This window comes from Exiguobacterium sp. UBA3491 (assembly GCF_002377745.1).
GTDB lineage: Bacteria > Bacillota > Bacilli > Exiguobacteriales > Exiguobacteriaceae > Exiguobacterium_A.
In genome coordinates this window covers 90,257-142,546 of sequence record NZ_DFQK01000009.1, presented here as the reverse complement: position 1 = coordinate 142,546, position 52,290 = coordinate 90,257, and the positions used below count along the sequence as shown (strand labels likewise).

The window sequence follows — 52,290 nt, the reverse complement described above, 5'->3', positions numbered from 1 at the left end:
TTAAGTTAACTAGTTAACTTAAAGGAGTATAGCGGATTCTTTACTTCTTTGGCAAGTAGAAATCAAGAAGTAGTTTCAAAAAACGTCGTGAATCGTACCTGATCAGGTGTTCCAGTCAAAGTAGTCTTTAAATCTAATCGATCCATGATTTGGTGTACCAAATATAGTCCGAGACCACTACCGCCATGAATTCGATTTCGCGATTGTTCGGCGCGTGTAAGGGGGTGGAACCAAGCGGCAGTATCACTTGAATCTTGAATAGTCGGTGAGTTCGTAATCGTTAGCACCACACCATTTTGTTTTCCGGTCGTCTCGATTAGAATCGTTCCACCCGGAGCCGTATACGATATGGCATTCATTAATACGTTATGAAAAGCGCGCTCCAACAAGTGACGATCCGTGTTAACGTTCCAGTCTCCTTTAGGTGAGATCACACGTAATTGCTGATCATGAATAAGTTGTCCGAATTGATCGAGTTGTTGTTCGAGTAACAGACGAAGATTCGTTTCCTCGAAATGAAGTGCCATTTGTTCGACACGGGCGACTTCGAGCAACGATGCAATTAGACGTTCCATATTTTCAATCACCTGACTAGCACGCTCCAAATAGTAATCACGGTCTCGGTAGACTCCGAGATTCAAGAGCATCCCTTCGACTTGACCCTTGATGATCGTAACAGGTGTTTTTAACTCATGTGAGATAGCGAGGAATAGCTGTCTTCGTTCTGCATCACGTATTCGATCTTTTTCCGCTTCAAGACGAAGGCGTTCATTGGAGGCTTGTAAAGAATCCATCGTCGCCTCGAGTGTGGTGGCGAGTTGATTGATATTTCTTGATAGATCACCCAGTTCATCCGTTGAGTGATGATGGGTTCGGACAGCAAAGTTTAAATTCGCTAACTCCTTCGTCGCTTGATTGATGGAGATCAGCGGTCGAGAAATGGTACGTGAATAAAGATAGGCAGCAAGACCGGCTAATAATAGAAGCGGAAAAACGATATAAGGAGCTAGTTTCAACAAGACGGCTTTCACTTCATCAATCGGTTGAATCATTTGATCCGCATCGAGAGTAACCGTTTGACTGTTCAGTTGAAGTGGAAGGGAGGCTTGGATCGTTCCGGTAGGAGAGTTATCGGTAGTGCGACGAATCGGTCCGCGACCAAAATCGGGTGCATATAAGAGTTGATCGTCCTCCGTCCACAGTGAAAAACGAATCCCTTTGTCTGTCAGTTGATCAAGCAATGGGATGAGTTCTTCGATTGAACGATCTTTACTTTTTAGTTTAATAGATGCCATCGTCGAGTGAAATTGTTCTTCTCGATAGGACTGATAGTACGAAGGCAACGAGGCATATAGAAAACCAACCGTCGAGAGGACAGCTACGATGAGTAAGCTCATCGTTAAAAAAAATAGTTTAGCAGTGATTCCTTGACGTTTAGCTAGGTGCTTCAAGCTTATAGCCAACTCCTTTTACTGTTTGAATATAAGGTACGTTTATTTTTTTTCGTAGGTTTTTAATATGTGTATCCAAGAATCGTGTATCGCCAAGGGCATCAAACCCCCAAAGTTGCTGAATCAGCTGTTCTCGTTCGAGTACACGGCCGGGATGTTCGAGTAATAAATGAAGAATTTGAAATTCCTTAAGTGTTAATGTCGTCGGATTTCCAGAAACGTATACGTTATAGCTTGATGGAAAAAGGGTAATCTCTCGAAATGAGAGTGATTCTGCTTCATTCGATTGAATGCGCCTGATAACGGCTTCGATCCGTCTAAGTAAGATGCGAAGGGAAAATGGTTTTGCGATGTAATCATCGATTCCGAGATCAAATCCTTTCACCTGGTTTTCCTCATCTTGCAAAGCGGTTAAAAAAATAATCGGCGTTTGTGATTCTTTACGAATGTCGCGTGCAACCTCAAAACCATCGAAGAAAGGCATCATGATATCTAAGATGATTAAATCGAAAGAGCCCGATCGGTAAAGTTGTAAGGCTTCCATGCCGTTTGCCGCGCTAGATACAATGTATCCATTGGAGTTCAATAATTCTGTTAGTAGTTCCCTGATATCGTATTCATCTTCTGCGATCAAAATATGTGTCATATCATTCACCTCATTGTTAGTTGTAACATATTCATCTGAAGTTTAGCTGAAGATAAACAATTGATACATCGAGTCATTTATATTAGACCAAATAAAGCAAATCTTGAGACAAGGAAGGGAAGCAAACATCATGAAGCCCTGTTCGAAATCCTTAGCATCATTAGTATCACTTTTTAACTTACGAACAGATTCAAATCCGATAGTTACGAGTATTGAGACAGACTCACGAAACGTAATACCAGGAAGTCTGTTTATTTGTGTTCGCGGCTACACGGTAGATGGTCATCGATATGCTAGAGAAGCGGAACGTAATGGAGCAGTTGCGATTTTAGCGGAAGAAGCATTAAGTGATGTAACGATTCCTGTTATTCTCATCGAAAATACAAAGGCAGCTGCCGGGAAGGTAGCAGACTTTTTTTATGATCATCCGAGTCAAAAAATGCGTGTCTATGGTGTAACGGGAACGAACGGAAAAACGACGACGACAAAATTGGCGTATGATCTCTTTCGTGCAACAGGCATAAAAGCCGGCATGATTAGCACGGTCGGTGCACGAATTGATGAGGAACTCATTGAGACACCGAATACGACGCCTGAAGCGATCATCTTACATCGACTGTTGTATGAAATGGTTGAAAAAGGCGTGACGGATTGCATCATTGAAGTGTCTTCTCATGCATTAGCTGAAGGTCGAGTCGAAGGAGTGTCTTTCCACTCGGCAGCATTTACGAACCTGACGCATGATCATCTGGATTATCACCATTCAATGGAGGATTACGCCAAGACGAAAGCGTTGTTATTTCAACAAGTCGCTGCGTCAAATGGTCGGACCATCGTCTTGAATCGAGAAGATGGTTGGAGCCGCGTCATGCGAGAAGCTGCGCCTTTACAACCCGTCATCTGGTATACGACACAACCACACCGGACGTCACAAATCGCGGTCGAATGGTTGACGGACACCGTCAATGTGCGGATCGACGAGACGACGACGCGTGTGCCGACAGCTTTACTAGGTGAATTCAATGCAGCGAATTTAGCAGCGGCGATGGGATTATTGCGGGCAGGTGATGCCAATCTCTATGCTTTGATTCGTCACATTCCAGAACTGGAATTGCCGAAAGGACGACTTGAACGACTGGACTGGGCACCTTGTGAGATTTATATCGATTATGCCCATACACCGGATGGTCTAGAAAAATGTTTACAGGCACTCACTTTTTCCGGAGAATCGCTATCGGTCGTTTTAAGTGCAGCTGGAGAGCGTGATCGAACGAAACGAGCGGAAATGGGGCGGATTGCAAGTAAATATTGTGAACACATCATCGCAACGGTCCATGATGCGAGGACAGAGGATCCGGATCGAATCATCGAAGAGCTAATCGTTGATATTCCACGTGAACATTTAGTAGGTTGTCATACATCCCGTCACGAAGCGCTCGTACAAGCAGCGCATCTGGCGCACGAAGGAAAACGCATCGTCATCGTCGGGAAAGGTCATGATGAGGTAGAACGAATCGGTACAAAAACGATTCCTTTTAATGAAAAACACATACTTCTTGCGGAATTAGAACGACTGTCTGAAGGGGAGTCCGTCATTTAAAAAAACCGACCATTCCGTTAAGGTCATGGTCGGTTTCGTTTCGCAGCTAGTTGTTGTGCCTTTTTCGTATTCGCAAAATGGGCTTTCGTCCAGTCACGCAGTTTGTCAGCTCCATAACGTAAAATCAGTGAGGCGGCGACTTGATCGACCTTGGCACCAGCACCTTTCGGAATGACGACACCTGTTGTTTCACTCAACTTGTCCATCTCCTTCAAAAAGATGGCGCGAGCAATGATCGAGGAGGCAGCGACAGCGACATGGAGTTGTTCCGCCTTGGTCGAGAAGTAGACATTTTCTCGAACGGGATTGACGACACCAGCTAGGTGTTTATAATAGACACTTTTTTCGGCGAACTGATCAATCAAGATCGCTTCTGGTTTCGTCTCCAGTTGGTCAAGAAGCCGCTCGATTACATCATTATGCATCAGGGCAGTCATCTTTCCTTGAGTCATCGACCGTTGCATCTGATTGTATTCTGGATTGTGTAGGATACGATATGTGTACGGAATGACAGCATGGAGATCGCGAGCAATTCGACGAATCTCGATATCGTTCAAATGTTTGGAGTCTCGGACACCGAGTTCGTGAAGAAGTGCGATCTGCTTTCGATCAACAAAGGAAGCGGCGACGACGAGTGGACCGAAGAAATCGCCTTTCCCGACTTCGTCACTACCAACGACGGACCATTCCGAAAAACCATTCGGTAACGTTGAAACAAGTGGTTCTTTCGACTTAGTCGGCGAAGCCGTACCGAAACGTGTAGCGATAGCTTCGGCTTGCGGTCCTTGAAACATCACTTTTCCAGAATTATAAATCGTGATGACACAACCAGGAATCTTGGCAGCAAAACGGGCATACGGAGGAGACTTCGTCTCGTTCTTTTTGAAGTTCTGTATGACTAAGTCCTGTTTTTCTTTAGATAAGCGTAAAACGGTCGTTCCCATAGGATAACCTCCCTTTCCGGGATTAAGCATACCATCCTTAAGACCGATGGGGGACTTCTTTTCCTAAAACGAAAATGATGGTACTATATGAAAGAAGCAAAGTATGAGGAGGACAGAAAAATGGCTGATTCAGAAGGGTTGAACCGGACGACGATTCATATCGCAGGCAATGATTATACGATTGTCGGAACGGAGTCGCCAGAACACGTACGCGAAGTGGGTCTCCTCGTAGATACGAAGATTCGAGAAATCCGAGAACAAGCACCACAACTCGACGTTCGTCAAATCGCCGTCCTAGCGGCGCTTAATATTGGTAGTGATTATGTAAAAATTAAAAAGAATTTGGGTGAACTATAAACTATGATTTCTCTCGTTATCTTATTACTTCTCGCCGTAGGTGTCATGACAGGGGTCCGAAGGGGAGTTGTGTTGCAGGCCGGTCATTTGCTCAGTCTGATCATTTCCTTCATCGTTGCACTGTCGTTCTATGAGGAACTGGCTACGAAATTCCGATTGTGGGTACCATATCCGTCTACACTGGATGATGCGGGAATCGATTTGACGATGTTCGCGATTCCAAGTTCAGCACGACTCGATGAGGTGTTCTACAAAGCCTTTTGGTTCGTCGTCCTGTTCTTCGGTACAAAAATCATCTTATCGATCTTATTGTCGATGTTTGATTCGGTGACGAATGTCCCGATTCTAAAACAAGTCAAAGGGTTGTTAGGTGGCGTCTTTGGTTTCATCGAGATGTACATCTTCATCTTCCTGCTCTTGTTCTTAGCGGCATTCGTTCCAATCCAATCGATACAGGATGCGATCGCGGATTCGAGTTTAGCAAGCTTCATTATCCAGCATACCCCGCTTCTTGCGAACTGGCTGATGGATCAAGTTGGATTGATAAAATAAACAGGCTCCCACGATTGGGAGCTTTTTTTGAGGGGAGAACTGCACATGCGTACGATTCAAGATGCGATGCGTCATTTGGAACGGATATCGGTCTACCTAGAGGTCAAAGGGGAAAATCCATTTAAGATTAATGCTTTTCGGAAAGCAGCAAGTATTCTCGAAGCATCCGATGCTGACTTCATGGCGATTGAGGATTTCACGGCGATGAAGGGGATCGGGAAAGGAACGGCTGCTGTTCTAGAGGAATATCGTGAAACGGGAACGAGCACGGCACTGACAGAACTCGAACAAGAAGTGCCAGAAGGATTGATCGCCTTATTGAAGATTCCGGGTCTTGGTGGGAAAAAGCTCGCTAAACTGCATGAAGTTGGCGTCATTGATGCAGATTCCTTTGCAGAGAAATTAGCAGATGGTACAGTCGAAGCGATGCCTGGATTCGGCAAGAAGACGGTCGAGAAGTACGTTAAAGCACTTGAAACGTTTGAAACACGACCGGAGCGATTACCATACGGTGTCATGCGAAAGATCGTCGCTGAATTGAATCAGACACTTGCATCGTTTGATGCAATCATTCGTTTTGAAGTTGGAGGAAGTTTCCGTCGAGCAGAAGAGACGTGTAAGGATCTTGATTTCATTCTATCAACGAATGAACCGGAACGAATCAAGGAGCAGCTTCTAGAACTGTCGCTCATCGATGAAGTCATCGCAGCTGGCAGCACGAAAGTATCGCTCATCTTAAAACGAGACGTTCATTATATCGCGGTTGATTTCCGAATCGTGGATGATGCGGCGTATGCATCCACATTACATCACTTTACGGGTTCGAAGGATCACAACGTCCGGATGCGCCAACTCGCAAAAGAGCGAGGAGAGAGTATTTCTGAATATGGTGTCGAGACCGAGCAAGGATTAGTGCAACCGAACACAGAAGAAGAATTGTTTGCGCGATATGATTTACCGTTCATCGCGCCTGAATTACGAGCGGGACGTCATGAATTCGAGCAAGATTTATCACGTCTCTTGACGGAACAAGATATTCAAGCCGATGTGCATATGCATACGACATGGTCAGATGGTACGTTGTCTGTTGAAGAACTAGTCGATGCCTGTGCTGCACGCGGATATACATGGATGGCGATCACGGATCATAGTAAATATATGAAATTCGTCAATGGATTAACGGAAGAACGTCTGCGTGCACAACGTATTGAAATCGAAGCGGCACGCGAGAAACATCCCGATATGACAATTTTATGCGGTGTCGAGATGGATATCTTGCCCGATGGATCACTTGATTATGAAGATGAGTTCTTAAAAGAAATGGACTATGTCATCGCCTCGATCCACTCGAAGTTCGATCAGACGGAAGAAGAGATCATGCAGCGGCTCGAGAATGCTTGTCGTAATCCTTATGTTTCCTTGATTGCTCATCCGACGGGACGAATCATTGGAAGACGAGAAGGATACGCCGTCAATGTCGATCGATTGATCGAACTAGCAGCGGAGACAGGAACAGCGCTTGAGATGAACGCGAATCCAGCACGTTTTGATTTAACAGCAAGTTCGCTTGCGAAAGCGAAGGCTGCCGGCGTAAAGATTTTAATTAATACGGATACACACCGACCAGAAATGTTAGAAGATATGAAACTTGGAGTCCTCCATGCTCGTAAAGCTTATTTGGAGGCGTCTGATGTCATCAATACGTGGTCTGCTGAAGAAGCACTCGAATTCTTCGGTCGAAAACGTTTAGGAGTGGATTAAATGAATGCCAACGCATTACGCGTTTTAGAATATGAGAAGTTAAAAGAAAACATGCTCGCCTTCACGGCTAGTTCACTCGGAGCACAGTTCGTCCGGGCAATGCGTCCGGCGGAAGACTTCGAGCAGGTCAAGGAACTGTTAGCTGTCACGACGGAAGCAACGACGGTCTACCGGTTGCGTGACCGTTATCCGTTCGGTGGATTGACGGACGTCCGAAGTGAAGTGAAACGAGCAGAAATTGGTTCGGTCCTCTCGACGAGTGAACTTCTAGCCGTCGCAGACGTCGTCTACTCGGGACGTCAAGTGAAGGCATTCCAAGAACGGCTACACGAAGACCATGCGGATCTACGATTACCGCGCCTTGATAGTCGAATCGAGCAAATCACGAAGCTCGTCGAGATCGAACAGGGGATTCGCCATGCCATCGACGATCAAGGGACTGTCCAAGACTCAGCGAGTGATAAATTACGAGCGTTACGCAGTCAGTTACGCTCGCTCGAAGGACAAGTTCGTTCGAAAATCGATAACGTCTTACGTAGTAAAGCGAAGATGCTGTCTGACGCCATCGTGACGATGCGAAACGATCGTTATTGTGTACCGGTCAAACAAGAATATCGTCAAGCGTTCGGCGGAATCGTCCATGATCAGTCCGCTTCTGGAGCAACGTTGTTCATCGAACCGCAAGCTGTCGTCTCTGCGAACAACGAAATTCAAGAAGCGCGTTTGAAAGAACGGGCGGAAATCGAACGAATTCTTGCACAACTATCGGCACTTGTCGGTAGCGTTGGTGATTCGCTACGCATCAATCTGGATGTATTAGCAGAACTTGATTTCATCATGGCAAAAGCATTATACGGTCATCAAATTGGAGCGGTCGAGCCACGCTTGAACGAAAACCGCCATATCATTCTGAAGGAAGCACGGCATCCGTTCATCCCGAAAGAGGAAGTCGTACCAATTACCGTATCACTGGGTGGGGATTTTACGTCACTCGTCATCACCGGTCCGAACACCGGCGGTAAGACAGTTACCTTAAAGACGATCGGTCTTTTGCAATTGATGGTGCAATCAGGACTATACGTGCCAGCTGCAGATGAGACGGAACTCAGTGTCTTCGATGCGATTTATGCCGATATCGGGGATGAACAGTCGATCGAACAAAACTTATCGACGTTTAGTTCGCACATGACGAACATCGTCTCGATGATGGAAAAAATCGATTTTATGAGTCTAGTGCTGTTCGATGAGTTAGGTGCGGGAACGGATCCGACAGAAGGGGCTGCCCTTGCAATCGCAATTCTTGATGAAGTGAAGCGACGCGGCGCACGTGTGGCAGCGACGACACACTATTCAGAATTAAAGGCTTACGGCTATAACCGAGAAGGGGTCGTCAATGCGTCGATGGAATTCGATGTCGAATCACTCAGTCCGACCTATCGCTTACTCATCGGTGTACCTGGACGCTCGAATGCGTTCGAGATTTCAAAACGTCTTGGACTCGAAGACCGGATCATCGACGCGGCACGTGGTCAGATCGGTAGCGACGCACAGTCTGTCGAGACGATGATCGAACGATTAGAAGAAGCGAAACAGCGGGCTGAAACGTTAGAGGCACAGTTGTTAGAAGAGAAAAAACGACTTGTCGAAGAGAGAGAGCAGTTCGAGCAAGAACAAGCTGAGATCCAGGAAGAGAAAAACGAAATTCTGGCAAAAGCGGAAGAAAAAGCAGCACGTGCGGTCGAACGCGCTCAAAAAGAAGCAGAAGGCGTCATCAAACGTCTGAAGGAATTACGAGACGCTGGTGCCGTCAAAGAGCATGAACTGATCGAGGCGCGGAAGCGACTCGAAGACGCGAAGCCGAGTCTGCAAGAGAAGCGGATCGCTAAAGTAAAAGCAAAATACGACCAAACGCCGCGATTTGATAAAGGCGAAGAAGTTAAAGTCACGACTTTCAATCAAAAAGGCTACATTATCAACCAACAGGCGAACGGCGAGTATACCGTCCAAGTGGGCATCATGAAGGTGAACGTCAAACCGGAAGATCTCGCGAAGATTGGCAGTACACCAAAACGTCCACAAACGAAAGGGCGCTCTGGTGGAACGAGTGTGACGAAACAATCGGCGCCTTCGGCTGAACTGGATTTACGTGGCGTGCGTGTCGAAGAAGGGTTGTCGAAGCTCGAACGCTTCATGGACCAAGCCTTGTTATCGAATTACGACCACATCCGTGTCATTCATGGCTTGGGTACGGGAGCGATGCGACAAGGTGTTCAAGAATTCTTGAAAGGTCATCGTCACGTCAAAGGTCACCGGTTAGGTGGTCAAGGTGAAGGCGGACACGGTGTGACGATCATCGAACTGAAATGAGGAAAGCAAGATGAACATTTTTGAGAACGTCTATGTCTATACGACAGCGCTCTATTCGGTCGCGGGATTACTGATCATTTTGGGGCTTGCACTTTTTGAGTTGACAACCCGGTATAAAAACTGGGAACATATCAAGAGTGGCAACATCGCCGTTGCGTTAGCAACAGGTGGAAAAATCATCGGACTCGCCAATATCGTTCATTTCGCTGTCCAAGGGGAAGAACGAGTCGGGTCGATATTTCTTGAAAGTGCCTTTGGCTTCTTATTGTTGATATCGACATATTGGATCTTTGAATTCCTGACACCGAATTTGCCGGTAGACCGTGAAATCGAGAATGGCAACATTGCTGTCGGTATCATTTCATGCGCTTTATCGATCGGCATGTCCTACGTCATCGGATCAGCGTTAGTGGGGTGAATCCGTGTTAGAACGTTTAGCGAAAATCATGTTCGGGGTTTCGATCGCCTTTTTGGTTGTCGGTATCCTTTGGATTGTATTTAATTAAAAGAACCGGTCTTACCGTGTGATCATTCCGTACTGACATCGTTTCAGTACGGAATTTTTATTGAGCCACGCCTAATCAAAAAAGGAGGAACGCATATGAACGTACGAAAAACATCAACAACGACAGAAACGAGACGCCGTGCTTTTGAGGCGATGCAATTGATTTCTTGGAAGGACATCTTCTGGGTTATCATCGGGTCGTCGATTCTCGCCTTTGGAATCAACTACTTTACGATTCCAAATGATCTCTCAGAAGGTGGATTGATTGGGATCACGGTCATTTTCTATTATCTTTACGGTTGGGATACGGGACTTGTCTCCTTGCTTGCGAACGCTTTGCTGTTCGTTGTCGGTTATCGATTCCTTAGCCGGAAGACGATGCTTTACTCAGTCATCTCAGTCGCCGTCACATCGTTTGTCCTCTCTTCGACAGCAAACCTTGCGACATCATCGGATAGCCGTTTGATTGGAACGGTCTATGCGGGTATTTTGATTGGTGTCGGAATCGGACTCGTCATTCGTGCGGGAGGAACGACGGGCGGTGGTGTCATCATCGCTCGACTGATGAATAAATACTTGAATCTCAGTATCGCAGTCTCGATGTTCATCATCGATGTCGCCGTTGTCGGTGCGTCAGGTTTTCTATTTGGAGAAGAGACGATGCTGTACACGTTAATTGCGATCATCATCGGTTCGTATTTGATTGATCTCGTCAGCGAAGGATTGAACGTCCGCGAAGCGGTCACGATCATTAGCCATCGCCAAGAAGAAATCGCGACGATCCTGACGGAGACGCTCGGACGTAGCGCGACTGTCATCCACAGTCATGGTCATTTCACGAAACAAAAGAATGACATGTTGTATATGATCGTCGATAAACGACAACTGGCACCGTTGAAACAAATCGTCGAAGCAGCGGATCCCCGCGCCTTCGTCGTCATTCATAAAGTGCGAGAAGTCATCGGGGAAGGATTCACATATCCCTCCCGGTAATATGGATTCAAAAGTAGCACCGCTCTTTTTCGGAAATCGAGAAAGGGAGGTGCTGCTTTTTTAGTATTAAAATTTTGATTGAAAAAACCAAAAAACAAGCAGATTCAATTTCTTTTTTGGGATTTTACTGGCATGTCGAATTCAAATCAACGTATAATGAAAATGAATAGTAATTCATTATCAGGGAGGGAAACGTATGGAATCCGTTTGGTTATCTGATTATCCAAAGCAAGTACCCGTATCGATTGATTATCGAGAAATACCTCTTTATCAGGCACTTGATGAGGCAGCGACTGATTTTCCAGAACAACGTGCCTTAAGTTTCTTAGGGAAACGTATGACGTTTCGTGAAGTGTGCGACGAAGCACATGCACTCGGAAGTTTACTTCAAGAGCATGGCCTCAAAAAAGGAGATCGTGTCGGACTGATGTTACCGAACTGTCCCCAGTATATGATCAGTTATTATGCTGTCCTCTATGCTGGTGGAATCGTCGTGCAGGTGAATCCGCTCTATACGGACCGTGAACTCGAACAGATCCTCATCGATTCAGGTGCACATCTGCTCGTAACCCTCGACCTACTTTATCCGAAAGCATCTCGCGTCAAAGCGGCGACGGAACTCAAAACGGTCGTGACAACAAGCATCGCGGATTACCTTCCCTTCCCTAAAAATAAACTGTATCCCATTAAAGCACGGAAAGATAACAACATCATCATCGATACGACGGGTTCGATTCCATTTTTATCGCTACGTGGTTATGAACCGATTACACCGATTGCGATTCAACCGAAAGAAGATGTCGCGGTTCTTCAGTATACGGGTGGAACGACAGGTGCTCCAAAAGGTGTCATGCTGACGCACTATAACCTGAGTGCGAATGTCGAGCAAATCGACAAATGGTTTTATAAATATGAGCGGGGAGATGGACGAAAACTGTTAGCTGTCGTTCCGTATTTCCATGTCTATGGCATGACATGTAACCTCAATTTCGGTATTTTTAATGCCTATGAGCAAATCATCGTTCCGAAATTCGACATCGAACAAGTATTGAAAACGATTCATAAGGAAAAACCCAATCTGTTCCCTGGTGCACCGACGATGTATGTCGGTCTGTTGAACCATCCGAAGCTAAAGAAATATGATCTGTCTTCAATCGAAGCTTGTATTTCAGGTTCAGCTCCACTGCCGGTCGAAGTCCAGGAAAAATTCGAAGCATTAACGGGCGGACGAATCGTTGAAGGATATGGTTTGTCTGAGACGAGTCCAGTGACGCATACGAACTGTATCTGGGATCGCCGGATTCCTGGAACGGTTGGTATTCCGGTACCCGATACGCAAGCGAAAATCGTCCAAGCGGATGGAGAGACACCCGCAACTCCTGGTGAGATCGGTGAGATCATCGTCACAGGTCCGCAAGTCATGAAAGGATACTGGAAACGACCAGAAGAGACGCAAGCTGTTCTTCGAAACGGTTGGTTGCACACGGGAGACCTTGGTTATATCGGCCAAGATCATTACTTCCGGATCGTCGATCGGAAAAAGGATTTAATCATTGCTTCCGGATTTAATATTTATCCACGTGAAGTCGAAGAAATCTTGTACGAGCATCCGGCCGTCAAGGAAGCCGTCGTCATCGGTGTTCCGGATGCCTATCGTGGAGAGACCGTCAAGGCGTTCATCGTCGTCAAGGATGAGATGACGGTCACAGAAGAAGAGCTTGATCAATTCTGTCGTAAACAGTTAGCGTCATTTAAAGTGCCAAAGCAGTACGAATTCCGACAAGAGTTACCGAAGACGTTCGTCGGGAAGATTCTCCGCCGTGTTCTTGTTGAAGAAGAACGTGCCAAACAACTCGAAGAAAGCAGTTGACAGGACGAAATGACATGATAGAATAAATATGAATGAACCATCATTCATTTTATGCGTTAGGAGATAGTGGAATGAAACGAACAATGTCAAAGAGTGACCGCATCATTGATGCCGCCGTAAAAGTCATCGCTAAAAACGGCTACCATGGAGCGAAGGTGACCGCCATCGCAAAGGAAGCCGGTGTTGCGGATGGAACGATCTATCTGTACTTCAAGAATAAAGAACACCTACTGATTTCGCTATTCCAAGCGAAAATGGGAAGCTTCATCGAATATTCCGAAGGACAAATCGCGAATCACACGTCAGCGACGGAACAATTGGCCGCATTGATCGAGGCACACCTTGAGCAATTATCCGTCGATTATGATTTGGCTGTCGTCACGCAAATCGAGCTACGTCAATCCAACCAAGACATGCGCCAAAACATTGCCGCCGTCTTGAAACCGTATCTGCATCTGATTGACCGTGTCATCAAGCACGGGATGACGACAGGCGAGTTTTCAAACGAACTCGATTATCGATTAGCGCGTCAGATGATCTTCGGAACAATCGATGAGGTCGTGACGAGCTGGATGGCAAGTGGATTCAAATATGAGTTGCTTGAGACACGCGACGGGATCCATCGGATGTTGATCAAAGGGCTGAGTTAAGCCCTTTTCATGACAACAATCATGTAAGCGGATACAAAGAATGATGGTGAATAGACGACAAGGGGGAGCATGAGATGGAAATCTATGTACTGTTGAAACGCACATTCGATACGGAAGAAGCAATCCAACTCGAGAATGGTCAAATCGATGAGGATGGCGCTGAGTTCATCATTAACCCGTACGATGAATATGCGGTAGAAGAAGCGATTCGTGTCCGTGATGCACAAGGGGGAACGGTGACGGTCGTGACGGTCGGACCGGAAGATGCGGACAAAGAATTACGAACAGCACTCGCAATGGGAGCGGACCAAGCAGTTCGCATCTCGATTGAAGATGATATCGAAGAGGCAGATCATTTCACGATTTCTGAAGTGCTCGCTGGTTATTTAAAGGAACAGACAGTTGATCTCGTCATCGCTGGAAACGTCGCAGTTGATGGCGGAAGTGGTCAAGTGGCACCACGCGTCGCAGAATTGCTCGATATTCCTTACGTGACGACGATCACGAAACTAGAGCTCGACGGTACGAAAGCTGTCGTCACACGCGACGCTGAAGGGGATACAGAAACGATTGAAACAACACTTCCGTTACTCGTCACTGCGCAGCAAGGGTTGAACGAACCACGTTACCCAAGTCTTCCGGGGATCATGAAAGCGAAGAAGAAGCCGCTTGAAGAACTCGAACTCGATGATCTCGAACTCGATGAAGATGAACTCGCACCACGTCTAGAGACGATCGAACGTTTCTTACCACCGAACAAAGCAGCCGGTAAGGTCCTTGAAGGTGAACTGAACGAGCAAGTCGCACAGCTCGCATCATTATTACGCAACGAAGCAAAAGTGGTCTAAGGGGGAGAAACGAATGACAAAAGCATTAGTACTCGCAGAATCACGGGATGGCAGTTTACGGAATGTGTCGTTTGAGGCTATCGCAGCAGCGCGACGTGTCGCAGACGAAGTCATCGCAGTCCTGATTGGACACGATGTCGCTAAGGATGCCGACGTACTAGCGTCACGCGGAGCGGATCAAGTCCTCGTCGTCGAGGATGAGCGTCTTCTACACTACACGCCAGACGGTTATGGACAAGTCTTCCTTGAGTTGATGAATCGGACGTCACCTGACGTGCTCGTCTTCGGTCATACGTCGCTCGGCAAGGATCTATCACCGAAGATCGCGGCAAAACTGCAAGCTGGTCTAATCAGTGATGTGACGGCGATTGAAGGGGAAGGTGCGGAAGCAACGTTCATCCGACCGATCTATTCAGGGAAAGCATTCGAGAAAGTCAAAGTCGCAGAAGGCAAGACACTCTTTACGGTCCGTCCGAATAACATCGATCCGCTCGAAACGGGGAGTTCACAAGGCACGGTCGAGTCGGTCACAGTCGAGCTGAAGGATTTACGGACGATCGTCGCAGACATCGTACGTAAAGCAACAGGTGGTGTTGATTTATCAGAGGCAAAAGTCATCGTTGCGGGTGGACGCGGTGTCAAGAGCTCAGACGGCTTCGCACCGTTACAAGAACTAGCGGATGTTCTCGGAGGAGCAGTTGGTGCTTCGCGTGGTGCTTGTGATGCGGATTACTGCGATTATGCACTTCAAATCGGTCAGACGGGGAAAGTCGTTACACCAGACTTGTATATCGCGTGCGGGATCTCGGGTGCGATTCAACACTTAGCGGGGATGTCGAATGCAAAAGTGATCGTTGCGATCAATAAGGATCCAGAAGCGAATATCTTCTCTGTCGCGGACTACGGGATCGTCGGAGATTTGTTTGACGTCGTGCCGTTATTGACAGCTGAATTCAAAAAAATGCTTGTTCACGGATGAGTGAATGTACCGGTGCCATGCAGATGGTACCGGTATTTTTTTTACGAATTCTTCACGTGAGCAGTTTCGTTTGTTGGAAGAGACTGCTATGATATACTCGAATCAATAAAGAGATCACCCATTTTTTTACCGGGTTGATCTACTCATTAGGAGGTTATGATCAATGGCAATCGTACACGCAACTAGCCAATCATTTAAAGAAGAAACACAAGAAGGACTCGTTCTTGTTGATTTTTGGGCAACATGGTGTGGACCATGTCGTATGCTCGCACCAGTTCTTGAAGAACTCGATGCTGACATGCAAGATGTAAAAATCGTTAAAGTTGACGTGGATGCAAACCCAGAAGTAGCTGGAGCATTCCAAGTTCAAAGTATCCCGACACTCGTTCTCTTCAAAGATGGACAACCTGTCAACAAAACGATGGGCTTCATGCCAAAAGACGCACTTAAAGAATTCGTTGAAACATCTAACTAATTCTTTCCTGCATATTAAAACAGACCGTTCTGCACAGGCAGAACGGTCTGTTTTTTAGATTACATTGGCGTACAAAGTTCGATGAGGTGACCATCGGGGTCGAGGACATAGGCGACGACTTGCCCCCATGGTTTTTTAACAGGAGCAAGGACGGTCTCATATCCTGCCTCCACCACCTTCTGAAAAAGAGTCGGGACGTCATCCGTGACGAAACCAATCTCTAACGTCTGATGCGCTTTTCCGCTTGGGATCGTGTAATCCGGAATCAACTGTTGCACGTCTTCACGCGTATTGAAGGCGAGTGTCGTCTGACCGGTCTCGAACTCGATGTAGCTCCCGTGCTCCGCCTTGACGGATAGTCCAAGGACGTCTCGATAGAATGTCAGCGTCTGTGCAGTATCTTCAACGTATAAAATCGTATAGCCGTATTGAATCATCAAAAAGCCTCCTATCAATCCTCGAATAACGAAGCGATATCTGAAGCCGGTGTCGGGTAAGCGAATCCAGTCTGTTGCATCGAAGTACTTGGAATCCGGTGTTGCATCGCAAACGAGAAATAGTTTGCTAGTTCCGCTGCATTGACACCGATGAAGTGTGCGCCGAGTACTTGATCATCTTCCCCGACGAGCACTTTCGCCCGAGCGAAACTGTCTTTGATCCGTGCGTTCGTTTGCCAGGAGGACGTATCAATCAAGCGACCACGGTAAGGAATACCTGCTTTTTTCAAAGCAGCTTCCGTCTCACCGACAAGGGCGAGGTTCGGAGCAGTGAATACGACGCTAGGTACAGGGAGCAGCTCCAGTTTCCGGTTGTTCCCTTCGAGCATGTTGTCGGCAGCGAGTCGTCCTTCTGTTCCGGCAAACGGTGTCAACGCCGGATTCCCGCTGACAGCAACATCTCCTGCGGCATAGATATGTTCGACGGAAGACTGGAGATACGCATTGACATGAATTCCTTTTTCGTTATGCGAAACGCCGATGGCTTCGAGACCAAGTTGATCAATACTTGCGACACGTCCAGTCGCATTCAAGACGACATCCGTCTTCAACACATCACCGTTCGATAAACGAAGGGAATCCTCTTCGTAAGCGACGACTTCTGCCTCTTTGATGATCGAGATGCCAAGTGCTCGTGTGGCGTCGAGTAAGACATCGACGAGTTCACTTTCGAATTGTTTTAAAGGATCAGATCGTAAGACGATCGTCACGTCTGCACCAGCAATCCGAGCAAGATGCGCGAACTCGAACGAGATGTACCCGCCACCAATACAGACGAGTCGACGTGGTAGATCCTTTAGTTCTAAAAATTCATTACTCGTTATAAAACGTTCACTACCGGGTACAGTTAATTCGCGAGGTCGTAGACCGGTTGCGATTAAAAACTGTTTCCCTTCGATTTCTTCTTCACCAATTCGAAGACGATGTGAAGAGACGAAGCGGGGTTCGCCGTGGAAATAGTCGATGTCCGCTTCCGCGTACCGCTTTCGTGTCTGCTCCGGGATGGCGCGCGTGTATTCATTCTTGCGCTCCATCAACTGGCGCCAATCGATTGAAATTAATCCCTTTACGCCATATCCGAGCAATCGCTCGACAGCGTCTTTCGTCTCACTACCCGTCAGTAAGATTTTTTTTGCGTCACATCCACGTTGTGCGCATGTGCCACCTGGAGTGAAGTTTTCCACGATGGCAACACGTAGTCCTTTTTCAGCGAATTTATAAGCCGCTTGATTTCCAGCGGAACCTGTTCCGATCACAATGCAATCATATGTACGCATTTTTCATCCTCCGTATGTCATAATCAATGTATGGTATTTACCCGAACGAATAAAACTAAAAACGGTGAAAGGAGACATTTATTTGGGACATCAAGAACATATCAAAGCGAAACTATCCCTTTTGCCGGATGAGCCAGGATGTTATCTGCACAAAAATGAATTCGGTGAAGTCATCTATGTCGGAAAAGCAAAAAATCTCAAGAATCGTGTCCGTTCCTATTTCACGGGAGCACATGATATTAAGACAGAACGCCTCGTCGCGGAAGTCCGTGACTTCGAATACATCATCACAGCGAGTGAACTAGAAGCGTTATTGCTTGAGATGACGCTAATTAAGAAACATGATCCGAAATATAACATCATGTTGAAGGATGATAAATCCTACCCTTACCTGAAGATTACGAATGAGACCTATCCGCGCTTGATCACGACGCGTAAGTTGAAGAAGGATGGCGGTCATTATTTTGGTCCTTATCCGAATGCCTATGCGGCAAACGAAACGAAACGTCTGTTAGATCGTTTATATCCGCTGCGCAAATGCCAGCCGATGCCGAAAAAACTTTGTCTCTATTATCATATTGGTCAATGTCTCGGTCCATGCGAAATCCCGAATCTCGAGTCGGAACAAAAAGCGCTCGTTTCGGAAATCCGCAGGTTCTTGTCCGGGGACACGAAGGAACTCGTCGAAAGCTTGAAACAGAAGATGGCGGAAGCAGCCGAGACGATGGAATTCGAGCGAGCCGGAGAATTACGGGATCAAGTCCGAGCGATCGAGTCGATCATGAACAAACAAAACATGATTACAGCGGATCTGACGTCACGCGACGTATTCGGAATTCATGTCGATAAAGGTTGGATGTGTGTCCAAGTCTTCTTCCTTCGCGGCGGAAAGATGATCGAACGTGATGTCTCGCTTTTCCCGATCTATGGTACGCCGGCAGAAGAGCTTGAGAGTTTCATCGTCCAGTTCTACGAAAAGCACATCAAACCAAGTGAAGTTTATGTACCGCCACTCGTTAATCAGCTTCTGCTCAAAGAGGCGCTCTCGATTAAAATTCACGTTCCGGTCCGAGGATCAAAACGGAAATTACTTGATCTAGCAACGAAGAATGCTGAAAACGCGATCTCGGAACGCTTCGAGTTGTTAGCGAAAGATGAGAAACGGACCGTTCAGGCAGTCGAAGAACTCGCTGACGCGATCGACGTTCATCCATTGTCACGGATCGAAATCATCGATAATGCGAACATCCAAGGAGCGGATGCCGTATCGGCGCTCGTCGTCTTTGAAGACGGTAAACCACTGAAAAAAGAATACCGGAAGTTCAAGATCCGGACGGTTCAAGGACCGGATGACTATGAATCGATGCGGGAAATCGTTCGTCGGCGTTATCGACGCTTGTTACTTGAGGGAGCGCGCCTTCCGGACCTCGTCTTGATTGACGGAGGGGTCGGACAGTTGAATGCTGCTTTAGAAGTCATTCAAGATGAACTCGGCCTATCCCTGCCGGTCGGCTCATTAAAAAAAGATGACAAACACCGGACGAGTCAGTTGTTGTTTGGAGAAGATGCGCAATTGATCGAACTCAGCCCTCGCTCAAGTGCATTTTATTTACTTCAGCGCATGCAAGATGAGGTCCACCGATTCGCGATCACCTTCCACCGCTCGCTTCGTTCAAAAGGGATGACACGTTCATTGCTCGACGAGGTTCCAGGAGTCGGACCGAAACGACGCCAGCAGTTGATTCGTCATTTCGGGTCGATGCGTAGTCTAAGACGTGCGACGATCGAACAGTTGGCTGAGGCAGGATTGCCTGTGAAATTAGCGGAAACCGTCGCTGAATATTTAAGTCAAGCGAATGAAGAATGAAAAAATGCCGTCCTCTTGAAGAGGGCGGCATTAAAAAATAATTAGTTGTTGATGTACTTCTCGTAGTACGAACCGAAATCACGCTGGTTCCACTGATGGTAGTGACCTTGAAGCCACTCGAAGGATTGTTCAGACAACTCCTTGAATGTTTGCGGAACGTTCATGTCGCCTTGGCGAAGACCACCGAGAATCGTGACCGAATGATTTAATGAGCTATTCGCGAACTCGAGCATCTTTTGTCCTTCGTATTGTTTTTCAGCGATGGCAAGTAATGTCTTATACAGATCCTTTACATGCTCCAGTTGTTTTTTATCAACGTCGATCGAATAATGTTTGCCACCGATTTCGAACTTGATCTCGACATCGAGGTCGACTGTTCCAGCCGTTTCGAACATGACGTGGCGAATTGGATAATGTGCATATGGATAGCGGTAGAGTACACGTTTTGAACTGACAGCACTTTCTCCATCAAGGTGAATCAAGGCTAAGTTCGTAAAGCAATACTCGTCAGATTTGGACTTGATCAAGAAATAGATTTTTTCGCCGTCTTCATGTAAAACATAATCGTCAGCGGCTGCCTTGTCGAAATCATCAGGATGAATGACTTGTCCGATATCACTGAATCCCGTTAAATCTGCTGCTAGTTTTTTGAACATGTAAAGTTCCTCCTCGCGATTTGTGTACGCATGATTTTACGATCACTTACTGCAAAAAGTTTCAAGAATCTATTTCGATGTTGAAAATAAAGATTCCTGTCACATTCTATGTAAAGTTCAACCGATTGGTTCGAGTGGATCTTTTGGATCGATTTGGACCGTGATTTGAACAATCTCTTTGCTTGTCTCAGCATATCCTTCCGCAACACATCCGTTAAAACGGGAGAACTGTTCAGCGAGGAAACCGGCTTCGAGTTGAAAGTAGCCTTGTGGCCGTTCATCTCTCGTCGTTTCAGGAGGAGACAGTACGAACGAGATGACCGTTCCTTTACGTTTCTTGATTTCGAGCATTCCCCAACCGGCTTGTTCAAAGAATGAGGCCAATTCAGATTCATCCACGACAGGGAATTGACGCGCGAGACGTTTACCTGCCCAGTAGATGACTTGCCGATAATCCGACCCTAGAAGATCGGTCAGCACATAATCCCGGATCAGTTCGATTCCGAAAAGTGGTGTTTGGTTTGGTGTAACATCCATCATGATTCACTCCTATCTGCCAACCATTATACCGAGATGATTCTAGCAGGTCATTGTTTTCCTGAAAAAATTTGCAGTTAAATGCAACGGCTCGGGTTGTCTTCTAAAAAGGACAGGAGTAGAATAAGTGATGAAAAGACGAATTTCCTTATGAAAGCGCTTTTCTACCAAAATGCGCCAACGGTTGATTGGCAAACAAAAGGGGGGATTTGGATGGCGAATCATCGTGATTTCGTGAGTCGTAAAATACACTCACTGCTCGGCGTCATTCCAATCGGGTTATTTTTACTTTCGCACTTAACGACGAACTACTTCATCGTACGTGGTGAGGAAGACTTCAATAAGGCCGCGGAATTCGTGGGGAGCGTTCCGTATCGATTGTTCTTAGAGATCTTTGTCATCTTCATTCCAATCATCTTGCATGGTGTCTACGGTGTTTACATCGCATTCACGGGTTCTGCGAACGCGGGACGATATACTTATTTCCGGAACTGGATGTATGTCTTGCAACGGTTTAGCGGAGTGTTCCTCGTCGTGTTCATCACATGGCACGTTTGGGAGACTCGGATTGCCGCTGCGATGGGAACAGAAGTTGATGCGAGCATGATGCAGAACATCGTTGATAACGGATTCATGTTAGCGTTCTATATCGTCGGGATCTTGGCAACGACATTCCACCTCGCGAACGGACTCTGGACGTTCTGTATTACTTGGGGAATCACGCAGTCACCAGCATCTCAACGGGCGATGTCTTACGTGGCAGCACTCGTATTCATCGGTTTATCGTTTGTAGGCGTACGCTCGATCTTAACGTTTGCAGGCGTGTTGTAAGGAAAGGGGAACTGACAACATGGCGAACAAGAATCTTGTCATCATCGGCGGAGGGCTTGCCGGTCTGATGGCTACGATAAAAGCAGCAGAGCAAGGCGTACCAGTTAAGTTATTCTCACTCGTACCCGTCAAACGCTCACACTCTGTTTGTGCACAAGGTGGCATCAACGGAGCAGTCAATACGAAAGGGGAAGGGGATTCACCATATCAGCATTTCGATGACACGGTATACGGTGGAGACTTCCTCGCAAATCAACCACCTGTTCAAAAAATGGCGGAAGCAGCACCGAAGATCATCCATATGTTCGACCGCATGGGTGTCATGTTCAACCGGACACCGGAAGGGTTACTCGACTTCCGACGCTTCGGAGGAACGTTGCATCACCGGACGGCATACGCGGGAGCGACGACGGGGCAACAGTTATTGTACGCATTAGATGAACAGGTTCGTAAGTTCGAAGCGCAAGGTTTGGTAGAAAAATATGAAGGATGGGAATTCCTTCGTGCCATCATCGATGACAATGGCATTTGTCGTGGAGCGGTTTGTCAAAACCTCCGGACGATGGAAATCGAGGCATTTGCCGCGGATTCTGTCATCCTCGCGACAGGTGGTCCTGGTGTCATCTTCGGAAAATCGACGAACTCGGTCATTAACACAGGACAAGCGGCAGCAGCTGTCTATCGTCAAGGTGCGATCTATGCGAACGGTGAGTTCATTCAGATTCACCCGACAGCGATTCCTGGTGATGATAAATTACGTCTCATGAGTGAATCAGCACGTGGTGAGGGCGGTCGCGTCTGGACGTATAAAGACGGTAAACCTTGGTACTTCCTTGAAGAGAAATATCCGGCATACGGAAACCTTGTCCCACGAGATATCGCGACACGCGAGATTTTTGACGTCTGTGTCAATCAAAAACTCGGAGTCAACGGGGAGAACATGGTCTATCTTGATCTATCACATAAAGACGCAAAAGAACTCGACGTCAAACTCGGTGGGATCCTTGAAATCTACGAAAAGTTCGTCGGTGATGATCCACGAAAAGTACCGATGAAAATTTTCCCGGCTGTTCACTATTCAATGGGTGGACTATGGGTCGACTACGATCAGATGACGAATATTCCTGGACTATTCGCAGCAGGCGAATGTGATTATTCGATGCACGGAGGAAACCGTCTCGGAGCGAATTCACTTCTTTCTGCGGTATATGGTGGAATGGTCGCCGGACCGTCAGCAATCGCCTATATGAATGAACTTGAGACATCGGTTCATGAGATGAGCGAAGACGTCGTCGAAGCGCATAAGATCGAAGAAATCAATCGTTTTAACGATATCTTATCGATGGAAGGTACAGAAAACGCGTATCAGATCCACCGTGAACTTGGAGAAATCATGACGGATAATGTCACGGTCGTCCGTTATAACGATAAGCTCGAAGAGACACTCACGAAAATCAAGGAACTTCGTGATCGGTTCACGCGCATTTCGGCAACGGACACAGCGCGTTGGAGTAACCAAGGAGCGTCGTTCATCCGTCAGCTCGATCACATGCTCGACTTAGCCGAAGCAATTACGCTCGGCGCCTTAAAACGTGACGAGAGTCGCGGGGCGCACTACAAACCGGACTTCCCGGAACGTAATGATGAACAGTTCTTGAAGACAACGATGGCTCGTTATACGAATGGTCATCCAGAAATCTTCTATGAAGATGTCGACACGTCGTTGATTCCACCGCGGAAACGCGACTACAGTAAGAAGTCGAAGAAAGAGGTGAAAGCATAATGGCGACACCACTCGAATCATCTACTACGCAAAAATCGGTTCAATTCATCGTTCAACGTCAAGATGGACCTGATGGTAAACCGTATGATGAAGCGTTTGAAATTCCGTACCGTCCGAACATGAACGTCATCTCTGCTTTAATGGAGATTCGTCGTAATCCTGTGAATGCAGCCGGTGAAAAAACGACACCGATCAACTGGGATATGGGTTGTCTAGAAGAAGTATGTGGCGCTTGTTCCATGGTCATCAACGGTACACCACGTCAATCGTGTACGGCACTCGTCGATAAACTCGAACAACCGATCCGCCTTCAACCGATGCAGACATTCCCAATCGTTCGTGACCTTCAAGTCGACCGTCAGCGCATGTTTGATGCGTTGAAAAAAGTTAAAGCATGGGTCCCGATCGATGGAACGTACGACTTAGGTCCAGGACCACGGATGCCAGAGAACAAACGTCAATGGGCGTATGAGTTATCGAAATGTATGACATGTGGCGTGTGTCTCGAAGCATGTCCGAACGTTAACGATCGTTCGACGTTCATCGGACCAGCATCGATCTCGCAAGTTCGTCTATTCAACTCGCATCCAACAGGTGCCTTCCATAAGGAAGAACGTCTTGAAGCGTTGATGGAAGATGGCGGGATCATGCAGTGCGGTAATGCTCAAAACTGTGTCGAGGTTTGTCCGAAAGGCATTCCGCTGACGACTTCGATCGCAGCGATGAACCGTCAGACGACACTTCACTCATTCAAGAAGTTCTTCGGTAGTGACGAAGGACGGACAGGTGAAGCAGTTAGTTCATAAGTTATTAAAGAAGGAGCCTGCTCCTTCTTTTTTCATTCAGACAGGAGGAACCGATTGTGCGCGTACCAGCTTATATTTCAGAACTCGAATCATGGCTTGAACAAATGAAACATGGAACACGACTCGACGTCGCTGTTCGTTTTGCAGAGACGGATGCCTATGGTCATATGAATAACAGGGTACCGTTCATCTATTTCGAGGACGTTCGGACATTGATGTTAGAGGAGACCGGATACTCGCTTGCAGAAGACGGGATCATCGTCGTTGCGGATGCCCAGTGTAATTACATTCGCCAAGTGTATCCACGGACACGTCTCGCCGTCTATGCGTACCCAGTACATGTCGGAAGTGCATCGTGTGACGTCCATTATGCGGCATTTGATGAACAGGGTGAACTGATGTTCACAGGACGGACATCGATGGTACAAATCAATCGTGCCGGGAAAGCATTCCCATGGAGTGAGGCATATAAAAATTCCTTGCAGAATCGATTCGAATCCGTTATCATTTGATAATGAGTTCACATATTCGAAAACGACTCACTAGTACGTTATTAGTGAAGGGAGATTTCTTAATCATGGAAAAAACATTCAAAGTCATCGCGGATTCAGGCATTCACGCTCGTCCCGCTACTCAGCTCGTCAACACAGCTTCTAAATTCCAATCAGACATCAACTTGGAATACAACGGAAAGACTGTCAACTTGAAGTCAATCATGGGTGTTCTTTCACTCGGAATCGCGAAAGATTCAGATATCAAAATCGTTGCAAACGGTGACGATGCTTCTGAAGCAATCACGACTCTTTCAGATATGCTGACTAGCGAAGGTCTTGCTCAGTAATCCTGTAATCGTACATTCTCGGACGTCGGTCTTGCACCGTCGTCCTTTTTTGTTACCATAAGATTGATAGAAAGAGGTGGAGAAGAGTGAATCGAGCGATTGGAGTACTGGATTCCGGAGTCGGTGGATTGACGGTCGCACGTGAATTGATGCGACAGTTGCCCCATGAGCGAATCATCTATGTCGGGGATACACTACGTTGTCCGTATGGTCCGCGTCCAGAAGAAGAAATTCGTGAGTTTACGTGGGAGATGATTGATTATCTCGTACAACAAGATGTGAAATTGATTGTGATCGCCTGTAATACAGCTACGGCTGTCGTCTTAAAAGAAGCGCGAGAACGTTTAAATATACCTGTCATCGGTGTCATCGATCCGGGTGCCCGTGCAGCAGTCAAGGTGACACGTACGAAACGAATCGGTGTCATCGGAACGAAGATGACGATTACAAGTAATTCCTACGAGAAGGCATTACGACATGTCGAAGGACAAGTCGTCGTTGAATCGTTAGCGTGCCCGCCATTCGTTCCGCTCGTCGAGTCGATGCAGACGGATGGCGCATACGTCGAACGTGTCGTGGCGAATACGCTACGACCTTTGATGAATTACGATATGGATACACTAATACTCGGGTGCACCCATTATCCGCTTTTAGCAGATGTCATTGGACGGGTCATCGGACCAGGCGTTCAACTCATCTCTTCAGGGGATGAAACCGCACTCGAAGTAGCAGCACTACTTGACTACAACACGATTTCAGCAGATGTGACACAAACACCAGAACATCGTTATTACGCGACAGGCGATATCCGCTCATTCGACCAAATTGCAACGGACTGGCTCGATCAGCCCATTCATGCGGAGCGCATCGTCCTTGGAACGGAGGAAGATTAAATGCGGACAGACCAACGAACGGCGGACGATCTCCGTCCAGTACAGTTATCAGTTGACATCAATAAACACGCGGAAGGTTCGATTTTGATTGAACTGGGTGATACGAAAGTCCTCTGCACGGCGACCGTCGAGGAAAGGGTACCACCATTTCTACGTGGAAAACGCCAAGGCTGGATCAATGCGGAATATTCGATGTTACCGCGGGCAACCGCTCAGCGGACTGCACGAGAAGCCGTTCGCGGCAAACAGACGGGGCGGACGATGGAAATCCAACGTCTCATTAGCCGATCACTTCGGGCGGTCGTCGATTTAGAAAAACTTGGTGAACGGACGATCTGGATCGATTGTGACGTCATTCAAGCTGATGGCGGAACACGAACAGCATCGATCACCGGTGGATTTTTAGCACTCGTTCGAGCTATCGATCAACTGATTCAAGCGGGAAAATTGACCGATACACCAATCAAAGAGGGCATCGCCGCCATCTCAGTTGGAATCGTCGGATCGAATGCCTTACTTGATTTATGCTACGAAGAGGATGCTGCAGCTGAAGTCGACTTCAATCTCGTCATGACGTCATCCGGTAAAATCGTCGAGATGCAAGCAACAGGAGAAGAGTCGACCTTTTCCCGTCAAGAGATGCTCGAAATGCTCGAACTTGGGGAAAAAGGTATTAAGGAACTGATTGAAACCGGTCGCGAGGCACTCGGTGTTTCGTGGTGGTATGTAGGAGAAGAAGTGGGGGAGCATAAATGAAAGTCATCGTCGCAACACATAACGCTGGTAAAGTGAAGGAACTCAAAAGCATGCTTGGGCGTCTCGGCTATACAGTCGAGTCGTTACTCGATCATGCGGATGCTAAAGAAACGGATGAGACAGGTGAAACATTCGAGGAGAATGCACTCTTAAAAGCAACAGAAGCAGCAGCCTACTTTGGTCACGCAGTACTTGCTGACGATTCAGGTCTTGAAGTCGATGCTTTAGATGGCGCTCCAGGTGTCTACTCGGCACGCTTCGCGGGTCTTGAAAAGTCGGATGCAGCGAACAACGCTCTACTACTTGAAAAGTTAGAAGGTGTTCCGGAAGAGGAGCGGACGGCACGCTTCGTTTGTGTACTCGCGCTAGCAAAACCAACAGGCGAAACATTGACGGTACGCGGAACAATGGAAGGGCGAATCGGTTTTGAAGCAAAGGGATCGAACGGTTTCGGTTATGACCCATTGTTCGTCACGGCAAGTGGACAAACGGCTGCTGAGTTGACGAAAGAAGAAAAAGCGATGATCAGTCATCGTGGCAATGCATTGCGCAAGCTCGAACAGGACTTAACTACTTTCCTAGGAGTGTGATGAAAATGAGAGCGTTGATCGTTAGTGATAGCCATGGACTAGAACAAGAACTGCTTACGATATTCGAACGGCATCAGGACGTGGATTTGGCTTTTCATTGTGGAGACTCTCAATTGACGCGCGACATTGAATCGTTATATCCATATCGTGTTGTACGGGGGAACTGTGATTATGGACACGATTTCCCGGAAGAAGTCACGTCGGAAATGGACGAGCATAAGGTCCTCTGTGTCCACGGACATCGTCAGGACGTCAAATATAGCCTAGATGTCTTGCAACATCATGCGAACGAAAAGCAAGCTGATATCGTTTTGTATGGTCATTCTCATGTTGCGAAGGCGGAGTATCGGGATGGTGTGTTATTCATCAATCCAGGATCGATTCGGATGCCACGCCATCGCCCAGACAAGACGTATGCGATTCTTGAAGTAGAACAAGACCGCTATTCTGTCGATTTTCTTGACATGAACGGGGATCGCGTCAATGCACTTCACCTCGACGGAACATTTTTGTAATAAAATAAATGCAATCTTTGTAATGTGATTGACACGAAAGAATTGTTCTAGTATAGTTTATTCGTGTTGACACGTCCCAATAGCTCAGCAGGATAGAGCAACGGCCTTCTAAGCCGTCGGTCGGGGGTTCGAATCCCTCTTGGGACGCTATAATTAAAATAGAGACTGCCCTTACGAGGGCGGTCTCTTTTTTTTATTTCAATTTTCGCTTATAATTAAGGTATCATGAACTTGAAAGGGATGAAAGCGATGTGGAAGAAAGTTGGAACAGTCCTGTTACTCAGTACGTTTCTTGTAGGATGTAGTGAGATTTCAAATACAGTTGATGATGCAAAACAACAGGTCAACGATGTGAAAAATAGTGTCGATTATGCTGGAGAACTTCAAGGGATTGCGAAAGATACCGCACAAGTCACGTCCGACTTATCTTCTTCTTTGAATGAAGCGGCTACGAAAGCACGCGAATCCACGAATCCGGAGCAAGCGCTCGACCAACAAATCGAAAAGTTAAAGGAAAACGGAACGATTGATCAGTTCAATCAAGAGCTGGACCAAATCGACCAACGATTGGCGGGACTTGAAAATCCACCGCAAGAGTTACAAAATTTAAGTGCAAAGCTCGAGCAGTTCGTGAATCAATCAGAAGACATCACACGACTTCTTGAAACAGACGTCTCTCTCGATACATTAAATCGTCTCGGTATCGAACAGGCAGGGAAATTACAAGATGCGATCACGAACTGGACGTCTTTGCTCGATCCGTTTACGAAATAAGTAGTTGAATGAAGGAGTGCAGGAATATGGAGACATCCCGCTGGATGGAACACGAACTAGAAGCAGAACGAGCTCGGGTCCTCCGTTTGCCGGCAGCTGAACAAGAACGGCTGGTAAAAGAATTAGAGACTGACCAATTGATAGGAGAAGATGTATTATACCGACTCTATGTCATCCAGCCGTTTTTACTGCATGACCGTGAACGATACGAGACTGTAGCAGAACGTTTTCTTGAAGTCGAGGGTGTGGAGCAAGTGCTCGCACTCTTTCTTTATGAACTCGGAGAACGGTATCCAATGAAGCTCGCTCTACGCTCGGCGTCACCGTATCTGCCGTATGGACTTGCGCTTCGATTAGACGAGATTAAACAGCGGATGACGGTGCGAGAACAAAAGACGACACCGGTTCAAAAAAACAATGTTACTCAGAGTGCCGTAACTTCTGGAACGGCGTTGATGCATGTGTTGCAACATGGAAGCTGGGTCGAACAAATGCGCCATTTGGCTGGTGCTGAATTCGAACGGACACCTGCGCTCTTTGACTACATTACACACAAGTATCTTCGTGCTCAGGATACAGAACATCAAAGCCTAATCGTCATCGATCAGTTATTAGGAAGTGTGATTGAGCATCTGTCCTATCCGGCAGACATTTATGTGCCGCATTTAGATGTACACTGGACGATCTCGACGCGTCAGGATTTAGAAGAAGTGCTGATTGCACATCAACAGGAACAACAAGCGTTACTCGCATCGATGCATACATTAGAACGAATGGATCCTTTTCGAGCCTTGCTCGTCTTGCGTTCGGACCAGTTGATTCATCTTGAAGAACGAGAAGCAATCGGGTCGGATATGGAGAAATGGCTCCTCGCATGCGAAGAACTAGCAGGGTTGTCGTTTGAAAAAGAAGAGCCGGAACGTGTCTTAAGTCCGCTAGCAAAGCGATTATATCAGGGAGTGCATATCCTCTATCCGGAAGTCATCGCATTCGAGCAAATTTACTTCGATTGAGACATCCGGAAACGATTCGTTCAACAGTGGTAATCGTCAGAACGATTGTGCTATAATGTGACTTGTTGTACACACATGTACGCTAATTGACAATTTTGGAGGGACTCAGCATGACTGCAAAATGGGAAAAACAATCAGGTAGCCTCGGCGTCCTCACGTATGAAGCGCCTGCTGAAGCATTTGATAAAGCGGTAGACCAAGCGTTCAAGAAAGTCGTTAAGACTTTGAACACACCAGGTTTCCGTAAAGGAAAAATGCCACGCGCAATGTTTAACAAAATGTACGGTGAAGAAGCACTGTACCAAGATGCACTCGATATCCTTTACAAGGACACAATCGAAGGTGCAGTCGTCGAATCAGGAATCGAGCCAATCGCGCTTGAAAACATCGACGTTGAAACACTCGAAAAAGGCAAGCCGGTCGAATTCAAAATCACGTTCGTCATCGAGCCAGAAGCTACACTCGGTGAGTACAAAGGTCTTGAGTACACAGCAGTTGAAACGAACGTTACTGACGAAGACGTCGACGCTGAACTCAAAACATTGCAAGAACGCGGTGCAGAACTCGTCGTTAAAGAAGATGGCGTCATCGAGAATGGCGATACAGTCGTATTCGACTTCGCAGGTTTCGATGGGGAAAACCAATTCGACGGCGGAACTGCTGAGAACTACTCACTCGTCATCGGTTCTGGAAACTTCATTCCTGGATTCGAAGAGCAAATGGTCGGTTTAAAAACTGGCGAGCAAAAAGATCTTGAAGTGACATTCCCAGAGGAATACCACGAAGCATCACTCGCTGGAAAACCAGTTACGTTCAAAGTAACAATCCATGAAGTCAAAGCGCAAGAGCTCCCTGAATTGACAGATGAGTTCGCAAAAGAGATGGATGAAGAAGTTTCTTCACTCGACGAGTTGAAAACAAAAATCCGTACGCGTCTCGAAAACACACGCAAACAAGAAGCTGATGCTTCAATGCGCGATGAGTTAGTCGAAGCGGCTACGAAAAACGCGACAGTTGATCTTCCAGAAGTCATGGTCGAAAACGAAGTCGAGCGTATGGTTCAAGAGTTCACACAACGTATTCAATCACAAGGTATCGACCTCAACATGTACTTCCAGTTGACTGGAACGACAGAAGAAGCAATGCGTTCTGAAATGAAAGAGCAAGCGGAAGAGCGCGTTAAAGCACGTCTCGTCCTTAAGCAAATCGTTGCTGACGAAAAAATCGAAGTAACAGACGAAGAAACACAAACTGAACTTCAATCAATGTCAGAACTCTACAACATCCCTGCAGATCAACTTGAAACGATGCTTGCACCACAAGGGGGGCTTGAAACGCTTAAAGGCGACCTTCAATTCCGTAAAGCTATCGATGTTCTCGTCGACAACGCAAAAGCAAAATAAGCCATTTCATGGTTTTCGATCGACTTCAAGCCCAATTTCTGGTCTTGGAGTCGATTTTTTTGTACGATAGGTCAAACAAGGACAAACAATCCTTGGTTCAGAACATCAAACTGTAAATCGTTCGTCCAGGATTTGAAAGACTTTCCTTGTTCATGCTACAATCATAAATAGTAAAACGTGAGACGGGATGCTACAGGCGTCCATACAATTTCCACGTTAAAGGGGTGGACCTTTATGTTTAAATTCAACGAAGAAAAAGGTCAGCTAAAATGTTCTTTCTGTGGAAAGACACAAGAACAAGTACGCAAACTTGTTGCTGGACCTGGCGTTTACATTTGCGACGAGTGTATCGAACTCTGCAATGAAATCGTAGAGGAAGAACTCGGTACAGAAGAAGAAGTCGAGCTGAAGAATGTTCCAAAACCGCATGAAATTCGTACGACACTTGACGATTATGTCATCGGTCAAGAAAAAGCGAAAAAATCGTTATCTGTAGCGATGTATAATCACTACAAACGAATCAATGCTGGTGGTCGCGCAGATGATGTCGAGCTCTCAAAATCAAACATCGTCATGATCGGTCCAACAGGTAGCGGTAAGACACTTCTTGCCCAAACGATGGCACGTATCTTAAACGTACCGTTTGCGATTGCAGATGCAACAAGTTTGACGGAAGCCGGTTATGTCGGTGAAGACGTCGAGAACATCCTGTTGAAACTCATCCAAGCAGCGGACTATGATGTCGAGAAGGCTGAAAAAGGAATCATCTACATTGATGAGATCGATAAGATCGCTCGTAAATCAGAAAATCCGTCAATCACACGTGATGTTTCTGGTGAGGGTGTTCAACAAGCCTTGCTGAAGATTTTGGAAGGAACTGTTGCAAGTGTACCGCCACAAGGTGGACGCAAACATCCGCATCAAGAATTCATCCAAATCGATACGACGAACATCCTGTTCATCGTTGGTGGAGCATTCGATGGTATCGATCAGTCGATCAAACGTCGTCTCGGTAAAAAAGTCATCGGCTTCGGAAACGATTCAGAGAACCGTAACCTCACACAAAAAGAAATTCTAGCAGCCGCATTGCCAGAAGATCTTCAAAAGTTTGGTTTGATTCCTGAGTTCATCGGTCGTTTGCCAGTCATGGCAACACTCGAGCCACTCGATGAAGAGGCACTCGTTCAAATCTTGACGAAACCGAAAAACGCCCTCGTGAAACAATATAAGAAAATGCTTCAACTTGATGATGTCGAACTCGACTTCACGGAAGATGCACTTCTTGAGATTGCGAAGCTCGCAATCGAACGTAAAACAGGTGCGCGTGGTCTTCGTTCAATCATCGAAGAAACTATGCTAGATATCATGTTCGAAATTCCATCGCGTGAAGACATCGCGAAAGTCATCATTACAGCAGAAACGTTGACTGGTAAGCGCGGTCCAACGCTTGAGTTGAAAGATGGTACAATTGAACATGGGAAAGAAAAAGAAACGGCGTAACACCGTGACAAATCGGCTCGGAGGCTACTTGTACGCCTTTCCGAGTCTTTTTGTTTAGGAGGAATTCGAATGAAGATAAAACAATATCCACTTTTACCGTTACGCGGTGTCGTCGCGTATCCGTTGATCGGATTGACGATTGATGTCGGGCGTCCGGTATCCTTAAAAGCCTTACTTGCATCAAAGGAACACGAGATCGATCTCGTCGTCGTCACGCAACGTGATCCAGAAGCAGAGCCGTCTGTCGACGGGTTGCATCAGGTCGGTACACTTGTTCAAATCGCGAAGATGAGTGAACTTGGGAATGATACAGTTCGTGTTCGTGTTATCGGGAAGGAACGCGTCCGGATTGAAAACGTTGAGGAGACGGACGAAGGATATCAAGCAGTCATCGAACCAATCGAGAAGATGGACATCAAAGGGGCGAAACAAGAAGCGCTCGTTCGTCTAATTAAAGAACAGTTTGGTCAACTCGTCTCTCGGATCAAGGGAATCGGCACGGATGAGCGTCGTCGGTTCGAGACCTATGAACGTCTCGACTCATTGACGGACTATATCACGTCGAAGTTACCGATCGATATCTCGAAGAAACAGGAGTTCCTCGAACAACAGGATCCGGTCGAACGGGGATTGATGCTGCTTGACGTCATGAAACATGAATATGAAGTCGTCGAACTCGAACGTGAGATGCGTGAACGGACGAAGAAGACGATTGAACAATCGCAACGCGAGTATTACTTGCGGGAACAATTGAAGACGATTCAACAAGAACTCGGTGGCGAGTCGGCATCCGTTGAAAGCGATGCGACGAAATACCGGGAGCAACTGTCTATGCTTGATTTACCGGAAACGACGGTTGCGAACGTCGAGAAGGAAATCAGTCGTTTAGCTGTCGTACCGGCGACAAGTCCCGAACATGGTGTCATCCGCAACTATCTCGAGTGGTTCTTCTCGTTACCATGGAATGAGGCAACCGATGATTTCTTGAACGTTTCAGCTGCTTCGGAACAGCTTGAAAAGGATCATTACGGTCTAGAAAAGGTCAAAGAACGAATTCTCGAGTATCTCGCCGTTCGTCAATTGACGGATTCGCTACGGGGTCCGATTCTCTGTCTTTCTGGTCCTCCGGGGGTCGGGAAAACGTCGCTTGCTCGTTCGATCGCAACAGCGCTCGAGCGGAAGTTTGTCCGCGTCTCACTTGGTGGCGTGCGCGATGAAGCGGAGATCCGTGGACATCGCCGGACGTATATCGGTGCGATGCCAGGTCGAATCATCCGCGGTTTAAAACAAGCAGGAACGAACAACCCGGTCTTCTTACTGGATGAGATTGATAAGATGTCAAATGACTTCCGTGGTGACCCATCGTCCGCGATGCTTGAGGTTCTTGATCCGGAACAAAACAACAGCTTCTCCGATCACTACATCGAAGAACCGTTCGATTTATCAAATGTCCTCTTCATTGCAACAGCAAATGATGTCTCGAACATCCCAGGACCGTTGCTCGACCGAATGGAACTGATTCAGATTGGTGGCTATACGGAACAAGAGAAGACGGAAATTGCCGTTCGTCATCTATTATCGAAGCAACTTGCTGAACACGGTCTGAAAAAGAGTCAATTGACGGTCAAAGCAGACGCGCTAGAAGAAGTCGTTCGTCGTTATACACGAGAAGCCGGTGTCCGGAATCTTGAACGTGTCCTCGGCTCACTTTGCCGGAAAGCAGCAAAACAAATCGCGATGGGTGAGAAGAAGCGGGTGACGGTGACGAAGCGTAATCTAGATGATTTCTTAGGTAAACCGATCTACCGTTATGGTCAAGGCGAGCTCGAAGATATGATTGGCGCAGTGACTGGTTTAGCGTATACTGCTTTTGGGGGCGATACGTTGACGATCGAAGTCAGTCTTGCTCCGGGTAAAGGGAAACTGCAGTTAACCGGGAAACTCGGTGACGTCATGCAAGAGTCCGCTCAGACTGCGTACAGCTTCGTCCGAGCAAATGCGACGTCCCTTGGCATCGAACCGAACTTCTACGAAACACAAGACATCCACATCCACGTCCCTGAAGGTGCTGTACCAAAAGATGGTCCATCTGCTGGTATTACACTGGCAACAGCACTGATTTCCGCCTTGACGAAGCGTCCGGTTCGCCGGGACGTCGGGATGACAGGTGAAATCACACTACGTGGACGGATCTTACCGATCGGTGGACTAAAGGAAAAGTCACTCGCAGCACATCGTGCGGGCTTGACGACCGTTCTTCTACCACAAGATAATACGCGGGACATCGATGATATCCCGGAAAGCGTCCGCGCAGGAATGGAATTCATTCCGGTCGCGACGATGGAGCAAGTGCTCGAACATGCATTAAAAGGAGAGTAACATGAAAATTTATAAAGCTGATTTTATTACGAGTGGTGTTAATCCGGAACATTATCCGGAGCCATTGTTGCCAGAAGTGGCACTCGCAGGGCGATCGAATGTCGGAAAGTCCTCTTTCATCAATAAACTGGTTCAGCGAAAAGCACTCGCGCGGACATCTTCGAAACCAGGTAAAACGCAAACCTTGAACTTCTTTAACATCAATGATGAAGTCATGTTCGTCGATGTACCGGGTTACGGGTATGCGAAAGTCTCGAAGACGGAGCGTGAAGCGTGGGGCAAGATGATGGAGAAGTACTTCACACAACGTGAAATCCTCAAAGGTGTCGTACAGCTCGTCGACATCCGACACGATCCGTCTGCGGATGATGTGACGATGTACGATTTCTTGAAGTATTACGATCTACCGGTCATCGTCGTTGCGACAAAACTCGATAAAATCAAAAAGAGTCAACGTGATAAACATATCGCAGCAATCAAACGTAAATTGCAATTTGATGGTCAAGATACCTTAATTCCTTTCTCATCTGAGACAGGAGAAGGCGTCGATGCCGCATGGGAAGCGATTTATCGTCTTCTGTAAAAAACGAAACGTTCTGTTCTCCTACAATAGGAGAGCAGGACGTTTTTTTTATGAGGGTTAAAGTAATCTAAAAATAGCATCTAATTATTTCCTTACAACATTTTTGATTTCCATTATATGAACATCATTTGATTCACGTTACAATGATAGGAACAAATTGTTCTAGTGGGAGGCTATGCCAATATGAGGCGTTATAAATGGACGTTCGCAATCGTCGTCTTACTCATTCTGACACCATTTGCCATTTGGTTCTTGAAGCAGGAAAAGACATTAGACATTGCGCTATTTGATTACACGAACGGAACGGAAGAGCGAGAGCATGCCGGAACGACGTGGTTATTGAATCACTTAAAGATCCGAAATACGCAAGGGCAAGATTATACGTATTCGGACTACATCAACCGTTATGATGGTACACAAGGTAAAAAAATGTTACAACAAGCCTCTAAAGCAGATGTGCTGTTGTTTACGGATACGTACGGAAAATCATATGACGTCAACGGGAAAAAAGAACATCGTGGTGGCTTGACGACAGAAGACGTCGAACTAGCAACTGAAGCGATTTCGCAAGGAAAAACCGTCGTGGCGGAATTTAATACAGCAGCAAGTCCGACGTCAGTCGAGCGGTCCAGTGCGTTTCGACAATTATTCGGAACGGCTTGGACAGGATGGATCGGTCGATTTTTTCCAGATTTAACAAAACTGCAAGGTCTTGAGAAAAACGTCGTAGCTCAATTAAAAACACAAGCGAAAGAAAAAGAGTTCAAACTATCAGGTCCGGGTTATGTTTTTATTAATGATTCGACCGAAAAAGCTTTTTTCGTCAATGATGACACTCCTTTACTTTACAAGTGGGATCAAAATAAGGGGAATGCAAAAGATGAGGTCCGTTATAACTACTGGTTCGAGATTCTTGAACTAGATGGCGGGAAACAACAAGCGCATTTCTCTTGGAATCCTTCGAAACAGACACAAGCAATGCTTCGAAAATACCAGTTGCCGCTTGAGTTTCCAGCGTATGTCACGCAAGGAAGTGGTCACTATTTTGCCGGTGATTATACGGACGTCGCGGATATCCCACGTTATTATCGATACAGTGGTCTCGATTGGTTCCGCAAACAGTTCATCCTCGATAGTGCGGAAAGTGAATCGGCGTTCTTCTGGAAGATTTACGCCCCGACGCTGACGCGGATTCTTGAAGATACGAAACGGATCTCGACACAAACTGCGAAGATCAAACCACTTTCACAAACGAAGGTCGGTAATCAAGAGTTGCGGACCCGAGCTCGTGAAGGACAGGACACACTTGAGATGTATCAAGATGGTGAATGGAAGCCGTACTTCGTTAAGGGTGTCAACATTGGACTTGGTCGACCAGGTGCATTTCCCGGGGAACATGCCATCAGCCGAAACGAATATGATCGTTGGTTGAAGGAAATCGGAGCGATGGGGGTCAATACGATTCGTGTGTACACGTTGCACCCTCCTGCTTTTTACGATGCATTAAAAGCTTACAACGAACAGGCGAAACAACCGATTTATCTCATGCAAGGCATGTGGGTCGAAGAGAAGCCGTTCGAGGAACTAAAAAATGCATTTGATCCAAAGTTCATGAAGATGACAGATACGGAAGCAAAACGAATGGTTGACGTCATTCATGGAAACGCAGTCGTTAAAGAAGTTGTTGGTCATGCTTCCGGAACATACACTTCAGACGTCTCGCAATACGTTTCAGCATTTGTCTTCGGAATCGAATGGTTACCGGAAGCTGTCGTTGAAACAAATAAAAAGAACAAAGGAACACGTTTCGAAGGACAATATGTAACGACGACGAAAGAAGCGTCTCCTTTCGAATCGTGGTTAGCAGGTCGGATGGATACGGCGACTGCACACGAAATCAAAGAGTACGGCACAACACGACCAATCGGTTCGACGAACTGGCCGACGACGGATCCGTTGAAACACCCAAAAGAGATTGAGGAAGAACAGGACCTCGTCTCCATTGATTTCAATCACTTAAAAGCAACGAAGGATTTCCCGGGTGGCTTGTTCGCGTCTTACCACATCTATCCGTACTATCCTTCGTTCATAAAGGAAGAGTACAGTCAAAAAACGGACAAAGGATCTGAATCGTATGCCCGTTACTTGAAGAAGATGAAGGATTATCATGATATGCCGCTACTTGTATCAGAATTCGGAATTCCGAGTTCTCGCGGGAAGACGCACCTCGGACCAAATGGTTTCGATCAAGGGCATGTCAGTGAGAAGAAACAAGGCGAACTCGTCGCACAACTCTATCAAGACATTAAAGACGTCAAAACAGCCGGTGGACTCGTCTTCATCTGGCAAGATGAATGGTTCAAGCGGACGTGGAACACGATGGATTATGATGATGCCAATACGCGTCCCCGTTGGTCGAATGTCCAGACGAGCGAACAACATTTCGGTATGCTTGGTTTCCTGCGTTCAGATATCGTCATTGACGGGAAATTGGATGATTGGAAAGGGTATGCACCAGTCGCTGAAAATAAGGATCAAGCGATATATATGACATCCGACGAAGCCTATCTCTATTTGCGTATCGACCGGAAAAAAGCAGAGCCGACGACACTTGCGCTATCGACGAAACCGAACGATGGGAATACGAAAGTCGGTCCGTTGATGCTTGACGAAGGAGCGGAATATCGCCTGACGATCGATCAGAAGGCGCGCATCGATGTCGATGCTCGTTATGATATCTTCCGTTATCACTATGGTCTCAAGATGCCGTTTGAGATGGTAAAACCACCGTCTGATCAAAAAGACAGCGGTAAGTTCGTTCCAATTTATCAAATGCTCGATTATGCAAGACGCGACCCGGTGACGAAAAAAATCGTCAAACCAGCCGTCAAGTGGGACACGGGTGTTTTACATGAAGGAGAACCAGACGATATCTTGACAGATATCTCAGATATCACGAAACCAACCGTAGAGCTCCGTATTCCATGGATGGTCTTGAATATGCGAGACCCTAGTAAACATGAAATCATCGGTGACTTCTGGAAAGATGGATTAGAAGCGAAGATGATTACGGAAGGAATCGAAGTCACAGGTCAAGTTGGTGAGACACGTATCCCTGAAAAGGATCGTGGTTTCTACAACTGGGCAGAGTGGACGAATCCGCAACAGCGAGAAGAACTGAAACCTGTCTATCGGACGATGAAAAAAGCATTCACTGAGGGAGGAAACTAAATGCGACGTGAAGAGATGTGGAAATTAATCAATCAGTCGTTTGAATCAACAAGTCAAGATCGTGAAGTCAGTTCGTCGATTGAATGGACGGAAGAAACCGTCCGGCAATCGTCGACGAACACCTTGTTCGTGCACACAGTTGGACGAATGCCGGAGACGGTCAATGGTCTGATTGAAGAGGGATGGTGCGTGCAAACGGACATCTCTTATGCCGATGTCGTTCTCGCAAGCGAACCTGTCATCGAGGAACGAATTCCCGTCGTGTATTTTAATACGGAGACCTCTTTCTATGGTTTAGAAAATGCGCGAGAAATTCTACCGGCGACACTATCGCGGGAGCTTGTCCTTGACCGGCTAGCGCGTTATAAGAAAATCCATCATATCGCGGATGTCGTCGTCGTAACGGAAGATCCGCATATCCGTCGGATGATGGAACGGGAACTGACGGAACGCTTCGAACGGTTCGTCACATTCGAACGAGCAGAGACATTCCTTGACGAGTACGTAGCATCCCGTCCGTACTTACTCGTGTTTACGTCAGCATTACCACGAGCAGATGGGCTGGAATTACTACTGCGAGCAAAACAACAGAGTGTCGCACCGTTCCAATCGATGATGATCTCGATGTACAACCGTGAACGCGATCATGTTCTTGCGATTGACCGAGGTGTTGATTATATTATGACCCTTCCCTTAAAAATCGAAGAATTCCGCGCGTGGATTCGAAAAGTTGAGGATGGCCGATGATGCAGGCGATTCTAGTATTTATCGTTGTACTCGTTTTCTTACAAGGTGGAGCATTGGTCTATCTCGTCGTTCAAAAACGAAAACGTGCCAACCGCGAGCATTCCCGTAGCGATTGGCAACTTGCTTTTCGAGATGACATCTACGACTATGCGACAGGTGAACGTCAGGACATGCCGACGGTTCAAAAAGGAAACGAGGATTTAGCTGAGCTTGAGCTCTTCGCACTGTCTAACTTGACGGCAACACCGGCACATCTCGAACGAGTGCAAGCTTTTGTCGCTGCTAATATGCAAGCCTATTACGAACAACAATTGAAGCATCACCGGATTGACCGTCGCTTGAACGCTTATGAGGCCGTCTCTCAATTCCGTTTGGTAGCAGTCGCACCGATGATTCATGCGCGTTGGGGAAACACGATTGAAAAAGAAGAGAGCGATGTCATCGTTCGGACCCTCGTCTCACTATCACCGCAAGATGCAATCGCCATCGCCAAGCAAGAAAATGGGATTAGTTTCTTCGGTGCGATTCTTGCGGTCGGTCGTAGTCAAGACTTAGAGGAATGGGTGGCTGTGTTTGAAGAATTGACACTGTCTTTTAAGTTAGCGATCCTTCAGTTGATCTTTGATCGCGATGAGACACGTTATATCGCACTCGTTCGTGACAAGACGACAGATGAAAATCCAGAAATCCGAAAACGTGCCCTTCGTGCGCTCACGCGAATCGGGCTTGAGGAGGACTGGAAGTTATATGTGCCTTACTTGGAAGAAGAATCAAGTTGGGTTGAGCAAATGCTTGCCCTTCGTTTCTTAGAACATGTCGTTCCAGCCGATGCGATACCAGCGATCTTGCCGTTTGTCGGTAGTCGATCGTGGTGGGTCCGGACGGCTGCCTTTGATGCGCTGCTTGCTTGTGGCGGGATCGAACAATTGGCGAAGGTATCAAGTACACATCCCGACCGCTATGCACGTCAAAAAGCTACAGAACGGTTGGCAAAGGAGATGAAGCATCATGTCGTCTGAGACAATCCAAGCCATTATTGAAGTCCTTTCATGGACAGTGTTGATTTATATGTTACTCGTCATCGTGTTCTATTCGATGCTTTACCTGATTTCAGCTCAAATGGTGCGACGGCAACGCTTCCGTCGGAAAGAGAGCTCTTACTTGCCACTGATGCGCTCTCTCTATACACGGCCGGTCAGTATCCTTGTACCAGCGTACAATGAGGAATATACGATCGTCTCGAGTGTCCAAGCTTTGCTAGCACTTGACTATCCGGAGCATGAAGTCATCGTCATCAATGATGGTTCAAAGGACGGAACGATGGACGAATTGTTCCGATCGTATGAGCTGGAGAAGGAAATCCGCTATCCGAGGATTCTAATCGGTTCGAAGCCGGTCAAACAAGTCTACCGTTCGCGGATCGATAGTCGTTTGATCGTTATCGATAAAGAGAATGGTGGAAAGGCGGATGCCTTGAATGCCGGTATCGACCATTCCAGTTATCCGTATTTCTGCTCGCTTGACGCGGATTCGATTTTAGAGCGGGATGCCCTATTAAAAGTCATGAAACCGATCGTCGAGTCCGACGAAGAGGTCGTCGCGACATGCGGTTCAATCTTCCTCGTCAATGGCTGTACGATTGAAGGTGGTGAAATCGTCGAGATTCGGACACCAAAACAACGGATCGTCTTGATGCAGATGATTGAATATTTCCGAGCATTCTTATTTGGCCGCCTTGGACTTAGCCGTTTCAACATCTTATTGATTGTCTCTGGTGCGTTCGGTCTGTTCCAAAAGAACATCGTTGTCCAGGCAGGTGGATATAAGGAAGGACTTGTCGGTGAGGATATGGAACTTGTCGTTCGTTTGCACCGATACATGAAGGAAAATAAACTCGATAAACGCATCGAGTACGTTCCGGCACCAGTCTGTTGGACGCAAGCTCCGGAGTCAATGGAAGTGTTGCGGTCGCAACGGACACGTTGGCACCGTGGGCTAGCTGAGACACTCTGGACCCATAAGCGCATGATCGGTAATCCGAAATATGGTTCTGTTGGTGGCGTTTCGATGCTATATTTCTTTTTGATTGAATTACTCGGACCTATCGTTGAACTGATCGGATATTTCATCATTCCGCTCAACCTGCTCGTCGGGACGCTTAACTTTGAATTTGGTATCGTCTTATTGGTCGTCGCCTTACTCTATGGTTCCTTATTATCAGCAGGTGCCGTATTATTGGAAGAGTGGACGATGCACCGATTCAAGAACGTCAAAGAATTGATTCGGTTGTATTTATGGTCCTTGACCGAGTCGTTCTGGTACCGTCCGATTTTAGTCTTCTTCAAACTAGGTGGATTGATTCAATTCTTGACTGGTCGAGGAAACTGGGGACAGATGGAGCGCCAACGCCTCGAAGACGTCACCGAGGAAAAAGTCGGCTGACGAATAGGTATGAGGAGGATATGCTAGGTGGATTTGTTACGAAACAAATGGTTTAAAGCATTAATTTGGGTATTAGTGATTTTTCTTGTCATCTGGGTCGGTACAAAGATCTCATTTTTATTCCAGCCGATAAAAGTCATGCTGGCATTGATCTTCCCACCGCTCATTATTGCGGGTATTTTCTATTACTTCACGCTCGGGATCGTAGATGCGTTACAAAAACGAGTCAAGAAACGTGGTCTTGCCGTGTTGATCGTTTTACTTGGTTTCATCACGATCCTGACGATCGCCGTCGCTTCAATCGGACCGATCTTAGTTGAGCAGGTGACAAATTTTGCAACGAGCATTCCGACGCTCGTCATCGAATTGCGTGATCAAACGTTAAATTTACGCGATCAGCTGATGGACAATCGTTTTATCTCGACCTGGGTACATGAGAATACAGATTTATTTGATAAGTGGACGAATGAAGCGACATCGTATGTCGGTACCGTTTTCAAGTCCGTCTCGACGTCCGTTGGAACGATTTTCGGTGTCATCTCTTCGACGGTCTTAATCATCGTCTTAGTGCCGTTCATCTTAGTGTATATGTTGCTTGACGGGTATAAATTCCCTGACTCCGTCGTGAAATTGTTACCGCGTAGCTACGAAACAGAAACGCGTAAAATTCTGCACGACATGCACGTGACAGTAAAGCATTACGTCAACGGACAGGTCATCGTCTCAATCTGCGTCGGTGTGATGTCCTTGATCGGCTTCTTCATTGCTGACATTCAATATGCGTTATTGCTTGCCTTATTCTGTACGGTGACGAACATCATCCCGTATCTTGGACCTTACATCGGTGCCGTCCCGGCAGTCATTGTCGGATTCATTGATGATCCGATCAAAGCGGTCTATGCGATCATCACGATCGTCGTCGCGCAACAAATCGAATCGAACTTGATTTCTCCTTACGTTCAAGGAAAAACACTCAAGGTCCATCCCCTGACGATCATCATCGTTTTGCTAGTTGCCGGGAAAATCGGTGGCATCATCGGTGTCATCTTGGCAGTTCCGACCTATGCGGTCTCAAAAGTCGTCATTCAGAACATCGCTCGGATTTATCGTTTACGTCAGCAACGTCTCGACGTACCGGACGTGACGGTATCACCTGAATCGTTGAAGTAAAGTGTAACCCTCTGCTCTTTTTAGGAGCAGAGGGTTTGTGATTTTTACGGGAGAGGGATAAGGTAGAAGAAGAGAAAAAATGAAGAAGATTTCACAACTTCGACTCATTTTAGTTTATAAATTGATTGGAATCTTTTTTATAATGGTTATAATGTAGGATAGAGAACGAAAAGATAGATCGGAACGAAATCTTTGGACGTAAGGGGTAGAGCGCATGCATATCGTAGTGGTCGGCTTGAATAACAAAACAGCGCCTGTATCAATACGCGAACAAGTCTCATTTGGGGAGCATGAGATGAAGGGAGCGGTCGTCGCATTGCGCGATGAAAAAAGTATCTTTGAAAGTGTCATCGTCTCGACATGTAACCGGACGGAACTGTACGTCGTGACGGATCAGCCACATACAGGACGGTATTATACAAAACGTTTCCTTGCAAACTGGTTTGGTTTGACGATGGAAGAGCTCGAGCCGTATCTCTTCATCCATGAAGGATTCGATGCGATGAAACATCTGTTCCGCGTGACAAGTGGTCTTGATTCAATGATCGTCGGTGAAACGCAAATCCTTGGTCAGGTCAAGACAAGCTTCTTCATGGCACAGAAGCTTGAAACGACAGGAACGGTCTTTAACAAACTCTTCAAAGAAGCGGTCACGCTCGCCAAACGGGCTCACGCAGAAACTGGAATCGGTGAAAATGCCGTTTCTGTCAGTGCTGCTGCCGTCACGCTTGCCGAACAGTTACTCGGATCGCTTGAAGATAAATCGATTGTCGTCATCGGTGCGGGAGAAACTGGCGAATTGACGACGCTCAACTTATATGAAGCAGGAGCTCGTGACATCACGGTCTTTAACCGAACGCTCGCCAAAGCAGAAGAAGTCGCGAATCGGTTCGAAGGATCAGCGCATTCGATTAATGAAATGCAGTGCGGTTTGCTTCGGGCAGACATCGTCATTTCTTCAACAGGTGCAAAACGTGCCATCATCAAACGGGAAGACATCGCAGCAGCACAGCTGTTCCGTCACGATCGTCCATTCTTGTTGATTGACATCGCAGTACCGCGCGACATCGAACCGACCGTTGGTGACTTGCCAGGCGTTCATTTATATGATGTCGATGATCTGACATCGATCGTCCAGCAAAACATGGCGGAACGGATGAAGGAAGCGGCGAAAATCGAACAACGAATCGAAGCGGCAATCGCTGAGTTCGAAGGGTGGATGACGACACTTGGTGTCGTGCCGATCATCACGGAATTACGAGACCAAGCATTGCGGATTCAACAAGAGACAATGCAAAGCTTGGAACGGAAATTACCGGAGATGTCAAAACGTGAAAAAACCGTCATTGGTAAACACATGAAATCCATCATCAATCAATTGTTGCGTGAACCGCTATCTTACATCAAAGATGCGGCAGCGAAACCGGATGCTGATGAGCGGATTGCGCAGTTCATGGATACGTTCGCATTAAACGAAGACTTGTTTGATGGGCTCGAAGATGAAATCGTGACGTCAGAAGAGACGACACCTTCAGCAAAAGCTGTGAACCGGTGAACAAAGTACGATTTGTGTTACAATAGAAAATGCATGGGGCGGACTTGTGCCGCCCCTTTATCATTGTACAGGGGGATTTTAGCATGCGAAAAATCATTGTTGGATCGCGAAGCTCGAAGCTAGCGATGACACAGACGAAATGGGTCATTGATCAGTTGAAACAAGCCGGCGCGCCGTATGAGTTCGAAATCAAGAACATCATCACAAAAGGAGACCGCATTTTGGATGTGACGCTCTCAAAAGTCGGTGGTAAAGGGTTATTCGTAAAAGAGATCGAACAGCAGATGATTGACGAAGAAATCGATTTTGCTGTTCACAGCATGAAGGATTTACCGTCTGAACTACCGGATGGTCTCATCATCGGTGCCACACCAGCGCGTGTCGATGCGCGTGATGCCTTGATCACGAAAACAGGAGAAGGTCTTGCTTCCTTGCCAGAAGGTGCGGTTGTCGGCACGAGCAGCTTACGTCGTGGATCACAATTGCTAAAACTCCGCCCTGATTTAAAAATCGAATCGATTCGCGGGAACATCGATACACGACTTGATAAATTAAAAAATGGTCCGTTTGACGGGATTCTGCTTGCAGCAGCTGGTCTAAAACGGATGGGTTGGTCTGAAGACGTCGTCTCGGAATATCTCTCGACAGATGACATGATTCCAGCCGTCGGTCAAGGAATCCTCGGTATCGAATGTCGCGAACATGACCAAGAAGTACGTGACCTTCTGCACCTGATTCATGATCAGATGACGGAAAAAGTAGCTTACGCAGAGCGCGCTTTCTTAGCGGCGATCGAAGGTAGCTGTCACGTTCCTGTTGGTGGATTCGCAACGATCAACGAAGACATGTCAACGACACTTGTTGGATTCATCGGATCCGTCGATGGAGAGCAAATCCTAATCGAGCGCGAATCAGGTCTTGACCCGATGCAACTCGGTCAAGACGTTGCCGAACGTCTGCTTGCTTCGGGCGGTCGTGAGATTCTCGCGACACTTCCGGATGACTTGTAAGCAGGTACTCTTCACGGGCAGTCGACCACCGACGACCGAGCAGATGGCGCGACTGCGCGCCGTCGCGATCGAGTCGGTGCACTATCCTGTCATTGAAACGCGACCGGTTTCGTTTACGTTGCCAAGGGGAATTGATTGGCTCATCGTGACGAGTCCGAATGGTGTCCACCGGATTGCTGATGCGTTGCCTGAATTAGCTGCAACGCGTATCGCGGTCGTCGGACGAAAGACGGCAGACGCACTTGCGAAGTACGGTCGAACAGCCGACTTCTGTCCGTCGACCTTTACAGGAGATGCACTCGTCGCAGAACTCGTACCATACTTGTCTGACGGCGATCATATCGTTTTTGCGCGAGGGAACCGCTCGCGGCAAGCACCGGTCGATCAGTTACGAAAACTGAATCGATATACGATCGAGGATATCATCACCTATGAAACCGTCACTCGTCGGCTACCTGAAGCACTTGTCAAAACAGCCACCTATATTGGACTGCAGAGTCCTTCCGCTGTCGAAGCGATTGCTCCGCTAGACCCGAAGACGACCTTCATCGTCATCGGGACGATCACGGAGCAAGCAGCTAAAGCAGCCGGACTTCAACCGATCCATGTCGCCCGTGAATTCACGGTGGACGGCATGATTGATCGTATCATTGAGGAGGAATCAGCATGAACACATTAGAATACGCACGTCACCGTCGTTTGCGCCATACCGCATCACTCCGGTCACTCGTCCGCGAGAACCAGTTGCATAAATCAGATTTGATTTATCCGATCTTCGTCGCTGAAGGTGAAGATATTAAACGCGAAGTCAGTTCGATGCCAGGCGTCTTCAACTTATCACTTGATCATCTGACGGCTGAGATTGAAGAAGTCGTCGCACTCGGAATCGAATCTGTCATTTTATTCGGTGTCCCGCACGACCACTTGAAAGACGAGCAAGGATCAGGTGCGTTTCACGATCACGGGATCGTTCAAGAAGCGACACGTCTCGTCAAGAAGGTTGCCCCGCAGCTAACGGTCATCGCCGACACATGCTTATGTGAATATACGTCGACAGGTCACTGTGGAATCGTCGCCGACGGTACGGTCGATAATGATGCGTCATTACCGCTTCACGTCAAAACAGCCATCTCACAAGCTCGAGCAGGTGCCGACGTCATCGCTCCATCATCGATGATGGACGGATTCGTCGCAGCGATTCGTCAAGGATTAGACGAGAACGGCTTCAGCCATATTCCGGTCATGAGCTATGGTGTTAAATACGCGTCTGCTTATTACGGCCCATTCCGTGACGCGGCAAACTCGGCACCGGGAGAAGGCGACCGGAAAGGTTATCAAATGGATCCAGCAAACCGTCGCGAAGCGTTCCGCGAAGCAACAGCGGACGTCGATCAAGGAGCTGACTTCATGATCGTCAAACCTGCACTTGCGTTCATGGATATCATTCGTGATGTGCGCGAGCGAATCGATCTACCAATCGTTGCGTATAACGTATCGGGTGAGTATGCAATGGTCAAAGCCGCTGCCTTGAACGGCTGGATCGACGAAGAACGAATCGTCCTTGAGACGATGCTTGGCTTTAAACGAGCAGGCGCTGATTTAATCATCACCTATTTCGCAAAAGACATTTGTCGTTACCTGGAGGGGTCGAAATGAGCTTAATTAACCAGAACTCAAAATCAAAAGAAGCATTCGAGCGGGCACTCCCGCTCATGCCGGGTGGTGTCAACAGTCCGGTCCGTGCTTATAAATCGGTCGGGATGACACCGATTTTCGCAGATCATGCGAAAGGATCAAAGCTCTATGATATCGACGGAAAAGAGTATATCGATTATGTCCTGTCATGGGGACCAATGATTCTCGGTCATGCCGATCCAATCGTCACTTCAGCGATCCAAGAACAAGCGACACGTGGCTGGAGCTACGGGACACCAACGGAAATCGAATCAGCGATGGCGGAAGTCGTCATCAGTCGGGTGCCGTCGGTCGAAGTCGTCCGGATGGTCAACTCAGGGACTGAAGCAACGATGGCAGCGCTTCGTCTCGCACGTGGCTACACAGGTCGGACGAAAATCCTCAAGTTCGAAGGCTGTTACCATGGTCATGGGGACTCGCTCTTGATCAAAGCAGGTTCAGGTGTCGCGACACTCGGATTACCGGATTCACCAGGCGTTCCGGCGCAAATCGCGAGCATGACGCTGACAGTTCCGTACAACGATTTGGATGCTGTCCGGATCGCGTTTGAAAAACACGGCGACGATATCGCTGGTGTCATCGTCGAACCGGCTGCTGGGAACATGGGCTTCGTGCCACCAGAACCAGGCTTCCTCGAAGGCTTACGGGAAATCACGTCGGAAAACGGCGCTTTATTGATCTTTGACGAAGTCATGACCGGTTTCCGTGTCGGATTCCACTGTGCGCAAGGACACTTCGGTGTCACACCGGACATCACATGTCTCGGTAAAGTCATCGGCGGTGGCATGCCAGTCGGGGCTTACGGCGGACGTCGTGACATCATGGAACAGATCGCACCACAAGGTCCAATCTATCAAGCGGGTACATTATCCGGGAACCCACTCGCGATGGCAGCGGGTCTAGCGACATTGACACAATTGAAACCAGAGCACTATGAAGAGTTCGACCGGAAAGCAAGCCGTTTGTCGGAAGGTTACCTGAACGCTGCGGCGAAATACAACATTCCGCTGACGACGAACCGTGCAGGCGCGATGTTCGGTGTCTTCTTCACGAATGAACGCGTCACGAACTTCGAAAAAGCGAAAACATCGAACCTTGAGATGTTCCGTTCGTATTATCAAAAGATGGCGGCGCGTGGTGTCTTCTTACCACCATCACAATTCGAAGGTCTCTTCCTGTCGATCGCTCATACGGATGAAGACATCGAGCGGACGATCGAAGCCGTCGAATTGACGTTCAAGGAACTCCAAGTTGAATTTGGTCGTTAAGCAGTTCTTGACGATTGCTTGAACTCTCGGCTAAAATGAGTAAAGAAGAAAATGGCAACAGCGATGACGGGAAGAGTAGTCTTGTATTCGTACCGGTGTAGAGAACACATCCTTGGCTGAAAGATGTGACGGGCGAACAGGAGGAAGGTCACCCCACGAGCTGGTATCGTGAGTCTTACGAGCGATATCCGTCCTCCACACGTTACGTGGCTCGAGGGCATCCGATTTTGGATGAACTAAGGTGGTACCGCGGAAAAAAGCAACGGCTTTCTTTCGTCCTTAGCATAGGACGAGAGAAGCCGTTTTTATTATGGACAAAAAGGGAGCGATCAGGATGCAGGAATTATCAATGCCAACGAAGTATGATCCGCAGGCAACGGAAGAAAAATGGTACGACTTTTGGGTGAAAGGTGACTATTTCAAAGCCGATCAGGATCCAGAAAAAGAGCCGTACACGATCGTCATTCCACCACCGAACGTCACAGGTAAATTGCACCTTGGTCACGCGTGGGACACGACGTTACAAGACATGCTGACACGGATGAAGCGGATGCAAGGATTCGACGTCCTTTATCTACCAGGAATGGACCATGCCGGTATCGCGACGCAAGCAAAAGTCGAACAAAAACTGCGGGCAGAAGGGCAATCACGTCTTGAAATGGGTCGTGAGAAATTCCTCGAGCAATCTTGGGCATGGAAAGAAGAGTACGCGTCAACGATCCGTGCACAATGGGCAAAACTCGGTCTTGGACTCGATTATTCGCGTGAACGCTTCACGCTCGACGAAGGGTTGTCGGAAGCAGTTCAAGAAGTCTTCGTGAAACTTTACGAAAAAGGCTTGATCTATCGTGGCGAATACATCGTTAACTGGGACCCAGCGACGAAAACAGCGATCTCGGATATCGAAGTCATCTATAAGGATATCGAAGGGGCGTTCTATCACTTCAACTATCCATTGACGGACGGTTCAGGTCACGTTGAACTCGCGACGACACGTCCTGAGACGATGCTCGGTGATACAGCGATCGCCGTGAACCCGAAGGATGAGCGTTATGCTCACCTCGTCGGAAAAACGATCACGTTACCAATCGTCGGTCGCGAGATTCCGATCGTTGCCGATGACTATGTCGACATGGAGTTTGGTACAGGTGTCGTTAAGATTACACCAGCACATGACCCGAACGACTTCGAAGTCGGTAACCGTCACGAGTTACCACGTGTCCTCGTCATGAATGAAGATGGAACGATGAACGAGAACGCAGGGAAATACGAAGGCATGGATCGTTTCGAATGCCGAAAACAAATCGTTGAAGATTTAAAAGCAGAAGGTGTTCTGATCAAGATCGAACCACACTTGCACTCTGTTGGTCACTCGGAACGTTCAGATGCAATCGTCGAGCCGTATCTCTCATTACAATGGTTCGTCAAAATGGAACCACTCGCGCAAAAAGCACTCGAGGAACAACAAGGACCGGACAAGGTCAACTTCGTTCCACAACGCTTTGAAAACACGTATGTACGCTGGATGGAAAACATCCGTGACTGGTGTGTCAGCCGTCAACTGTGGTGGGGACACCGGATTCCGGCTTGGTACCATAAAGAAACAGGCGAAGTCTACGTTGGCAAGGAAGCACCAGCCGATCTCGAGAACTGGGAGCAAGACAACGATGTTCTCGATACATGGTTCTCTTCAGCCCTTTGGCCGTTCTCAACAATGGGTTGGCCGAACACGGACGCAGCGGATTATCAGAAATACTTCCCGACATCGACACTCGTTACAGGGTACGACATCATCGCCTTCTGGGTATCACGGATGATCTTCCAATCGTATGAATTCACGGGACAACGTCCATTCCAAGACGTCTTGATCCACGGATTGATTCGTGATTCGGAAGGACGCAAGATGTCGAAATCCCTCGGGAACGGGATCGACCCGATGGATGTCATTGAGAAGTATGGTGCCGATTCACTTCGTTGGTTCTTAACGACAGGATCGACGCCAGGGAATGATCTTCGTTTCTACTGGGAAAAGATCGAAGCAACATGGAACTTCTCGAACAAACTGTGGAACGCAAGCCGTTTTGCCTTGATGAACATGGATGGTCTAACGTTTGATCAGATTGATTTGACAGGCGAGAAATCACTCGCAGATAAGTGGATCCTGACACGTTTACAGACAACGATTGATGACGTGACACGTCTATCGGATAAATATGAGTTTGGTGAAGCAGGACGTATTCTCTATCACTTCATCTGGGAAGACTTCTGTAACTGGTATATCGAGATGGCGAAGTTACCGCTCAACGGGGAAGACGAAGCAGCGAAACAAACGACGCGTTCGGTTCTTGCCTATACACTCGACCGGATCATGCGCTTGATGCATCCGTTCATGCCGTTCATCACGGAAGAAATCTGGCAACACTTACCGCATGAAGGTGAGACGATCACACGTGCCGCATGGCCGACACGCGAGGCGTCACTCGACTTCCCGGAAGCTGTTCCAGCATTTGAAGCGGTTCAGAACGTCATCCGTTCGGTTCGTAACATCCGCGCGGAAGTGAACGCACCGATGTCGAAACAGATCCAACTGTTCATCTCGACGAACGACGCACGTGTTCAAGACGACTTGTCGTCAAACAGCTCGTACTTGCAAAAGTTCACGAACGCGTCTGAACTCCGGATTGAAGAGCAAATGCCAGCGCCAGAAAAAGCGATGAGTGCGATCGTAACGGGAGCAGAATTGTTCATCCCACTCGCTGACTTAATCAACATCGAGGAAGAAATCGCGCGCTTGAATAAAGAACTCGTCAAGTATACGAAAGAAGTCGAACGGGTCGAGAAAAAACTCAACAACCCTGGCTTCGTCGGCAAAGCACCGGCACATGTCATTGATGAAGAAAAAGCGAAGGCACTTGATTACACGGAAAAACGTCAAGCTGTCGAAGCACGCATCAACGAACTCTCACACTAATTACAGCAGTGGCTCAAGTCTCCTTGAGCCACTTTTTTTAAAGGAGCGAACAGCATGAGGACGCGAGAAGATGTATTGGATTGGTTATCGAGCTTACTAGCATTCGGCGTCAAACCAGGTCTTGAACGGATGCAGGCGATGTTACTGGAATTACAGATTGACCCGGACGCGATTCCGACGATTCATGTCGCTGGCACGAACGGAAAAGGATCGACGGTTGCGTTCTTACGTGAGATGGGAATTGCGGAAGGATTACAAATCGGGACGTTTACGTCGCCGTATATCATTCAGTTCGAGGAACGGATCATGTTGAACGGGGTGCCGATCGCAGAAGATGAACTGGTCGCAGCTGCGATCGCTGTTCAAGCTGCCATCGGGCACATCGATCCGGCACTCGGTACGGTCACTGAGTTCGAGGCATTAACGGGGCTTGCCTTCTACTACTTTGATCAGATTCGCCCGGATTTCGTCATCTATGAGGTCGGTCTCGGTGGACTGTATGACTCAACGAACGTCTTCAAGAAGCCGTTCGCAGCGATCATCACATCAATCGGTCACGATCATCAAGCGATTCTCGGAGATACGCTCCAAGAGATCGCCTTACAGAAGTTCGGCATCATCAAACAAGGGACACCGGTCATCGCCGGGAAACTGCAAGAAGAACTGACAGTGCCGTTAATGGCGTATTGCGGTGACCGGAAC

The 52,290-nt window shown here is 47.4% G+C and carries 47 protein-coding genes, 1 tRNA gene and 1 other annotated feature; of the genes, 41 read left to right on the top strand and 7 right to left on the bottom strand.

All coding sequences use genetic code 11. The annotated features are described in order from the left end of the window. Positions 1–62: 62 nt before the first annotated feature. Positions 63–1,451 carry a sensor histidine kinase gene (locus B4F99_RS02265; protein WP_290755049.1) on the bottom strand — a complete coding sequence of 463 codons (1,389 nt, stop codon included), beginning with the start codon at positions 1,449–1,451 and terminating at the stop codon, positions 63–65. Next, positions 1,435–2,097 (bottom strand): response regulator transcription factor, encoded by a 663-nt coding sequence (locus B4F99_RS02260; RefSeq protein ID WP_214852922.1) that lies wholly within the window; start codon positions 2,095–2,097, stop codon positions 1,435–1,437. The genes B4F99_RS02265 and B4F99_RS02260 overlap by 17 nt, the downstream gene beginning before the upstream one ends. A 130-nt stretch (positions 2,098–2,227) precedes the next feature. Here B4F99_RS02260 and B4F99_RS02255 point away from each other — a divergent pair, with 130 nt between their 5' ends. Further along, a complete protein-coding gene (locus B4F99_RS02255; RefSeq protein ID WP_290755047.1) occupies positions 2,228–3,697 on the top strand; it encodes a UDP-N-acetylmuramoyl-L-alanyl-D-glutamate--2,6-diaminopimelate ligase in 1,470 nt (489 codons plus the stop codon). 23 nt (positions 3,698–3,720) lie between these two features. Here B4F99_RS02255 and rnhC read toward each other — a convergent pair whose 3' ends face one another. After that, positions 3,721–4,641, bottom strand: a complete 921-nt coding sequence (gene rnhC, locus B4F99_RS02250) for a ribonuclease HIII (RefSeq protein WP_290755046.1) — start codon at positions 4,639–4,641, stop codon at positions 3,721–3,723. Between the two features lie 120 nt (positions 4,642–4,761). Between rnhC and zapA the strand changes: the two genes are divergently transcribed. From zapA to trxA, 11 genes are all read left to right on the top strand, one after another. Further along, complete coding sequence (zapA, locus tag B4F99_RS02245) at positions 4,762–4,998, top strand: cell division protein ZapA (RefSeq protein ID WP_029342308.1); 237 nt, start codon at positions 4,762–4,764, stop codon at positions 4,996–4,998. 3 nt (positions 4,999–5,001) lie between these two features. Then, entirely contained in the window at positions 5,002–5,550 is a 549-nt protein-coding gene (locus tag B4F99_RS02240; protein ID WP_290755044.1) for a CvpA family protein, read from the top strand. A 45-nt stretch (positions 5,551–5,595) separates the two neighbouring features. Continuing rightward, positions 5,596–7,311, top strand: coding sequence for a DNA polymerase/3'-5' exonuclease PolX (gene polX, locus B4F99_RS02235; RefSeq protein ID WP_214852934.1), 1,716 nt, complete (start codon positions 5,596–5,598; stop codon positions 7,309–7,311). Continuing rightward, on the top strand, positions 7,312–9,678 hold the full coding sequence (locus B4F99_RS02230; RefSeq protein ID WP_290755041.1) for an endonuclease MutS2: 2,367 nt from the start codon (positions 7,312–7,314) through the stop codon (positions 9,676–9,678). A gap of 10 nt (positions 9,679–9,688) precedes the next feature. Further along, the gene (locus B4F99_RS02225; protein WP_023469001.1) at positions 9,689–10,096 is read left to right on the top strand and encodes a DUF350 domain-containing protein; all 408 of its coding nucleotides are present in this window, start codon (positions 9,689–9,691) and stop codon (positions 10,094–10,096) included. A gap of 183 nt (positions 10,097–10,279) precedes the next feature. Continuing rightward, positions 10,280–11,176 carry a YitT family protein gene (locus tag B4F99_RS02220; RefSeq protein ID WP_035406360.1) on the top strand — a complete coding sequence of 299 codons (897 nt, stop codon included), beginning with the start codon at positions 10,280–10,282 and terminating at the stop codon, positions 11,174–11,176. Between the two features lie 196 nt (positions 11,177–11,372). Then, entirely contained in the window at positions 11,373–13,046 is a 1,674-nt protein-coding gene (locus B4F99_RS02215; protein ID WP_290755039.1) for a long-chain-fatty-acid--CoA ligase, read from the top strand. A gap of 71 nt (positions 13,047–13,117) precedes the next feature. Continuing rightward, positions 13,118–13,696, top strand: coding sequence for a TetR/AcrR family transcriptional regulator (locus B4F99_RS02210; RefSeq protein WP_052018985.1), 579 nt, complete (start codon positions 13,118–13,120; stop codon positions 13,694–13,696). A gap of 74 nt (positions 13,697–13,770) precedes the next feature. After that, positions 13,771–14,544, top strand: a complete 774-nt coding sequence (locus B4F99_RS02205) for an electron transfer flavoprotein subunit beta/FixA family protein (RefSeq protein WP_214852942.1) — start codon at positions 13,771–13,773, stop codon at positions 14,542–14,544. A gap of 13 nt (positions 14,545–14,557) precedes the next feature. After that, positions 14,558–15,523 carry an electron transfer flavoprotein subunit alpha/FixB family protein gene (locus B4F99_RS02200; RefSeq protein ID WP_214852945.1) on the top strand — a complete coding sequence of 322 codons (966 nt, stop codon included), beginning with the start codon at positions 14,558–14,560 and terminating at the stop codon, positions 15,521–15,523. Positions 15,524–15,686: 163 nt separating this feature from the next. Next, positions 15,687–15,998: a thioredoxin gene (gene trxA / locus B4F99_RS02195; RefSeq protein WP_023468994.1), complete on the top strand. Its 312-nt coding sequence runs from the start codon at positions 15,687–15,689 to the stop codon at positions 15,996–15,998. 59 nt (positions 15,999–16,057) lie between these two features. Here the strand turns inward: trxA and B4F99_RS02190 are convergent, their stop codons facing one another. Both B4F99_RS02190 and B4F99_RS02185 read right to left on the bottom strand, forming a co-directional pair. Then, complete coding sequence (locus B4F99_RS02190) at positions 16,058–16,435, bottom strand: VOC family protein (protein WP_214852948.1); 378 nt, start codon at positions 16,433–16,435, stop codon at positions 16,058–16,060. Between the two features lie 14 nt (positions 16,436–16,449). Further along, positions 16,450–17,772, bottom strand: a complete 1,323-nt coding sequence (locus B4F99_RS02185; protein WP_290755035.1) for a dihydrolipoyl dehydrogenase family protein — start codon at positions 17,770–17,772, stop codon at positions 16,450–16,452. An 82-nt stretch (positions 17,773–17,854) separates the two neighbouring features. On the opposite strand from B4F99_RS02185, the gene uvrC reads away from it, so the two are divergent. After that, on the top strand, positions 17,855–19,639 hold the full coding sequence (gene uvrC / locus B4F99_RS02180; protein WP_290755033.1) for an excinuclease ABC subunit UvrC: 1,785 nt from the start codon (positions 17,855–17,857) through the stop codon (positions 19,637–19,639). Between the two features lie 41 nt (positions 19,640–19,680). On the opposite strand, the gene B4F99_RS02175 is transcribed toward uvrC, so the two are convergent. After that, complete coding sequence (locus B4F99_RS02175) at positions 19,681–20,295, bottom strand: PH domain-containing protein (RefSeq protein ID WP_023468990.1); 615 nt, start codon at positions 20,293–20,295, stop codon at positions 19,681–19,683. 117 nt (positions 20,296–20,412) lie between these two features. Continuing rightward, a complete protein-coding gene (locus B4F99_RS02170) occupies positions 20,413–20,832 on the bottom strand; it encodes a DUF2507 domain-containing protein (RefSeq protein ID WP_290755032.1) in 420 nt (139 codons plus the stop codon). A 213-nt stretch (positions 20,833–21,045) separates the two neighbouring features. On the opposite strand from B4F99_RS02170, the gene B4F99_RS02165 reads away from it, so the two are divergent. The 28 genes from B4F99_RS02165 to B4F99_RS02030 form a co-directional block, all read left to right on the top strand. Beyond that, complete coding sequence (locus B4F99_RS02165) at positions 21,046–21,663, top strand: succinate dehydrogenase cytochrome b558 subunit (protein WP_214852958.1); 618 nt, start codon at positions 21,046–21,048, stop codon at positions 21,661–21,663. Between the two features lie 19 nt (positions 21,664–21,682). Then, positions 21,683–23,446, top strand: coding sequence for a succinate dehydrogenase flavoprotein subunit (gene sdhA, locus B4F99_RS02160; RefSeq protein WP_023468987.1), 1,764 nt, complete (start codon positions 21,683–21,685; stop codon positions 23,444–23,446). Beyond that, positions 23,446–24,252 (top strand): succinate dehydrogenase iron-sulfur subunit, encoded by an 807-nt coding sequence (sdhB, locus tag B4F99_RS02155; protein WP_023468986.1) that lies wholly within the window; start codon positions 23,446–23,448, stop codon positions 24,250–24,252. The genes sdhA and sdhB overlap by 1 nt, the downstream gene beginning before the upstream one ends. Positions 24,253–24,308: 56 nt before the next feature. Beyond that, complete coding sequence (locus tag B4F99_RS02150) at positions 24,309–24,764, top strand: acyl-CoA thioesterase (RefSeq protein WP_290755031.1); 456 nt, start codon at positions 24,309–24,311, stop codon at positions 24,762–24,764. 65 nt (positions 24,765–24,829) lie between these two features. Next, positions 24,830–25,093, top strand: a complete 264-nt coding sequence (locus B4F99_RS02145) for a phosphocarrier protein HPr (protein ID WP_012371023.1) — start codon at positions 24,830–24,832, stop codon at positions 25,091–25,093. Positions 25,094–25,179: 86 nt separating this feature from the next. Continuing rightward, on the top strand, positions 25,180–25,986 hold the full coding sequence (gene racE / locus B4F99_RS02140; protein WP_035406391.1) for a glutamate racemase: 807 nt from the start codon (positions 25,180–25,182) through the stop codon (positions 25,984–25,986). Next, on the top strand, positions 25,987–26,742 hold the full coding sequence (rph, locus tag B4F99_RS02135; RefSeq protein WP_214852967.1) for a ribonuclease PH: 756 nt from the start codon (positions 25,987–25,989) through the stop codon (positions 26,740–26,742). It abuts the gene before it with no gap. Continuing rightward, positions 26,739–27,332 carry an XTP/dITP diphosphatase gene (locus B4F99_RS02130; protein ID WP_290755030.1) on the top strand — a complete coding sequence of 198 codons (594 nt, stop codon included), beginning with the start codon at positions 26,739–26,741 and terminating at the stop codon, positions 27,330–27,332. The genes rph and B4F99_RS02130 overlap by 4 nt, the downstream gene beginning before the upstream one ends. Before the next feature lie 5 nt (positions 27,333–27,337). Continuing rightward, on the top strand, positions 27,338–27,847 hold the full coding sequence (locus B4F99_RS02125; RefSeq protein ID WP_214852973.1) for a metallophosphoesterase family protein: 510 nt from the start codon (positions 27,338–27,340) through the stop codon (positions 27,845–27,847). A 73-nt stretch (positions 27,848–27,920) separates the two neighbouring features. Beyond that, a tRNA-Arg gene (locus B4F99_RS02120) sits at positions 27,921–27,994 on the top strand. 102 nt (positions 27,995–28,096) lie between these two features. Then, positions 28,097–28,621, top strand: coding sequence for a hypothetical protein (locus tag B4F99_RS02115; protein WP_290755027.1), 525 nt, complete (start codon positions 28,097–28,099; stop codon positions 28,619–28,621). 26 nt (positions 28,622–28,647) lie between these two features. Further along, complete coding sequence (locus tag B4F99_RS02110) at positions 28,648–29,634, top strand: hypothetical protein (RefSeq protein WP_290755026.1); 987 nt, start codon at positions 28,648–28,650, stop codon at positions 29,632–29,634. A 110-nt stretch (positions 29,635–29,744) separates the two neighbouring features. Next, positions 29,745–31,037, top strand: a complete 1,293-nt coding sequence (gene tig, locus B4F99_RS02105) for a trigger factor (RefSeq protein WP_023468978.1) — start codon at positions 29,745–29,747, stop codon at positions 31,035–31,037. Between the two features lie 234 nt (positions 31,038–31,271). Continuing rightward, positions 31,272–32,537, top strand: coding sequence for an ATP-dependent protease ATP-binding subunit ClpX (clpX, locus tag B4F99_RS02100; protein WP_023468977.1), 1,266 nt, complete (start codon positions 31,272–31,274; stop codon positions 32,535–32,537). Between the two features lie 69 nt (positions 32,538–32,606). Continuing rightward, complete coding sequence (lon, locus tag B4F99_RS02095) at positions 32,607–34,916, top strand: endopeptidase La (protein WP_290755024.1); 2,310 nt, start codon at positions 32,607–32,609, stop codon at positions 34,914–34,916. Between the two features lies 1 nt (position 34,917). Then, positions 34,918–35,499, top strand: coding sequence for a ribosome biogenesis GTP-binding protein YihA/YsxC (gene yihA / locus B4F99_RS02090; RefSeq protein ID WP_023468975.1), 582 nt, complete (start codon positions 34,918–34,920; stop codon positions 35,497–35,499). Between the two features lie 183 nt (positions 35,500–35,682). After that, the gene (locus tag B4F99_RS02085; protein WP_290755022.1) at positions 35,683–38,730 is read left to right on the top strand and encodes a hypothetical protein; all 3,048 of its coding nucleotides are present in this window, start codon (positions 35,683–35,685) and stop codon (positions 38,728–38,730) included. Next, complete coding sequence (locus B4F99_RS02080) at positions 38,731–39,477, top strand: response regulator (RefSeq protein ID WP_290755020.1); 747 nt, start codon at positions 38,731–38,733, stop codon at positions 39,475–39,477. Further along, positions 39,477–40,496 carry a HEAT repeat domain-containing protein gene (locus B4F99_RS02075; protein ID WP_290755018.1) on the top strand — a complete coding sequence of 340 codons (1,020 nt, stop codon included), beginning with the start codon at positions 39,477–39,479 and terminating at the stop codon, positions 40,494–40,496. Before B4F99_RS02080 ends, B4F99_RS02075 begins: the two co-directional genes overlap by 1 nt. Beyond that, positions 40,486–41,919, top strand: coding sequence for a glycosyltransferase family 2 protein (locus B4F99_RS02070; protein ID WP_056062594.1), 1,434 nt, complete (start codon positions 40,486–40,488; stop codon positions 41,917–41,919). Before B4F99_RS02075 ends, B4F99_RS02070 begins: the two co-directional genes overlap by 11 nt. A gap of 27 nt (positions 41,920–41,946) precedes the next feature. Beyond that, positions 41,947–43,089 carry an AI-2E family transporter gene (locus B4F99_RS02065; RefSeq protein WP_290755016.1) on the top strand — a complete coding sequence of 381 codons (1,143 nt, stop codon included), beginning with the start codon at positions 41,947–41,949 and terminating at the stop codon, positions 43,087–43,089. A 214-nt stretch (positions 43,090–43,303) separates the two neighbouring features. Next, entirely contained in the window at positions 43,304–44,644 is a 1,341-nt protein-coding gene (gene hemA, locus B4F99_RS02060; RefSeq protein WP_035406423.1) for a glutamyl-tRNA reductase, read from the top strand. 83 nt (positions 44,645–44,727) lie between these two features. Further along, complete coding sequence (hemC, locus tag B4F99_RS02055; protein ID WP_214852993.1) at positions 44,728–45,654, top strand: hydroxymethylbilane synthase; 927 nt, start codon at positions 44,728–44,730, stop codon at positions 45,652–45,654. Beyond that, positions 45,644–46,324: a uroporphyrinogen-III synthase gene (locus B4F99_RS02050; protein WP_290755013.1), complete on the top strand. Its 681-nt coding sequence runs from the start codon at positions 45,644–45,646 to the stop codon at positions 46,322–46,324. Before hemC ends, B4F99_RS02050 begins: the two co-directional genes overlap by 11 nt. Next, positions 46,321–47,310: a porphobilinogen synthase gene (gene hemB, locus B4F99_RS02045; RefSeq protein ID WP_023468970.1), complete on the top strand. Its 990-nt coding sequence runs from the start codon at positions 46,321–46,323 to the stop codon at positions 47,308–47,310. The genes B4F99_RS02050 and hemB overlap by 4 nt, the downstream gene beginning before the upstream one ends. Beyond that, positions 47,307–48,617, top strand: coding sequence for a glutamate-1-semialdehyde 2,1-aminomutase (gene hemL / locus B4F99_RS02040; protein WP_290755011.1), 1,311 nt, complete (start codon positions 47,307–47,309; stop codon positions 48,615–48,617). The genes hemB and hemL overlap by 4 nt, the downstream gene beginning before the upstream one ends. Before the next feature lie 54 nt (positions 48,618–48,671). Next, positions 48,672–48,901: a binding site (T-box leader), on the top strand. A gap of 50 nt (positions 48,902–48,951) precedes the next feature. Continuing rightward, positions 48,952–51,588 carry a valine--tRNA ligase gene (locus B4F99_RS02035; RefSeq protein ID WP_396200878.1) on the top strand — a complete coding sequence of 879 codons (2,637 nt, stop codon included), beginning with the start codon at positions 48,952–48,954 and terminating at the stop codon, positions 51,586–51,588. 54 nt (positions 51,589–51,642) lie between these two features. After that, positions 51,643–52,290: bifunctional folylpolyglutamate synthase/dihydrofolate synthase (locus B4F99_RS02030; RefSeq protein ID WP_290755009.1), on the top strand; the 648-nt coding region annotated here is incomplete at its 3' end.

Excerpts from the sequence above, each read along its gene's own strand:
- B4F99_RS02175 (WP_023468990.1), bottom strand. The coding sequence starts at position 20,295 with ATGTTCAAAAAACTAGCAGCAGATTTAACGGGATTCAGTGATATCGGA.
- B4F99_RS02115 (WP_290755027.1), top strand. The coding sequence starts at position 28,097 with ATGTGGAAGAAAGTTGGAACAGTCCTGTTACTCAGTACGTTTCTTGTA.
- B4F99_RS02220 (WP_035406360.1), top strand. The coding sequence starts at position 10,280 with ATGAACGTACGAAAAACATCAACAACGACAGAAACGAGACGCCGTGCT.
- B4F99_RS02050 (WP_290755013.1), top strand. The coding sequence starts at position 45,644 with ATGACTTGTAAGCAGGTACTCTTCACGGGCAGTCGACCACCGACGACC.
- lon (WP_290755024.1), top strand. The coding sequence starts at position 32,607 with ATGAAGATAAAACAATATCCACTTTTACCGTTACGCGGTGTCGTCGCG.
- B4F99_RS02075 (WP_290755018.1), top strand. The coding sequence starts at position 39,477 with ATGCAGGCGATTCTAGTATTTATCGTTGTACTCGTTTTCTTACAAGGT.
- B4F99_RS02185 (WP_290755035.1), bottom strand. The coding sequence starts at position 17,772 with ATGCGTACATATGATTGCATTGTGATCGGAACAGGTTCCGCTGGAAAT.
- sdhB (WP_023468986.1), top strand. The coding sequence starts at position 23,446 with ATGGCGACACCACTCGAATCATCTACTACGCAAAAATCGGTTCAATTC.
- B4F99_RS02085 (WP_290755022.1), top strand. The coding sequence starts at position 35,683 with ATGAGGCGTTATAAATGGACGTTCGCAATCGTCGTCTTACTCATTCTG.
- zapA (WP_029342308.1), top strand. The coding sequence starts at position 4,762 with ATGGCTGATTCAGAAGGGTTGAACCGGACGACGATTCATATCGCAGGC.
- B4F99_RS02200 (WP_214852945.1), top strand. The coding sequence starts at position 14,558 with ATGACAAAAGCATTAGTACTCGCAGAATCACGGGATGGCAGTTTACGG.
- hemL (WP_290755011.1), top strand. The coding sequence starts at position 47,307 with ATGAGCTTAATTAACCAGAACTCAAAATCAAAAGAAGCATTCGAGCGG.
- B4F99_RS02110 (WP_290755026.1), top strand. The coding sequence starts at position 28,648 with ATGGAGACATCCCGCTGGATGGAACACGAACTAGAAGCAGAACGAGCT.
- B4F99_RS02225 (WP_023469001.1), top strand. The coding sequence starts at position 9,689 with ATGAACATTTTTGAGAACGTCTATGTCTATACGACAGCGCTCTATTCG.
- rph (WP_214852967.1), top strand. The coding sequence starts at position 25,987 with ATGCGGACAGACCAACGAACGGCGGACGATCTCCGTCCAGTACAGTTA.
- yihA (WP_023468975.1), top strand. The coding sequence starts at position 34,918 with ATGAAAATTTATAAAGCTGATTTTATTACGAGTGGTGTTAATCCGGAA.
- hemA (WP_035406423.1), top strand. The coding sequence starts at position 43,304 with ATGCATATCGTAGTGGTCGGCTTGAATAACAAAACAGCGCCTGTATCA.
- sdhA (WP_023468987.1), top strand. The coding sequence starts at position 21,683 with ATGGCGAACAAGAATCTTGTCATCATCGGCGGAGGGCTTGCCGGTCTG.
- clpX (WP_023468977.1), top strand. The coding sequence starts at position 31,272 with ATGTTTAAATTCAACGAAGAAAAAGGTCAGCTAAAATGTTCTTTCTGT.
- B4F99_RS02130 (WP_290755030.1), top strand. The coding sequence starts at position 26,739 with ATGAAAGTCATCGTCGCAACACATAACGCTGGTAAAGTGAAGGAACTC.
- trxA (WP_023468994.1), top strand. The coding sequence starts at position 15,687 with ATGGCAATCGTACACGCAACTAGCCAATCATTTAAAGAAGAAACACAA.
- B4F99_RS02145 (WP_012371023.1), top strand. The coding sequence starts at position 24,830 with ATGGAAAAAACATTCAAAGTCATCGCGGATTCAGGCATTCACGCTCGT.
- hemC (WP_214852993.1), top strand. The coding sequence starts at position 44,728 with ATGCGAAAAATCATTGTTGGATCGCGAAGCTCGAAGCTAGCGATGACA.
- B4F99_RS02035 (WP_396200878.1), top strand. The coding sequence starts at position 48,952 with ATGCAGGAATTATCAATGCCAACGAAGTATGATCCGCAGGCAACGGAA.
- B4F99_RS02255 (WP_290755047.1), top strand. The coding sequence starts at position 2,228 with ATGAAGCCCTGTTCGAAATCCTTAGCATCATTAGTATCACTTTTTAAC.
- B4F99_RS02205 (WP_214852942.1), top strand. The coding sequence starts at position 13,771 with ATGGAAATCTATGTACTGTTGAAACGCACATTCGATACGGAAGAAGCA.
- hemB (WP_023468970.1), top strand. The coding sequence starts at position 46,321 with ATGAACACATTAGAATACGCACGTCACCGTCGTTTGCGCCATACCGCA.
- tig (WP_023468978.1), top strand. The coding sequence starts at position 29,745 with ATGACTGCAAAATGGGAAAAACAATCAGGTAGCCTCGGCGTCCTCACG.
- rnhC (WP_290755046.1), bottom strand. The coding sequence starts at position 4,641 with ATGGGAACGACCGTTTTACGCTTATCTAAAGAAAAACAGGACTTAGTC.
- B4F99_RS02190 (WP_214852948.1), bottom strand. The coding sequence starts at position 16,435 with ATGATTCAATACGGCTATACGATTTTATACGTTGAAGATACTGCACAG.
- polX (WP_214852934.1), top strand. The coding sequence starts at position 5,596 with ATGCGTACGATTCAAGATGCGATGCGTCATTTGGAACGGATATCGGTC.
- B4F99_RS02240 (WP_290755044.1), top strand. The coding sequence starts at position 5,002 with ATGATTTCTCTCGTTATCTTATTACTTCTCGCCGTAGGTGTCATGACA.
- B4F99_RS02215 (WP_290755039.1), top strand. The coding sequence starts at position 11,373 with ATGGAATCCGTTTGGTTATCTGATTATCCAAAGCAAGTACCCGTATCG.
- B4F99_RS02070 (WP_056062594.1), top strand. The coding sequence starts at position 40,486 with ATGTCGTCTGAGACAATCCAAGCCATTATTGAAGTCCTTTCATGGACA.
- B4F99_RS02230 (WP_290755041.1), top strand. The coding sequence starts at position 7,312 with ATGAATGCCAACGCATTACGCGTTTTAGAATATGAGAAGTTAAAAGAA.
- B4F99_RS02125 (WP_214852973.1), top strand. The coding sequence starts at position 27,338 with ATGAGAGCGTTGATCGTTAGTGATAGCCATGGACTAGAACAAGAACTG.
- B4F99_RS02165 (WP_214852958.1), top strand. The coding sequence starts at position 21,046 with ATGGCGAATCATCGTGATTTCGTGAGTCGTAAAATACACTCACTGCTC.
- B4F99_RS02260 (WP_214852922.1), bottom strand. The coding sequence starts at position 2,097 with ATGACACATATTTTGATCGCAGAAGATGAATACGATATCAGGGAACTA.
- B4F99_RS02210 (WP_052018985.1), top strand. The coding sequence starts at position 13,118 with ATGAAACGAACAATGTCAAAGAGTGACCGCATCATTGATGCCGCCGTA.
- B4F99_RS02080 (WP_290755020.1), top strand. The coding sequence starts at position 38,731 with ATGCGACGTGAAGAGATGTGGAAATTAATCAATCAGTCGTTTGAATCA.
- B4F99_RS02170 (WP_290755032.1), bottom strand. The coding sequence starts at position 20,832 with ATGGATGTTACACCAAACCAAACACCACTTTTCGGAATCGAACTGATC.